We start from the raw sequence: 55763 nt of genomic DNA, 5'->3' as shown, positions 1-55763 counted from the left end.
GGCGCGGCATGAGGAGGAGAGGATCCGCATCTTCATCTGGCCAAAAATATCCCGGGGCGTGAATTGGCCGCAGGCCAAGAGAGGGGCTGGCCCCTCTGACGGCACTCCGCTCAAACAGGAAAGGCGGGCTTTATGAAAGTCACCAAGATAACCCTCTGGTCCGTCGACCTGACCAGCCACGAAACCTACCACATGGCCGAGGGTAAAACCTGTGCCACCGTCAAATCCCACATCCTGTGTCTGGAAACCGATACCGGTCTGAAAGGCTGGGGTGAGGTCTGCCCGATCCCCCATTACCTGCCCGCCTATGCCAACGGTGTTCCGGCTGCAGTCGCGGAAATGGGGCCAGAGATCCTTGGTATCTCACCGTTCGGAGCCGACGCGCCGATGCGCAAGCTCGACGGGTTCCTGCAAGGCCATCGCTACGCGAAATCGGCGGTCGATATCGCCTTGTGGGACTTGTTCGGGCAGGCCACCGGCCAGCCGGTTTATGCCCTGCTGGGTGGACGTACGCGCAAGGACATGCCGCTCTATCATTCGATCACCTGCATCGCCCCGGATGACATGGCGCGGATTGCGCAGACTGCCTATCAGACCGGCATTCGCCAGTTTCAGGTCAAGCTGGGGGTCGAAGCCGATTGGCAGGCAGATGCGGAGCGTCTGATCAAAGTGCGCGAGGCCGTGGGGCCGGGGCCGCTGGTCTATGGCGACTGGAATTGCGGGGCGTCACGCCTTCAGGCCACGCGCACGGGCCGCGCTGTGGCGCATCTGGACGTGATGCTGGAACAGCCCTGTAAAACGCTGGATGATTGCGCGGCGGTCCGGCAGGCGACCGGGTTGCCCATGAAGATCGATGAAAACGCCCATGATCTGGCTTCGCTGCTGCGTTCCCATGAACTTGGCTGCATGGATGCGGTGGCGCTGAAACTGTCCAAGTTTGGCGGGCTGTCGGCCATGCGCCGGGCGCGGGATCTGACCGTGCACTTGGGGGCTGAGATCTGCGCTGAATGCACATGGGGGTCCGATGTTGTCACGGCGGCTTCATTGCATTTCGCGGCCTCGACCCCGCATGGATCACTGATGAACACATGCGATCTGTCATCTTATGTGTCACCGCGCCTGTGCCCGGATGCGCCAAACCGCGACAATGGCCGAATAGCCCCGCCCGAAGGTCCGGGCCTTGGTGTCACCCCCGACCCCGAAACCCTTGGTTCCCCGATATTGGAGATCGTGTGAGATGCTCAAGATCAACACTCAATCCGAATGGATCGCCCGCGCGACTGATGTATTGCCCGCCGGTGGGTTTGGCAATTTCGATCCCGGTATCATCATCGCTCGTGGCGAGGGTAGTCACGTCTGGGATGAGGACGGCACCGAATACATCGACTACCTGATCGGCTCGGGCCCGATGTTGCTGGGTCATGGCCACCCCGAGGTGATGGAGGCCGTGCTGGAACAACTGCCCAGGGGCATGACCTTCTTTGCCAACAACGCCAAAGGCATCGAACTGGCCGGAGCGATCATCGACGCGGTACCTTGCTGCGAGCAGGTGCGCTTTGTCGCCTCGGGCGGTGAGGCGGATATGTATGCAATCCGTCTGGCGCGCGCCTATACGGGCCGCAACAAAATCCTGAAATTCGAAGGCGGCTATCACGGCATGAGCGCCGAGGCACAGATGAGCCTTGCGCCCAGCCGCCGCGTCAATTTCCCTCAGGCGGTGCCAGACAGCGCCGGTATTCCCGAAAGCGTGGCCGAACAGATGCTGATCGCACCATTCAACGACCTCGAGGCCGTGGCGGCCCTGCTGGACGAGCATGACGACATCGCCGCGATCATGGTCGAGCCGTTGCAGCGGATCATCCCGCCCCTACCCGGATATTTGCAAGGGCTGCGCGACCTGTGCGACAAACACAATGTCCTGCTGATCTTTGATGAGATCGTCACCGGGTTCCGTCTGGCCTATGGCGGTGCGCAGGAGCGGTACGGGGTCACGCCCGACATCTGTACGCTGGGCAAGATCATCGGCGGGGGGTTCCCCTTGGCCGCGCTGGGCGCAAGTGCCGAGATCATGCAGCATTTCGACAAGGCCAAAGTGGGCGAAGAGGGCTGGCTGATGCAATTGGGCACTCTGTCCGGCAATCCGGTGGCCTCAGTCGCGGGGCTGAAAACCATGGAGGTTCTGCGCCGTGACGGTGTCTATGATCAGTTGCGCGCGACCGGGGCCGCCTTGCAGCAAATGCAGGTCCAGGCGCTGACCAAGGCTGGCATCCCGCACCGGATTTGCGGGGATGAAACCCTGTTCGACATCTACTTTACCGATGCGGCCTGTCGCGACTATCGCAGTGCGAAGCATGACGACCCCAGTCGCAACACGCTCTACAACGATACGTTGCGCGCGCATGGGATCTTCAAATCCCCCGGCAAGCTCTACCCGTCTCTGGCGGTGACCGAGGCTGATCTGGACCAAACGCGGATTGCGGTGGCGCATGCGGTGCAGGCAATCAGCGCCGCGTAACGATGGATTTGAGAAAACAAAATGGGCCGCTGCCCGATTTGGACAGCGGCCCGAACCACCTGGATATCAAGGTCTGGTCTCGCCCCCTCGAATACCACTTACTCAGAGAAACTACACAAAAACTATCGACTTTTTCGAGACTGAACCAACATCTCAGGCGGTGTGAAACTGTTATGCCATCTTAACCGGCGGGGCACAGTGAAGTAGTTCACATTGAATAAAATTTTCAGCTTTTCCAGTCAAAAAAGCCGGGGCCAGCTTGGTTTAGCAGGGTCTGCGCCAGGGCGCGGCCCATTTCGGCCCCGTCGGCCACTGCACCCGTGACCTCTTGGGCAATGGACTCGGACCCGTCCGGGCGCAGAACCTCGCCGCGCAGACGCAGCTGGGTGCCTTGCAGTTCGGCCAGACCGGCAATCGGGGTTTCGCAGGACCCGTCCAATGCCGCCAGCAGGGCACGTTCGGCCGCCAGACGGTGCCCGGTTTCCGCGTCATGAATCGCTTCAAGCATACAAGCTGCGCGGGAATCGTCGCTGCGGCGTTCGATGCCGATTGTGCCTTGGGCGATGGCGGGCAGCATGTCTTCGGGTGCGATCGCGGTGGCGGGGACCTCGTCCATGCTCAGCCGGCGGATACCGGCCATGGCCAAAAAGGTGCAGTCGGCCACGCCATCGGCCAGTTTCCTCAGACGGGTCTGCACATTGCCGCGAAATTCCACCACGTTCAGGTCGGGACGCCGGTTCAGCAACTGCGCCCGACGGCGCAGCGAAGACGTGCCGACCACTGCGCTGTGCGGCAGGTCGTGGATCGAGTTCAGGCTGGGAGAGATGAACGCATCGCGCACATCCTCGCGTGGCAGGAACGTATCCAGCACCAGACCTTCGGGCTGATCAACCGGCATGTCTTTGGTAGAGTGTACGGCGATATCGATATCACCGCGCAGCATCGCCTCTTCGATTTCTTTGGTGAACAGGCCCTTGTTGCCGATCTCTTTCAACGGTCGGTCCGCGTCGATCATGGCGCGGTTGTCGCCGGTGGTTTTGATCACCACGATCTCGAACGCCTCGTCAGGCAGGTCGAACGCGGCACCCAGCCGTTGCCGGGTTTCATAGGCTTGTGCCAACGCCAGAGGCGATCCACGGGTGCCGATTTTCAGAGGTGAGGCGGGTGTGGGCAGGTTCAGTGTCATACGCACAGCTTTAGTCGCGTCACATTGCCCTGACAATGGGGGCATGGCTTGACAAATTGCCGCCGAACGAGGACCCGTTGCGGCAAACCGGATGATTGGGGGCAAAGATGGCCGAGACAAAAAAACTGCTGCGGGCGCTTGCGGGTGAGGTGCAGGATGTGCCGCCGATCTGGATGATGCGGCAGGCGGGACGCTATTTGCCCGAATATCGCGCGACCCGGGCGCAGGCCGGGGATTTCCTGTCCTTGTGCTATAATCCCGAGTTGGCCGCCGAAGTGACCCTGCAACCGATCCGTCGTTACGGGTTCGACGCGGCGATTCTGTTTGCTGACATTCTGCTGGTACCGCAGGCGCTGGGCGCGGATTTGTGGTTCGTGACCGGCGAAGGGCCGCGCCTGTCGACCATCACTCAGCAGGCGGAGTTTGATGCGCTGAAACCGGTCTCAGATATTCATGAGACCCTGTCGCCCGTTTATGAAACGGTACGCATTCTGTCGCGGGACTTGCCGTCCGAGACAACACTGATCGGTTTCGCGGGCGCGCCATGGACGGTGGCCACCTACATGATTGCCGGGCGCGGAACGCCGGATCAGGGCCCCGCGCATGCGCTGCGCGAAGAAAACACAGCCCTGTTCGAGGCGCTGTTGGAGCGGATTACGCTGGCGACGATCGAATACCTTTCCGCTCAGATCGAAGCCGGGGCCGAGGTGGTCAAGATATTCGACAGCTGGGCCGGGTCGCTGAAAGGCGACGCGTTCCAGAAATACGCGGTTGAGCCGTGCCGGGTGATCACACAGGCCATCAAGGCGCGCCATCCCGGTATTCCGGTGATCGGCTTCCCGCGTGAGGCGGGCGACGGCTATATCGGTTTCGCCAAGGCCACCGGTGTGGATTGCGTGGCGCTGGACAACTCGGTCTCGCCGGATTGGGCGGCAGAGCATGTGCAGGTGGATGGTTGTGTTCAGGGCAATCTGGCTTCGTCGCATATGGTGACGGGCGGGCAGGCGCTGGTGGATGAGACGCGGCGGATTGTCGAGGCGTTCTCAAAGGGGCCGCATATCTTCAACCTTGGCCACGGGATCACGCCGGATGCGGATCCTGAGAACGTGCAGTTGATGATCGATACGGTGCGCGGGCGGTAAGCAAGGGAAGGGGCCAGCCCCCTTCTTGGCCTGCGGCCAATTCATCCCCCGGGATATTTTTGGACAGATGAAGAGGCGGATCAGCGCCGGATTCCGAGGTCTTTGAGTATATCCTGCGTGTGCTCGCCACGTTTCGGGCTGGGTTTGGGGTGCCAGTCATGGGTCGTGAAACGCGGGGCGGCGGCGGTTTGCAGTGTTCCGTCCGTATTTCGCCAGGTTTGACGGGCCGTGTTCATGGGGTGGGCGGCGGCCTCGGTCGGGCTGAGCACGGGGGCGACGCAGGTGTCGGAGCCTGCAAAGAGGTTAGCCCAGTGGTCGCGCGGATGACTGGCAAAGAGCCGGGCCAGACGTTCGGTGAGCTTGGGCCATGTTGAACGGTCGTATTGGCGTTGGAACTCGGGGTCGTCTGACAGGCCCAGTTTGTCCAGAAACAGCGCGTAGAATTTGGGTTCCAGACATTGAACTGTGACGAAGCCTCCGTCGGCGCAGGTGTAGGTGCGGCTCCAATGCGGGCCGTCGAGCAGGCTTTGGCCGCGTGTATCTGACAGGTTACCGGTTTGGCCAAGGCTGAGCAGCAGGTTCATCATATGGGCTGAGCCGTCGTAGATGGCGGCGTCGACGACCGTGCCTTGACCTGTTCTCTGTGCGCTCAACAACCCGGCCAGCAGACCTGCGACCAGATACAGGGCGCCGCCGCCGATGTCCCCGACCAATGTGGCCGGAGTTTGCGGCGGGTGACCCGGAGGGGAGCCGTACCAGAGGGCCCCCGACAGCGCGATGTAGTTCAGGTCATGCCCGGCGGTGCCCGACAACGGGCTGTCCTGCCCCCAACCGGTCATCCGCCCATAGACAAGCCTTGGGTTCAGCCCGTGGCAGGGGGCGGGCCCGAGGCCGAGCTTTTCCATCACACCGGGGCGGAAGCCTTCGATCAGCGCGTCGGCGGACGCGATGAGGTGTTTGGCAATCTCCAGATCGGCGGGATCTTTCAGGTCCAGATCGATCGAGCGCTTGCCCCGGTCCAGAATCGACCGTTCCGGCATTCCCGGTGTCACGGCCTGCCCCTTGCGGTGGATGGTGATCACGTCCGCGCCCATATCTGCCAGAAGCATGGCGGCAAAGGGGGCGGGGCCCAGGCCCTCGACCTCGATAATCCGAAACCCGTTTAGCATTTGACGCCCCTTCCGGTGAATTGCCCGCAGGGTTTCGGCATCGATGGCAAATTGCAAGACCCCTGTCCCGGCAAGCAAAAAAGCGCAGAACCCTGTGCGGAATTGGCCTGTTCTGCGCTGTATCGTCGGGGTAGGGTCGCCCGCAGAACAGGAAAATTGCATGACCACCATTCTTTCGATCAAGGATTTGCGCAAATCCTATGCCGATGGGTTCGAGGCGCTGAAAGGCGTCTCGCTGGATATTGAGCAGGGGGAAATCCTTGCGCTTTTGGGGCCCAACGGGGCGGGCAAGACGACGCTGATCTCGACCATTTGCGGGATCACCACGCCCAGTTCCGGGTCTGTGACAGTGGGTGGGCATGATATTCAGGCCGAGTTTCGCGCGGCGCGCCGGATGATCGGGTTGGTGCCGCAGGAGATCGCGCTGGAGCCGTTCGAGAAGGTCTGGAACACAGTGCGGTTGTCGCGCGGTCTGTTTGGTCTGGGTCGCGACGACGCAAAGATCGAAGAGATTCTGCGCAAACTGTCCCTGTGGGACAAACGCAAGAACGCGATCAAGGAACTGTCTGGTGGCATGAAGCGCCGGGTGTTGATTGCCAAGGCGCTGGCGCATGAGCCGCGCGTGCTGTTTCTGGACGAGCCGACCGCCGGCGTTGATGTCGAACTGCGCAAGGACATGTGGGAGATCGTGGCCGAGCTGAAACAGGCGGGTGTCACCATTATCCTGACCACGCACTATATCGAAGAGGCTGAGGCCATCGCTGATCGGGTGGGTGTCATCGACAAAGGCCAGCTGTTGCTGGTCAAAGACAAGGACGCTCTGATGGCGCAGATGGGCAAAAAGCAGATTGAGGTCATGCTGACCGCGCCCATTGTGGCCATTCCTGACAGTCTGGCAGCGCATAATCTGGTGCTGAACGGCGCGGGGGATGCGCTCGTCTATACTTATGACGTCCACGCCGACCGCACCGGGATCACCACCTTGCTGAATGACGTGGCGCAGGCGGGGCTGGTGCTGCGCGACGTGCAAACCCGTCAGTCGAGCCTGGAAGAGATTTTCGTCAATCTGGTGTCGGGAGAACCCGCATGAACTGGTCCGCCATTGCCGCCATCTACCGGTTCGAAATGGCCCGGTTCTTTCGCACATTGGCGCAGAGCTTTCTGTCTCCGGTCCTGTCGACCTCACTGTATTTTGTGGTTTTTGGCACTGCCATCGGCAGCCGCATCCAAGAGGTCGAGGGCGTGTCTTATGGGGCCTTCATCGTGCCGGGGCTGGTCATGCTGTCGGTGGTGACGCTGGCCATTTCCAATGCCTCGTTCGGGATTTATTTCCCCAAATTCCTTGGCACGATCTATGAGCTTTTGTCGGCCCCGGTGAACTTCATCGAGATCGTGATTGGCTATGTTGGGGCGGCGGCGACCAAGGCGTTGTTCGTGGGGATGGTCATCCTTGTCACGGCTTCGTTCTTTGTGGATTTACGCATCGAACATCCCGTTGCGATGGCGGCGTTTCTGATCCTGACTTGCCTCAGCTTTTCATTGTTGGGGTTCATCATCGGTATCTGGGCCAGCAATTTCGAACAGATGTCTTTGGTGCCGCAGCTCGTGGTGACGCCTCTGATCTTTCTGGGCGGAACATTCTATTCGATCTCGATGCTGCCGCCGGTGTGGCAGACCATCACCCTGTTCAATCCGGTGGTCTATCTGATCTCGGGCTTTCGGTGGTCGTTCTACGGGCTGGCAGATGTCCCGATCGGGTTCAGCCTGTTGGCCATTGTCGCCTTTACCGGCCTGTGTCTGGCCATCATCGGATGGATATTCAAAACCGGATGGCGCATTCGCAGCTAGGGCGTGACGGGCGTTGCATTTTTGCCCACTGACCCTAGGAAATGTGTTCACGTCGCATCTATCACGAAGCGCGTCCCTTGTTTACCCGTAGGGCGCACTCTACATCGGCACCCATGAAACTGCGCCTGCCCTTCACGAAAAAACAACCCTGCGTGGCCGTTGTGCGGCTGTCCGGTGCCATCGGAATGGCCGGGCGCGGGTCGATGTCCGACACCACGCTAGCCCCCGTGCTTGAAAAAGCGTTTCGCAAGGGTAAGCCTGCCGCTGTTGCGCTGGAACTGAACTCGCCCGGTGGATCGCCGGTGCAAAGTTCGTTGATCGGGGCGCGCATTCGGCGGTTATCTGAGGAATTGAACGTCCCCGTCATTGCCTTTGTCGAGGATGTGGCGGCCTCGGGCGGGTATTGGCTGGCGGCGGCAGCGGATGAGATTTACGCCGATGACAGCTCGGTTCTAGGGTCTATCGGGGTGATCTCGGCGGGTTTTGGCGCGCATGTCCTGTTGAAACGGCAGGGGATCGAACGGCGGGTGCATACGGCTGGGCAGTCGAAATCCATGCTCGATCCGTTCTCGCCGGAAAAGAAAGAGGATGTCGCGCGGCTCGAAGGGTTGCTGGCCGACATTCACGAGAATTTTATTGACCATGTGAAAACCCGCCGTGGCGGCAAGCTGGACGAAACGCAGGACCTCTTTACCGGAGAGGTCTGGCTGGCACGCCGCGCGCAGGCGCTGGGCCTGATCGACGGAATAGCCCATCTGAAACCCAAGATGCAGGAACGGTTTGGCGACAAAGTCAGGTTCCGCCGCTATGGCCTGCGCAAACCGTTCTGGTCGCGCTTTGGGGCCTCGCTGGCGCAGGACGCCATCGCCGGGCTTGAGGAGCGCGCCGCCTATGCGCGTTTCGGGTTGTGATGTGATTATCAAGATTGTCACCCTCTTTCTGATCGCCATGGGTGTTTTGGCGATGTTCGGCAAGCTGCGCTTTCCGGGGCAGAAGAGGTTGCAATCGTCCAGATGTCCGCGCTGCGGGCGCTTTCGGATCGGCAAAGGCCCGTGCGCCTGCGAAAAAGGAGGCCGCACATGACGGCGTGGCTGTTATCCGGCCTTGGATTACTGATCCTTTTGCTGGCGGGCGATGCGCTGGTGCGGGGTGCAGTCAACCTGAGCCTGCGCATGGGCGTGCCCGCACTGATCGTCAGTCTGACGATCGTTGCCTTTGGCACCTCGGCACCGGAATTGCTGATCGCGATCAGCGCGATCAAGGAAAACGCCCCCGGAATCGCGCTGGGCAATGTGGTGGGATCAAACACGGCGAACATTCTTCTGGTGCTTGGGGTGCCGGCCTTACTGGCCACGTTACACACAAGTGAGTGTGACAGTCGCAAAAACTATGCCTTTATGTTGGCGGCTTCGGTGCTGTTTATCGGGCTGGCGTTTTTTGGCGTGTTCAACCTGCTCAGTGGGGGCATCCTATTGGCTGCGCTGGCGCTGGTTTTGTGGAACGCTTTTGCCGAGGCCAAGGCCCACCGCAAAGCCTGTGGTGAGGCCTGCGCGGATGACGAAGAACTGGACGGCCTGGAAGAGGCTGATCCAAACATGCCCTACTGGAAAATCTCGATCTATCTGGTGCTGGGCCTGATCGGGTTGCCCATGGGGGCGCATCTGCTGGTCGAATACGCCACCGTCATTGCCCGCACCTATGGGGTCAGTGAAACGGTGATTGGCCTGACATTGGTGGCGGTTGGAACATCGCTGCCCGAACTGGCCACTACGGTGATGGCCGCGCTGCGGCGCCAGGCCGATGTGGCGCTGGGCAACGTGATCGGGTCGAACATGTTCAACCTGTTGGCCATTGTCGGCATCGCCACACTGGTTGGCCCCATTCCTGTCGACCCGGAATTCCTGAAGTTCGATCTGTGGGTAATGCTGGGTGCATCGCTTTTGCTGATCCCCTTCGTGTTTTTCAAAAAAGATATCACGCGGGCGTGGGGTGTGATGTTGACCCTGCTCTACGCGGTCTACATCGTCACCCTGTTGGTGTGACGTGACGGAGACCCACCCATGACCCGAGCCTTAGTGACCGGAGCCGGTATTCGCCTTGGCCGGGCCATGGCGCTGTATCTGGCGCAGCGCGGATATGATGTGGCGGTGCACTACGCATCTTCGGAACAGCCCGCCGCCGAGGTCGTGGCCGAAATTCAGGCAATGGGCCGCAATGCTGTGGCGCTGCAGGCGGATCTGCTGGACGAGGATCAGGTGCAGGCGTTGCTGCCCCGCGCGGCAGAGGCGCTGGGTGGGCCGATCACCTGTCTGGTGAACAATGCGTCGATCTTTGAATATGACAATGTCCACACCGCCACTCGACAAAGCTGGGACCGGCATCTGGACAGCAATCTGCGTGCACCGTTCGTGCTGACACAGGCGATGGCGGGACAGGGGCTGGAGCCGGATACCGACGCGGCTGATGAGCCTGTTGCCAGCGGTCTGATCGTCAACATGGTGGATATGCGGGTGCGCAAGCTGACGCCTGAATTCATGTCCTACACCATTGCCAAAATGGGTTTGTGGGCGCTGACCCAAACGGCGGCGCAAGCGCTGACGCCTGCCATTCGCGTTAATGCCATCGGACCGGGCCCGACCATGCAGGGGCATCGCCAAAGCGAAGAACACTTTCAGGCGCAGCGAAAAAACACTGTGCTAGGACGGGGATCGAACCCGTCGGATATCACTGCGGCGCTGGGATACTTTCTGGATGCGCATGCCATTACCGGGCAGCTCTTATGCGTGGATGGCGGGCAGCATCTGGGCTGGAAAACACCCGACGTTTTAGGTGTCGAATAGGTATTTCGCGTGCAAGTTTTGCACCGCTCTCATTTCCGTTACCAACGCGTTACAAAATTGTCTTGTTTTTCATGCACTTGTCATGTGTACAAAAATATTACAATTGAAATCAATTAGTTATGTGATTGCCTATTTTTTGTGCAGATCAACGAAAGCCCAAGTATTCAAGGGAAAATCCGCGATCCCTGAAACTTATCTGCATAGTTATCCACAGAAATGGTGGATTTGTTTTCCCTTGCGTTGAAACGCACAAGATTGCAGCCGCGGGCAGGGAATCATATCACTGACCTATGACAGCCCAGAACGACTCGACCCCGGACATTCCGATCACTGGCTATGCCTGTATTCAGAGCTATGTGAAAACGCTGGATAACTCGCCCGGCGTGTACCGGATGCTGGATGCGGACAGCCGGGTTCTGTACGTGGGCAAAGCGCGTAATCTCAAGGCGCGGGTGTCGAATTACACACGGCCTGGTCACTCGGGCCGGATCGAGAAGATGATCGCCTCGACCGCCTCAATGATGTTTCTGACCACGCGGACCGAGACCGAGGCGCTGCTGCTGGAACAGAACCTCATCAAGCAGCTGAAGCCGAAATACAACGTGCTGCTGCGCGATGATAAGAGTTTCCCGAACATCCTTGTGGCAAAGGATCACGGCTTTCCGCAGATCAAGAAACATCGCGGGGCCAAGAAGGAAAAGGGTGCCTATTTCGGTCCCTTCGCCAGCGCGGGTGCAGTGAACCGGACACTGAACCAGCTGCAAAAGGCGTTCCTGCTGCGCAACTGCTCAGATTCCATGTTCGACAGCCGCACACGGCCCTGTCTTCTGTATCAGATCAAACGTTGTTCGGGGCCGTGCGTAGGGCTGATCTCGGAAAGCGACTACCGCGAAAGCGTCAAGGATGCCGAACGGTTCCTGTCAGGCCGCTCGACCAAGGTACAGGAGGAGCTGGCCGAGCAGATGATGGCCGCCTCCGAGGCGATGGAGTTCGAACGCGCCGCCAGCCTGCGTGACCGTATCCGGGCGCTGACGCAAGTGCAGACCTCCCAAGGCATCAATCCGCGGGGCGTAACCGAGGCGGATGTGATCGGCCTTTATATGGATAGCGGGCAGGCCTGTGTGCAGGTGTTCTTTATCCGCGCCAACCAGAACTGGGGGAACAAGGACTTTTACCCTCGGGTCGGGGCGGATGTGTCCGCTGCCGAGGTGATGGAGGCCTTCCTCGGTCAGTTCTACGACAACAAGGAACCGCCGCGCCAGTTGATCCTGTCGGACGGGGTTGCAAACGCTGATCTGATGCAGGACGCGCTGTCGGAAAAAGCCGGGCGCAAGGTTGAAATCCTCGTTCCCCAACGTGGCGAGAAACAGGAACTGGTCGCCGGAGCCCTGCGCAACGCGCGCGAGTCACTGGCGCGGCGTATGTCGGAAAGCGCCACGCAGGCCAAGCTGCTGCGCGGCGTGGCCGAGGCGTTTGATCTGGACAGCCCGCCAAGCCGGATCGAGGTCTACGACAACTCTCATATCCAGGGCACCAACGCGGTGGGCGGGATGATTGTGGCGGGCCCCGAGGGGTTCATGAAAAACGCCTATCGCAAGTTCAACATCAGGGGCGATGACCTGACCCCCGGCGATGATTTCGGCATGATGAAAGAGGTTCTGACCCGCCGCTTTACCCGCCTGCAAAAGGAAGACCCGGATCGGGACAAGGGCCATTGGCCTGACCTGTTGCTGATCGATGGTGGCGCAGGGCAGGTGAGCGCGGTGCATGAGATCATGGTCGAATACGGCGTCGAGGACATCCCGATGGTCGGCGTCGCCAAGGGCGTGGACCGCGACCATGGCAAGGAAGAATTCCACCGCATCGGTCAGCGCGCCTTTGCGCTGAAACGCAACGATCCGGTGCTGTATTTCATCCAGCGCCTGCGGGATGAGGCGCACCGCTTTGCCATTGGCACCCATCGTGCGAAACGGGCAAAGGCCGTGGGGGCGACGCCTCTGGATGAAATCCCCGGCGTGGGGGCGGCGCGCAAACGCGCCCTGTTGACCCATTTCGGCAGCGCCAAGGCGGTCAGCCGTGCCAATCTGGCGGATCTGAAGGCCGTGGACGGGATATCAGCCGGGCTGGCGCAGAAGGTCTATGATTTCTTCCACGATAAGGGCTAGGCCCGCCGCCCGCGCCACAGGATATAAAGGCCCGAGGCCACGATCAGCGCGCTGCCGATCCACATGGTCTGGTCCAGCCGCTCATCAAACATAACCACGCCCAGCCCGATCCCGAACAGCAGCCGCGAATAGCGGAACGGGGTCACGGACGACACCTCACCCGTGCGCATCGCTTTCATCAGCGACGCATAGGCCATGACGCCCATGATAATTGCGCCGCTCATGTGCAGGCTGACATGTGCGGTCAGGGGCTGTATCGGCGTGCCCTCCCAAAACCGGTACAACAGACCGGCGGCGATGATGCAGAGAAAGCCGTAGAAGCCCAGAACCTCAGTCCCCAACGAGGCGGGCGCGGCACGACTTGCCAGATCGCGACCGGCAAAGCCCAGCATGCCCAGCACCGCAAGGATGGACAGGGCCGAGAAACTGTCTCCGGTCGGTTGGATGATGATGACGACACCCACAAGACCGATCAGAATCGCGCTCCACCTTCGCCAGCCGACGGTTTCGCCAAACACCACCGCAGCCCCGGCGACGACGACCAGAGGCGTGGCCTGCAGGATGACCGTGGCCGAGGACAGCGGTGTCAGCGCGATGGCCAGTACATAGAACAGCCGCCCCAGGATTTCGAACACCACACGGATTTTCATCGGGCGCGACAGGACATCGGGCTGGAACAGGCGCGTGCCGCGTATCAGCGCCACAGCTGCATAGATCACCGCGCCCCCCGCGCCAAACAGCACCAGCACCTGCCAGATCGGTATCGCCGCCGAGGCCGCCTTGATCAGCGCGTCCTCAAGCGCGAACAGCGCCATGGCCGCGATCATCCACGCGCTGCCGATCAGGTTGGATCGGGGGTCGGTCTGAATATGGGCTGTCATGGTGTGCGGTTGCTCCTGCGGCAGGGGCCAATCTGGCGGCAAAGCTGCCCCGCGCCAAGAGGTATCTGATCGCAACTTCGCGATTGCGACCCTTTGCCCTCGGGCGCTCCAACCACCTGTGATCGGGTCAGTTTTTTGCCGGGCCGTCTTTTCTGTCCTGACCCGGCGATGTAGGGTCGAACCATGAAGTGGAACCTGCCCAATATCCTGACCGTCCTGCGCCTGTTGGCGGCCCCCGGCCTTGCCGTGATGTTTTTGTACTTCACGCGCCCCTATGCGGATTGGTTTGCGCTGATCCTGTTCCTGTCGGCGGCCATTACGGATTGGTTTGACGGCTATCTGGCCCGCGCCTGGAAGCAGGAGACCAAGATAGGCGCAATGCTGGACCCGATTGCCGACAAGGCGATGGTGGTGATCGCGCTGATGATCCTTGTGGGGTATTCGACCGAACACTGGACGCCATGGCTGGTGTTGCCCGCCACCGTGATCCTGTTTCGCGAAGTGTTTGTGTCCGGCCTGCGGGAATATCTGGGCGATACGGCAGGCACGCTGAAGGTCACCAAACTGGCCAAGTGGAAAACCACGGCTCAGATGGTCGCCATTGCGGTGCTGTTCTCGCAGGGGATATTCGAACACTACTTTGTCATGGGGTCCTTCGGTATGGATCCCACGATCATAGATCAGGTTCTGACCGGGCAGGTCGACGACCCGTCCCACCTGCGCTGGCACCTTGAGGGGATGTTCTGGTCGGGCCGTATCGGGCTGTGGCTGCTGTGGATTGCCGCAACGCTGACATTGATCACCGGCTATGATTACCTACGTAAAGCCATGCCCCATCTGAAGGAGAGCTAAGCGATGGACGTGCTGTATTTCGCCTGGGTGCGTGAACGCATCGGCCTGCCGAAGGAAAAAGTTGAAACGCAGGCTGAGACGGTCAGCGATCTGGTGGCCGAACTCAGCGCGCGCGAGGATCGCTATGCCGCGGCCTTTGCCGATCTGTCGGCGCTGCGGGTTGCGCTGGATCAGGAGCTTTCGGATTTTGATGCCTCGCTGAGCGGTGTACGCGAGGTGGCGTTCTTTCCGCCGATGACAGGCGGCTAAGATGCGCATCGTGGTTCAGGAAGACGCGTTTGATTTGGGGGCCGAGGCCAACGCCTTTGCCGCTGGCGATGAGGCCGCGAACGGTGCTATCGTGACCTTTACTGGCGTTGTGCGTGACCTGGCCTCGGGCGATCTGGATGTGATGGAGATCGAGCACTATCCCGGCATGACCGAACGCGCCCTGACCAAGATCGCGGCCGAGGCGCAATTACGTTGGTCTCTGGGCGATGTGCTGGTGATCCACCGACACGGGCGCTTGGCCCCGGGGGATCGGATCATGATGGTGGCCACTGCCGCGCCGCACCGCAAGGATGCGTTTGAGGCGGCAGAATATCTGATGGACTATCTCAAATCCCGCGCGCCGTTCTGGAAGAAAGAAATCACCACATCCGGCGCCGATTGGGTGGCCGCCAAGGATGAGGACGAGGATGCGTTGAAGCGGTGGTAGGGACGGTTCCGAAAGCCCCTTGTACTTTTTCAATGGCAACTGCACTGGGGTAGGTCTTTTGAAATTCTATGATCCAAAGAACCGTCTGAAACTGTCATGTTTCGAAGCGAGCCGCGCTTGGTTCGAAGAAGAGAAACCGCTGAAGGAAAAGATCGAAAAAAACCCAGATATCGACCAAGATGAATTCGCGAAATTCCTGAAGGTCTGGCAGTTGTCGCGCACATTCAAACTGTGCAAACGCGAGCCGGTATTAGAGGGGTTAATCGTGCTTGCCGAGAAATACGTAACTCAAGCGCACGTTCTGGATGGGAGCTTCATCGGGGATTTGGACCTGTTTCGCCGAAAAAGGGGAACGACAGGAAAGCCATGTTCGATGGTTTCAAAGTTCTTATTCTGTGCAAAACCGTTGAAATTTTCACCCTATGATCAATACACGCGACGCGCGTTGAATTCATTGGGGGCAAAAATAGCTGTGGCTGACTACGCCGCTTTTTTGGGTGCTTTTGAGCAATTCCATGCGCTTGTTCAAAAAGACATAAGCAAAGAAAAACTTGGGTATGAAGCTTTCACATTTGGCAACAAGAAATTCGAGAGCAATGCGCTGTTCACCCGCCGGGTAGCAGACAAATACCTAATGTTACTGGGCGGGTTCGGCGATGACCGAATGGTGGAAAGCGTCACCAAAATTAAGGACAAATTCCCGAAGGAAACGCTTGAAGCTTATGCAAACGCATTGAACCCGATGGGCTAGTCCGCGTTGTTAATTCGTCCGCGCAGTTCTTCGGCCTCTTGGCGTGCGGCGCGTAGCCCGTCCATGGCGGCGTCCAGTTCGGCTTCGGTCTGGGTCAGTTGGTTGGTCAGTTCGGCCTCACGCTGTTGCAGATAGGTGATGGCCTGATCGCGGGTTTCTTCGGCCTCGTGCAACTCTTGGCTCATGCGGTCCAGATCGGCGACGTCGCTTTGGCGCACGCGGGACAGGCGATGGGCCAGCCAGTTGGCGAACCATCCCATGCAAAAAGCCGCGAACAGGATGATGGCGGTGGCGATGATGAATTCGATACGGTTCAACTTACTGGTCCCCTGCATCCGCGTCTGAGGCGGTATTGTCCGTCTGTTCGGCCTCAATCACGTCCAACCCGGTTTCGGTGTCTTCCACCGGTTCGGGCCGGATCAGGCGGAATTCGATACGGCGGTTTTCTTCGCGGCCTTCTTCGGTGCCGTTATCCGCAATTGGCTGCGTTTCGCCATAGCCGACAGCGGAATAGCTGGCAGTGGGCACACGCCGCCCGCGCAGCTCATTCAGGATGGATTGCGCCCGTGCCTGACTCAGCTGCTGGTTCATCTCTTCGCGGCCCTGACTGTCGGTGTGGCCCTGAATCTCAAGCCGGATGGGGCCGCATTCCCGCAAGATGTCGGCAATCCGGTTCACCGTATCACGCGAATCTGACGCGACGGTGGCCGAGCCCGGTTCGAACGCGATTTTGGTGCTGGCCTGCACGTCGGCGATGCGTTCCTCGCACACGTCCGGATCGGGCAGGGCGTCTTCGGGTTCAGGCGGTTTCTGATACGTGATCGACAGAGAGTATTCCTGCGCATCGCCCAGCTTTTCCGACAGCAGACCAGCGATTTGCGCGCGGGTGGCAGGATCGTGGCTGATGCCGGTCAGGATCAGATCGTCCGGCGTAACCGTCAGCGCCCCGTTATGCAGTTGGGCCAGCGCCTCAAGCCCGGCCAGAACCCGAACCGGCCAGCCCACTGGCAGGTTCTCAGGCGCGACGCGGGTTGCGGTGTGAACCTGTTCCGAACCGAATGCCGCGCGGGCATAGCTGTCTACCATGTCGCGCTGGGTCTCATCCCCCAGACGCCCGCGCATCTGCACCAGACCTTCGGGGCTGCGGGTGGCGGTGAATTCGGGGGGGCCGGCCTCTGCTTCGGTTTCGGGCTTTGGCAGGATGGCGTGCAGGGCGAAAACCGGGGGCAGTGCATTTTCAAGCTCGCCCACCACGCGGTCAAACGTGCCGGAGGCGGTGCCCTGGGCTGCGGCAAGCGTGATATCTGCGTCCGACATGGTCACCGATCCACCCCCCAGCTCGGCCAGAGCTTTGATGCTGAGCACCGCAGCTTCGGACCAGCGGGGTGAGGGCACGCCCAGCCCGATGGTGCAGCTATAGGGGCCAGTCATACCAGCCTCTTGCGCGGCGGCGACAATCGCATCGCGCGCCGTTTCATCCTGCGCCGAGCAGGCATCGAACTGGCCGCCCTCGGCGTTGATCAGAAAGCGCAGGGTAAAGGGAGTGATCACCGGACGCGGGGCCGAGATCGACAGGCCCAACCGCAGACTGGGCGGTGCGGCGCGGGTCAGGTCCTGCTCCAGCCGTTCTTTTTCCTGCTGACTGTCGGCAATGGCGGTGATCCTGACCAGACCCGGGCTGGCCGAGATCTTGGCGCGCGGCAGCCGGACCAGCGCATCCACTGCGTAAGAAATCGCATCATCCCACCCTTCGGGCTTGGGATAGTCGGCGGTTTCCATCAGGTCTGAAACCGGGGTGCCGCCATCCAGATCCTGCAGTTGTTCGACAAGGTCCTCGCGGTCCTCGCTGGCTGGAATCAGGCCGATTACGGAAATCCCGCTGTCATTGCGCAGAATTTCGGCCGAAAAGCGCGGCGCGGCCAGTTGGGTGGTGGGTGCCACCCTCATCTCATCGATCACGCGCGAGGTGTCGACCTCGGTACCTGCGGCGGTCAGGGCATTGAAGCGCGTGGCTTCATCCGTCGCTGTACCGGTCAGCACCACGCGCAGCCCGTCAGAATGCACCTCGGCCCAGTCATGCCCTTTCAGGTCCAATGCGCGGCGCACCGCGAATTCGGACGTTTCTTCGACCTTGGTCACCGCGAAACTGGCGGCCAGCAGGCACAGGCCTGCCGACACAAAGAAGATAAAGGCAGCAGCAATGAAATAGGGCAAACGCATGTGCGGGTTAACGACTCCTCAGGCGATTGCGCAAACTCTTACAGAGCCGCGCGCATGGGTGCAATCAAAGCAGAAGCGCGACGCAGAGGAAGATCAGCGGAATAAGGCCGGTGTCCCGGTTGGCGCGGAACAGCTGCAGCAGTTTCGCGTTGTCCTCGGTATCCAGCCCGCGCAATTGCCATGCCATATGCCAGCCCATGGCCCAGGGCCCGGCAAGTGCCACGGCCAGCGCCAGAATCGACGCCTGAGACAATGCGCCATCGATGATGGCAAGCCCCATCAGGAACACCGTTGCCACCAGGAAATACTTCAGCCAGCGCGCTGTATCCGTGCCGAACAGCCGGGCAGTGGATTTGATGCCGATCAGCTCGTCATCCTCGGCGTCCTGATGGGCGTAAATTGTGTCATAGAACAAAGTCCACGCGATCCCGGCCAGATAGAGCGTGATCGCTGGCCCGCCCACCGTGCCGGTATGCGCCGCCCATGTCAGCAGAATGCCCCAATTGAAGGCTAGGCCCAAGAACACCTGCGGCCACCACGTAAAGCGTTTGGCATAGGGGTAGATCGTGACCGGCAGCAGCGACAGAACCCCCATCGCGATGGCCGCCTGATTGAAGGTCAGCAGAATTCCCAGCGCCAGCAGGCATTGCAGCCCCATCCAGATCACCGCCTGCCGCACGCTGACCTGCCCGGACGGGATCGGGCGGGATCGGGTGCGCTCGACCTGCCCGTCAAACTCGCGGTCGGTGATGTCGTTCCACGTACAGCCCGCCCCGCGCATCAGAAAGGCCCCGATGGCGCAGCCGATGGCGATCCACAGGTCCTCCCAGCGCGGGGTGCCGGTGCTGAGGATGGCCAGCGCCAGACCCCACCAGCACGGAATCAGCAGCAGCCATGTGCCAATGGGCCGGTCCGCGCGCGACAGGCGCAGATAGGGGCGGGTGAATGCGGGCGCATATGTGTCGACCCAGTTGCCGCTGACCGCATCTGCGACCTGACCGTCTGGTGTTGGGGCGTTGCCTTGCATATGTACCGTCTCATGAGTGCAAAGATCAGACTGTATGTAGAGCACCCTCTGGGTCCGGGGCAATCCGTTGATTTGACGCGTGAGCAGGCGCATTACCTGTTCGGCGTCATGCGTCTGGCTGTTGGGGGCCCTGTGGCGTTGTTCAACGGCACCGATGGTGAGTGGCTGGCCGAGGTGGCCGAGGCAGGCAAACGCGGCGGGGTACTGACCTGCGTCGAACAGACCAAGCCTCTGCAATTGCCGCCCGATCTTTGGCTTTTGTTCGCGCCGATCAAAAAGGCGCGCACGGATTTCATTGTTGAAAAAGCCGCCGAGATGGGTGCCGCGCGCATCCTGCCGGTACAGACCGAGTTCACCAATTCCGAACGTATTCGTCAGGACCGCCTGCAAGCCCACGCGGTTGAGGCGGCGGAACAATGCGGCGGCACCTATGTGCCCGAGGTCACCGATCTGCAGCGGTTGGACCGGGTGCTGGACGCATGGCCCGAGGGCCGCCAGCTGATGTTCTGTGACGAGGCCGAGGTGGGATCAGCCCTGCGTCTGGCTGCGCAGGAAAAAGGCCAGCCCTGGGCGATTCTGATCGGTCCCGAGGGTGGGTTTTCCGACCGCGAACGCGCGCGCCTGACCGGGTTGCCCTTTGCCCATGTGGTCAGTCTTGGCCCGCGCATCCTGCGCGCGGATACGGCAGCGGTGGCGGCGCTGACCATGTGGCAACAGGCATTGGGGGATTGGGCGTGACGTGGCGACCGGCCCAGCAGGCAGATGTCCCGAATATTGATAGGTTCCTATCTGAGCATATCCAGACCTCGATGTTTCCGTTGGCGAATCTGCGCGATTTTGGCTTGCGCGGCCCGGATCGGCGGGCCGTGCATGTCTGGGTGCTGGGCGACGGTCCGCGCGCCGTCTTTGCCATCACCAATGAGGGCATGGTCCTGCCGCAATGCCCCGATTGCTCGGATCAGGAACTGGCCGAAGCGGTTGGGTTGATCCGGGGGCGCAACCTGTTTGGACTGGCTGCTGAGGCAAAGCAGGCACACCGGATCATGCAGATCGCGGGGTGGGAGGGCCGCCCCGCCACGCTTAACAGCGATGAGCCGGGCTTTACCCTTTCGTTGGATGATCTTGTTTTACCGGATACCATCGGCGCGCGGATTGTGCCCTTGGGGGATGTCGACCCTTCGGTTCCTGTCAGGTGGCGCAAAAACTATCTGGTCGAGGCGATGGATTTCGCCCCCGACCGGGCGCAGAGACAGGCGAAACTGGATATTGAGGCGTACACACAGCGCGACTCGCACCGGATTTTGCTGGTTGATGATCAGCCCGTGGCCATGACCGGCTTTAACGCGCGCCTGCCCGAGATTGTGCAGATCGGAGGTGTCTATACGCCGCCCGAGCTGCGCGGGCGCGGTTACGCCCGGCTGGCCGTCGCACTGCATCTGGTCGAGGCGCGGACGGCAGGCGTCAGTCGCGCGGTGTTGTTTGCGGCTTCTGATTCCGCCGCGCGTGCCTATATCGGTATTGGTTTTAAACCCGCGGGCCATTACTCGTTGATCTTGTTCACTAACCCAAAGGACCCGGCATGAGCTTCATCCGACCCGAAGCCAAACTAACCCTGTGGCGCTGGCGCGAGGTGCTGGCAGCGGGCCTTGTCCTGCTGGTGGGCCTCAGCTGGATCGGCGGTCCGGGCGGGTTGTTGGGTTGGATGGGCTGGGTGCTGGTCGTAGTGGCCGTGGCGCTTGCGGTCATCGGCGTACAGCGCGCCCGCTTTCGCACGGGTGCGGGCGGCCCTGGCGTTGTCACCATTGACGAAGGGCAGATTACCTATCTAGGCCCGCTTGATGGCGGCATGGTGGCCGCGCGCGAGATCGAACGGCTGGCGCTCGACCCCACCGCCTCGCCTGCGCATTGGGTGTTGGAACAACCAGGGCAGCCCGTGCTTCACATTCCTGTGAATGCCGAGGGGGCCGAGGCGCTGTTTGACGTCTTTTCCGCTCTGCCTGGACTGAAAACCGAACAAATGCTGGCCGAACTGAACGGTGGCGCACTGCATCCCGTGGTGATCTGGGAACGCCATCCGATGCGCCCCGCACATTTGCGGCTGCATTGACACTGGCGGCATTTCCCCCCACGACTGGCCCAAAGACAGACACATCAGGATCGGAGAGCGGTTCATGTCCATCCCTCAGTCCGGCGGCGGGCCGATCGAACGCCATGAGCAATTGGCCGAATATCTGGAATCGGGCTGCAAGCCCAAAGCCGATTGGCGCATCGGGACCGAGCATGAGAAGTTCGGCTATTGCAAAGACACGCTGAAACCGCTGCCGTTCGAGGGTAAACGCTCGATCGTGGCGGTTCTTGAGGGGTTGCGCGACCGCCACGGCTGGTCCGAGGTGCGCGAGGCCGACAAGCTGATCGGTCTGGAGAAGGATGGCGCGAATGTCAGCCTGGAACCCGGCGGTGCGCTGGAATTGTCGGGTGCGCCTTTGGAAACCATCCACGAGACCTGCGATGAGGTGAACACCCACCTGCGCGAGGTGAAGGATATCGCGGATGAGATCGGCGTGGGTTTCATCGGTCTGGGTGCTGCCCCGATCTGGACCCATGACGAGATGCCTTTGATGCCCAAGGGCCGGTATCGGCTGATGAACGACTATATGGAAAAGGTCGGCACCATGGGCCGCGCCATGATGCGGCGCACCTGTACGGTTCAGGTCAATATCGACTTCGGGTCCGAGGCCGACATGGTGCAGAAATTGCGCGTGGCGCTGGCGCTTCAGCCGGTGGCGACGGCACTGTTTGCCAATTCGCCTTTCTTCGAGGGTAAGGTGAATGGCCAGAAAAGCTGGCGCAGCCATATCTGGCGGCATCTGGATGATGCGCGCACGGGCATGCTGCCTTTCGTGTTCGAAGAGGGCTTTGGCTTTGAGCGCTATGTGCAATACGCGCTCGATGTGCCGATGTATTTCGTCTACCGCGACGGTCAGTATATCAACGCGCTGGGCATGTCTTTCCGCGACTTCCTTCAGGGCAAACTGCCCGCGTTGCCCGGTGAGACGCCAACGCTGAGCGATTGGGCCGACCACCTGACCACCGCCTTCCCCGAGGCGCGCATCAAGAAATACATGGAGATGCGCGGCGCCGATGGCGGCCCTTGGCGCAGGTTGTGCGCCTTGCCGGCCTTCTGGGTGGGTCTGACCTATGATCAGGGTGCATTGGATGCGGCGTGGGATCTGGTCAAAGGCTGGGATGCGGAAACGCGCGAGGAACTGCGCGTTCAGGCCGCGGTTCAGGGCCTTCAGGCGCAGGTCGGCGGTATCAACATGCACGATCTGGCGCGCGAGGTTGTTGCGATCTCTGAGGCTGGTCTGAAATCCCGTGCCTTCCCCGGCGCAGGCGGTCTGGTGCCGGATGAGACTCATTTCCTGAATGCGCTGAAGGAAAGCATCGACACGGGCAAGGTCCCCGCAGATGAGTTGCTGGATCACTACACTGGCGACTGGAACGGCGATCTGACGCGGATTTATCCCGAATACAGCTATTGAACCGGCGGCACTGTTAAGCAGGTATTTGCCAGAGCCTGACTTTTGGTTTTGAAATCAAGCCATCCCGTCGGATACTGGCGCATATCCGTATGCAAGAGTGACGAATGGCCCGCATCAGCGAACTTCACTATTCCAACGCCTACGCGGCATCCTCGGGTGAAAGTGAGTTTCTTGAGGTTGCGCTGCGGTCTGATGAAGATCCGGCGGACTTTACCGTGTCGTTCTATCAGGCCAACGGCCAGGTCGGGATCGAAATTCCGCTGGATGACCCTAATGTTCAGGTCTCGGTCGATCCGGACAATGGCGAATTGGTCTATGTCATCTCGGCAGATGACTTCCCCATCCTGCTGACCGATCCTGATGGTGGCGGAGCCAATAATTTCGAAGCTTATGCGCTGACCAATACAGAAACCAATGAAGTCATTGATTTCTATGACATCGGCGGTGGCACTCAGAATATTCAGGCTCAAAACGGCGCGGCTGCGGGTGCGACCTCGGTTAATCTGCCCGTTCTTGTTGCGCCGGGACAAACCACGACATCGCTGCAATTCAACCAGCCTGATCCGGATACTCTGGTCTATGAGGCGGTTGATCCCGGTGATTCCGGGGCGGCCTGCTTTACCGCTGGCACTTTGGTGGACACACCCGATGGGCCGCGGCAGATTGAAACGCTGGTGCCGGGTGACTTGGTGAACACATCCGACCAGGGCGCACAGCCCGTCCGGTGGATCGGGCGCAGTGACGTAAGCGGGTTGGGGCGTTTTGCACCGGTGCTGTTTCAGGCCGGGGCACTTGGGGCCATGACAGATGTTCTGGTGTCGCCGCAACACCGCATTTTGATCTCTGACTGGCGTGCGGAGCTGATGTTCGGCGAAAGCGAAATACTGGTCCCCGCAAAAGCGTTGATCAACGGAACCTCCGTCAGATCGGTCCCGTGCGACACTGTCTCTTACGTGCATTTGCTGTTCGACAGCCATCAGTTGGTTACGACCTCTGGTCTGGTATCCGAAAGCTTTTTCCCCGCGCAGGAAGGGTTGGCCAGCTTGCCCCCTGACACAGCCGAAGAGCTGTTTGCGCTGTTTCCAGTTCTGCGCCGGACGCCCGAAGTGTACGGCAGCGCGGCACGCCCGGTGCGTCAGGACAGAACCGTGGCTTTGTTGCGCTCGGCCTAGGCGCGTCTCTGGCCCCCTCTTGCTTTCGCGGGCTGCTGTGATAGCAGGACCACAACAGCATTCAAGGGCCACGGGCAGGACGCGTCATGGACGATCTCAAAGCAAAATATCTGGGGCAAATCGCCGAAGCGGGCGACGAGAACGCGCTTGAGGCGATCCGTGTCGCCGCTGTGGGCAAAAAAGGTGAGGTTGCGCTGAAGATGCGCGAGCTGGGCAAAATGACACCTGAAGAGCGTCAGGTCGCAGGCCCCGCGCTGAACGCCCTGAAGGACGAGATCAACTCGGCGCTGGCCGCCAAGAAGGCCGCGCTGGCCGATGCCGCGCTGGATGAGCGTTTGCGCACCGAATGGCTGGACGTGACACTCCCGACCCGCGCGCGCCGTCAGGGCTCGATCCACCCGATCAGTCAGGCGACCGAGGAACTGACCGCGATCTTTGCCGAACTGGGCTTTTCGGTGGCCGAAGGGCCGCGGATCGAGGACGACTGGTATAATTTTGACGCCCTGAACATCCCCGGCCACCACCCCGCACGGGCCGAGATGGACACGTTCTACATGCACCGTGCCGAAGGCGATAACCGCCCGCCGCATGTGCTGCGGACGCATACCTCGCCGGTTCAGATCCGCTCGATGGAGAAGCAGGGCGCGCCGATCCGCGTCATCTGTCCGGGCGGCGTCTACCGTGCCGATTATGACCAGACCCACACGCCGATGTTCCATCAGGTCGAGGGGCTGGCCATCGACAAAGACATTTCGATGGCGAACCTGAAATGGGTTCTGGAAGAGTTCGTGAAAGCCTTCTTCGAGGTCGACGATGTGGAACTGCGCTTCCGCGCCTCGCACTTCCCCTTTACCGAGCCGTCGGCGGAGGTCGATATCCGCTGTTCCTGGGATAACGGTCAGCTGAAGATCGGCGAGGGCGACGACTGGATGGAGATTCTGGGCTCGGGCATGGTCCACCCCAAGGTGATCGCCGCCGGTGGGATCGACCCCGAGGTCTATCAGGGTTTTGCCTTCGGGATCGGGATCGACCGTCTGGCGATGCTGAAATATGGGATTCCGGATTTGCGGGCGTTCTTTGATAGCGATCTGCGCTGGCTGCGCCACTACGGGTTTGCAGCGCTGGATATGCCGAACTTGCATGGTGGTTTGTCGCGGTGATGCAAGCACTTACCGATCTATGGATGGCGTTATCCGCGATCCATCAAGAAGTGCTGGGGTTAGCGTTTACTCTGATCGGTGCGTTGGTACTTTTTGTTTTCCGACCTAAGGTAAAACTAATCTTCGGGAGAGCTAATAACTCTTTGAATTCGATCACAGTGCCGGATCAACACGAAGAGGGAGAGCACAGGACCACCGAAATTTACGTCGAGAAGTTTTTCTTACAAAACACTGGAAGAGTCGCCGCGACAAACGTCGAGTTCGTACTGTCGGAATTTCCCGCTGACGTTCGCATCTGGCAGCCACGAGATTCAGAGATAAAATTAGTTGAGAAATCCAATTGTTTCATAAGACTTCCTCAGATCGCACCCCAAGAACTCGTCATTATTGACTGCGTTTATCTAAATCAACGTGCTGCATCGGTGGTATCGGTTAAGTGCGCAGAAACGCTAGGAAAAGAAGTTGCATTCTTTACCGTTCGACGTTTCCCTCCAAAGGTTTATGCCGCCATGTGGACCTTGATGGTGTTTGGCGTAGCTTTCATCCTCCAGCTATTGTTTAAATTGGTCTAAGAGAAACCCGTGGTTTGGAGCGCGGAGCAAAGGCCGATAGGCCGCCGCGCTATCGCCAGACCGCCCGCACGGGCTGGCGATTTGTCTCCGTTTGCGTACCGCTCGAACAGCACACGGATTTGGCAAGCATAAAGTGCCTAACACTAACCGAGGATCGCCACCCCGCGGTCTGGCGATAGCGCGGCTTGTTACAAGTTCCCACAGGGTTGTGACGTGACAGACCGCCTTGGGCCGCTAGGCTCCGGCCTATGATGAATCGACTGCTCTGCTTTCTGCTGCTGACCGCCACACAAGCCGCCGCCGCCCCCAGCTGCCATGGTGACACCGCCTGCGAGGTCGGCGACCGTTCGTACCATGTGCTTGAGCCCGAGGGGTGGGACGGCAAAACGCCTCTGCCCGTGTTGTTGCATTTCCACGGCTGGGCACGGCAGGGCACCGTTGTCGTGAATCATGAGCGCATCGCAGGGGCCACGAAGCTGCGCGGTGTGTTGTTGGTGGCCCCGAACGGGGCCAACAAGACCTGGAATTTCTGGACAGCGGACACGCGGGATGTGCCCTTTGCCGACGCGGTGCTAATGGATGTGGCGAAACGCTATCCGGTGGACCCTGACCGCATTTATGTTTCGGGGTATTCCTTCGGCGGCGCGATGGCGTGGCGCTATGTGTGCCAGTCGGGCAATGACGTCGCTGCCCTGCTGGCCGTCGCGGGCAGTATTCGACAGACTGAAGACTGCCCCGAGGCCCCGCGCGAGGCGCGCCACGTGCATGGCCTGAGCGACACGGTCATGGATTTCCCCTTTGGAACCGATGGTGATGCGACCTATCCGGTGGCCCTGTGGCGCGCGGCCTATGACTGCCACGACGCCACCCCGCGCGGTGATTGGAGCGTGGTGCCGATCCTGACCCTCAGCCGGGTGGAATGGACCGACTGCGCGCGCGGGCAAGTCACGCTGGACACCCATCCGGGCGGGCATTTCATCCCCCATGGCTGGATCGGGCGGCAATTGGACGAGCTTTTGGGCCGCACCCCCACCTATCCGTGACGCGCAGCGCTTGCACCTTGGCGCATTCTTTGTCATTGCCTGTGCCAAACGGATATCTGCCAAAAAAGGCCCCGAGCAATGAAATTCACTCTGTCCTGGCTGAAAGACCACCTCGATACCGATGCCTCGGTTGATGAGATCGCTGAGGCGCTGACCGACCTTGGCCTTGAGGTCGAAGAGATCGTGAACCCGGCGGATCGGCTGGCGGGCTTTACGCTGGGCCATGTGAAACACGCGGAAAAGCATCCCGACGCCGACAAGCTGCGTGTGTGCACCGTGGAAACCGACGAGGGCGATCTGCAGATCATCTGCGGTGCGCCGAACGCGCGCGAAGGGATCACCGTCGTGGTCTGCAAGCCGGGCATGTATATCCCCGGTCTGGACATCACCATCAGCGTCGGCAAAATCCGTGGCGTCGAGAGCTTTGGCATGATGGCCTCGGAACGTGAGCTGGAGCTGTCGGACGAGCATGATGGCATCATCGAGCTGCCCTCGGGCGCGGTGGGTGATCGCTTTGTCGATTGGCTGGCCGAGAATGAGCCCTCGAAGGTTGATCCGATGATTGAAATCGCGATCACACCGAACCGCCCCGATGCGCTGGGCGTGGCCGGGATTGCGCGCGATCTGGCGGCGCGCGGGGTTGGCACGTTGAAAGAGCACAACCATGCGCCGGTACCGGGCGATTTTGAATGCCCGATCAAGGTGACAATTGACGACGATACGCTGGACGGTGCGCCGCATTTCACCGGGCGTCTGATCCGGGGTGTGAAAAACGGCCCCAGCCCGCAATGGTTGCAGGATCAGTTGAAGGCCATCGGTTTGCGCCCAATTTCGGCGCTGGTGGATATCACCAATTACATGACCTTTGACCAGAACCGCCCACTGCACGTCTTCGATGCTGAAAAGGTGCAAGGCAACCTGCGGATTCATCGCGCCAAGGGTGGCGAAACGCTGGTGGCGCTGGACGAAAAGGAATACACCCTGCAGCCCGGCATGATGGTGATCTCGGACGACAAGGGCCCCGAATCCATCGCCGGTATCATGGGTGGCGAGGAAACCGGCTGTACCGATGAGACGGTCAATGTCTTCCTTGAAAGCGCGTTCTGGGATCATGTCCAGATCGCCCTGACGGGCCGTGCGTTGAAAATCAACTCGGACGCGCGTTATCGGTTCGAACGCGGCGTGGACCCGGATTTCACCCGCGAAGGTTTGGAACAGGCGACGCAGATGATCCTGGATATCTGCGGGGGTGAAGTTTCTTCGGTTGTCGAGGCGGGCAAAGCGCCGAACCACGCGCGGGCGTTCAAGCTGGATGCGGCACGGGTGCAGTCTCTGGTCGGGATGGAGATACCAGAGAGCGAACAGCGTCAGACCCTGACCCGTCTGGGTTTCCGCCTTGAGGGCGAGATGGCCCATGTGCCCAGCTGGCGCCCCGACATCATGGGCGAGGCCGATCTGGTGGAGGAGGTCGCGCGGATTGCGTCCCTGACCAAGCTGCAAGGGAAACCTCTGCCGCGCATTGCGGATGGTATTCCGAAACCGGTGATGACCCCGACGCAACGCCGCCAGTCGATGGCGCGGCGCACCTGCGCGGCGCTTGGGTATAATGAATGCGTGTCATATACGTTCATCGATCAGGGCTCGGCTGCGTTGTTCGGGGGCGGGGATGCTGCCACTCAGCTGGAAAACCCGATCTCGTCCGAGATGAGCCATATGCGCCCCGATCTGCTGCCCGGTCTGTTGCAGGCTGCCGCCCGCAATCAGGCGCGCGGATATGCAGACGTGGCCCTGTTCGAGGTCGGCCCGGTCTTTCATGACGGTGAGCCCGGCGACCAGAAAACCCAGATTACCGGCCTTTTGGTCGGCCGTGACGGGCCCAAGGATGTGCATGGGGCCTCGCGCCCGGTGGATGTGTTCGATGTAAAGGCAGATGCCGAGGCCGTGCTGGCCGCTATCGGAGCGCCTGCCAAGGTGCAGATTTTGCGTGACGGCGATGCCTGGTGGCATCCGGGGCGTCATGGCAGGATTTGTCTGGGCCCCAAGAAAGTGCTGGGCGTGTTTGGCGAACTGCACCCACGCATCCTGCAGGCGATGGACATCAAGGGCCCGGCGATGGCCTTTACCATCTGGCCGGATGAGGTGCCTTTGCCGCGCAAAACCGGCGCGACCCGCGCGGCGCTGGAGTTGCGCGATCTTCAGGCGGTTGAGCGTGACTTTGCCTTTGTCGTCGACGCCGGCGTCGAGGCCCTGACGCTGGTGAATGCGGCGGCTGGTGCAGACAAGGCTCTGATCGACAATGTCCGGGTGTTCGATGAATTCATCGGCGGCAGTGTGGGAGAGGGTAAGAAATCCCTTGCCATCACGGTGCGGCTGCAGCCGACGGACAAGACCCTGAAGGAAGACGAGATCGAGGCCGTCAGTGCCAAGATTGTCGAGAAGGTCGCCAAGGCCACCGGCGGTACGCTGCGCGGCTAAGGTTGCATCCGCCTCCGGCGGCCGTATTTTGAACGAGAAGAAGGGGCGGGGTGCGCCCCTTTTTCATGGGAAGAGGAGATTGCGATGTTGAAGGTGTATCTATCCGGTGAGATTCATACGGATTGGCGCGAGCAGATTATTGTTGGCGCGCAGGGCCTGGATGTGGAATTCAACAGCCCGGTCACGGATCACGCGGCCAGCGATGATTGCGGTGTGGCCATTCTGGGCGCAGAGCCGAACAAGTACTGGCATGACCATAAAGGTGCGATGGTGAATGCGATCCGCACCCGCAAGGGGATTTCAGACGCCGATGTGGTGGTTGTGCGGTTTGGTGAGAAATACAAGCAGTGGAATGCTGCCTTTGATGCGGGATATGCGGCGGCCCTGGGCAAGTCTTTGATCGTCCTGCATGGCGCAGATCATCAGCATGCGCTGAAAGAGGTGGATGCCGCAGCATTGGCCGTGGCCGAGGAGCCGCAGCAGGTGGTTGAGGTTTTGCGCTATGTGTTGACCGGGGCTTTGCCGGGCTAAACTGATTTTTTGGGCTTGCGGGCAGAGGGCGGCGCAAGCCCGGTTTTCAGGTGATCAATCCCGTGCGGGGATTGTTAGGCCCTTTTGTACCGCCGGTCGCTGCAGGAACCGATCCAGATAGGCCACCACATTGGCGTGGTCATCCCAGCCCACCAGATCTTTCGCGCCGTAGAAATCCAGACCGCGCAGCCAGGGGGCGATGGCCATGTCGGCGATCGAGTAGTCTCCGGCCACCCAATCCTGCCCGTCCAGTTGCTGGTTTAGGACGTTCAGCAGGCGCCTGGCTTCGTTGACATAGCGTTCCCGGGGGCGGGGATCTTCGATCTCGCTGCCGGCGAATTTGTGGAAAAAGCCCAACTGTCCGAACATCGGGCCAAGGCCGCCCATCTGGAACATCAGCCATTGGGTGACACGGTGTTTGTCAGACGCGCTTTGGCCGATGAATTGCCCGGTCTTTTCGGCCAGATACAGCAGGATCGCGCCGCTTTCGAACAGGCCGATGGGTTCCCCATACGGGCCGTTGGGGTCGATGATCGCGGGGATTTTGTTGTTGGGGTTCAGCGACAGGAAAGCGTCGCTTTTGACATCGGCATCCGACAGGGTGACCTTGTGCGCCTCATAGGGCAGGCCGGTTTCTTCGAGCATGATCGAGACTTTGACCCCATTGGGTGTGGGGAAGGAATAGAGCTGTATCCGGTCCGGGGTTTGCGCGGGCCAGCGGGTCATGATCGGGTGGGTGTTGGCGTCCAGCATGGGGGACCTCCTGTTTGCGATGTCGTGTGAAAGGTAGGTGGGCATGGGCCATCATGTAAGACCCGTCGCTGTGCATTACTGGTCAGCGGGTGTTTGTGGGTGAACAACGGGGAAAACTGAGGGAACTGGAACCTAGACCAAGATGGCTTTTTTGCTAAGGTTTCCGCCAATCCCGCGCGCAAGACGCGGGCGTCTTGTTGTGAAAAGGAGAGACGCGTGGACGAGGTCGTAACACAGGTGGGTGCGTTCGCCCCATTGATCATGAGCGCCGTTAAAGCGCTTATTGTATTGATCCTTGGATGGATCGTGGCCGGAGCGATTGGCGGTATGGTGCGCCGCCGGATCAACTCGACCCCGCAGATTGACCCGACGCTGGGCAATTTCGTGGCCAGCCTGGTCAAATGGGTCATTCTGGCGATGGTTCTGGTGGCCGTGCTGGGGATATTCGGGATTGAAGCGACCAGTATCGTTGCCATTCTGGGTGCGGCCTCGCTGGCGATTGGTTTGGCTCTGCAGGGGACGCTCAGCGATTTGGCAGCTGGTGTGATGCTGGTTGTGTTCCGCCCCTATAAGCTGGGCCAGTATGTGGATATTGGCGGCACAGCGGGTACGGTGAAGGATTTGAACCTTTTCACGACTGAACTGGTGACGCCGGACAATGTACAGATCATCGTTCCGAACGGTCAGGCGTGGGGCACTGTGATCACCAACTACTCAGCCCACGACACCCGTCGCGTCGATCTGGTGTTTGGTATCGATTATGGCGACAGCGCGGATGAGGCGATGAAGATCATTCTGGACGTGGCCAAGGCGGATGAGCGTATTCACGGCGATCCTGAGCCCTGGGTGCGGGTGACTAATCTGGGCGACAGCTCGGTTGATCTGACGGCGCGGCTTTGGTGTGCGGCGGCGGATTACTGGGATGTGAAGTTCGAGGTCACAAAAGCGGTGAAAGAGGCGTTCGATGCAAAAGGCGTGTCGATTCCATATCCGCATTCGGTCGAGATTCACAAAGAGGCGTAAGTCCTCCCGCCCGTCGTACGGGCATTGAAATGCCCTTCTTCGGTTGGGCCCGGCGCCGCGCTGATCGCGCGGCGCTGTTTCGTTTATGACACCCGTTGCGTTTTGTCCGACCGCACCGCGCCGATAGGCGCGGTGCCCGGCCCAACGCTGTAAACGCCCTCGGCAGAGGGCGCTTTCAGGGGCGGGAGCGCCTCAGGATTTGATCACCACGTTGGGCGAAACCACGTCGATTCCCAATGCCTTGCCGACCGCGTAATAGGTCAGTTGGCCTGCGTGCACATTCAGACCGGCCAGCAGGTGCGGATCGTCCTGACAGGCTTGTTTCCAGCCTTTGTCAGCCAGCGACAGCATGAAGGGCATCGTGGCGTTCCCCAGCGCGATGGTCGAGGTGCGGGCGACCGCGCCCGGCATGTTGGCCACGCAATAGTGCATGATGCCGTCTACATCATAGATCGGGTCCGCGTGGGTGGTTGCCTTTGACGTCTCGAAACACCCGCCCTGGTCGATGGCCACGTCCACCAGAACCGCACCGGGCTTCATGGTCGACAGCTGATCGCGGCTGATCAGCTTGGGTGCGGCGGCACCGGGGATCAGCACCGCGCCGATGACCATATCGGCATCCTGGATCAGCTCGGCGGTTGCGCCAGCGGTTGAGTACTGGTTCTTGAACTGGCGTCCGAACACGTCGTCCAGATAACGCAGGCGCGGCAATGAGCGGTCGAGCACGGTCACATCCGCACCCATGCCAGACGCAATCTGCGCCGCGTGCGTCCCCACGACACCACCACCGATCACAACCACCTTGGCCGGCCCAACGCCCGGAACGCCACCCATCAGAACACCGCGGCCACCATTGGCCTTTTGCAGGGTCCACGATCCGACCTGAGGGGCCAGACGGCCTGCAACCTCGGACATCGGGGCCAGCAGGGGCAAGCCGCCATGCGCGTCAGTGACAGTCTCATAGGCGATTGCGGTACAGCCCGAGGCCAGCAGGTCATGTGTCTGGTCCGGGTCGGGGGCAAGGTGGAGATAGGTGAACAGCAGCTGCCCCTCGCGTAGCATCTTGCGTTCGGCTGCTTGTGGCTCCTTGACCTTGACGATCATGTCTGCGGCGGCGAACACCTCTTGGGCGGTGTCGACGACCTGCGCACCGGCCGCGATATAGGCGTCATTGTCAAAGCCTGCGCCGATGCCGGCATTGGTTTCAATGATGACGTCGTGGCCGCGGGCAATGGCCTCTTGCGCGGCGTTGGGGGTCATGCCGACGCGGAATTCCTGGGGTTTGATTTCCTTGGGGCAGCCGATCTTCATTTGGGATCTCCGTTTATAAACTGCCCAAAATATAGGCATGTTGAAGTGCAATTTCTGTGAAACTCTGCCTGTCATCGGGGTGTTGTTTGGGAAATTTTCCGGTATTAGTTTTAAAACTTGCAATGGAATTGCGCGAATGAGCCTGGATACGACGGATAAGAAGATTCTTGCGGCCCTGCAACGCGATGGCCGCATGTCGAATGCGGAGCTGTCTGAACAGGTGAACCTGTCGCCCTCGGCCTGCCACAGGCGCGTGCAACGGCTTGAGGCGGATGGCTATATCCGCAACTACGTAGCCTTGTTGGACGCGCGCAAGATGAACGTGCCGACGACGGTCTTTGTCGAGATTACGCTGCAAGGACAGGCGGAGGAGGTTCTGGACGCGTTCGAAAAGGCCGTGGCGCGTATTCCCGACGTTTTGGAGTGTCACCTGATGGCGGGTACGGCGGATTACATCCTAAAGGTCGTTGCCGAAAACACCGAGGACTTCGCCCGCATCCATCGTCAGTACCTGTCCCGCCTGCCGGGGGTGGCACAGATGCAAAGCTCGTTTGCATTGCGGACGGTGTTCAAGACCACCGCCTTGCCGGTTTGATCAAGCCGGGCCGGGATAGGTGAACAGGACGAGATGCAGTGCGTTAAAGCCGAAATGCATCACAACCGGAACCCATAACCGCCCGGTCGCGTAATACCCCAGCCCGCAGGCGACCCCCAGAACAGATGCTAGGACCACCAGCGCGGCACCGCCGCCTGCATGGACCAGACCAAACAACAGACTGGCCGCTGCGATCCCTGCGGCGGTTCCGATTTTGGGGATCAAAACCGATTGCAGATAGCCGCGAAAAAAGGCCTCTTCGGTCAGGCAGGTCAGAAACAGGTTCGACAGGGCAAAGATCAGCCACCATGCGGGCAGGCCGATGTCGAACCGTACCGCTCCGACGGTCAGACCCAGCAGGAACAGGGCGGGAAGCAGCACTAGTCCGGTCGTCAGCAACCATGGTCTGAACGGGTCTGAGGTCCGGACCATGCCCGGCCATGCCAACAACACCGCAAACAGAACCAGAGGTTTGTCCAGGTTCAGATACATGGTGAAATCGGCGCTGCCGGGGCTAGCCTGAACCTGATCCAATACCAACAGGTTGTGAAAGCCCGGAAACAGATGCGCCCCCAGTGCCAGGCACCACAGGATCAGCGCCAGATGCCCCGCCAGAGCCGCACCCCCGGATAAACGCCGCAAACCGGCCGCGCCAAACAAGCCAACACCGACAAGCGCCACCGCCAAAGGGGTTACCAGACCCATGGCCAGCGCAGCACAGCCAAAGGTGCCAAGCAGGACCAGGCCCAGTCCTTGTCGACCTGACGCAGCAAACACCTGCGCGGTGATCAGAATGAGCCACGGCCAGATAGCGGGCAAAAGAGACAGGAAATGCGCCATGGGCTTCTCAGGGGAAAGGACGCGCTATTGTTGCCGCGGGAACACGCCCCGTGGCAAGGGCGAAAAGCGGCAATCTTGGGCCAACGCGCTGGTGATGCGGCAATTCTATCGCTTGTTTCCCGCCAAAACTGCGTTCACAAAGGAACTGACTGATCGCCGCCTGCAACCCGTGCCACAGCAGTGTCTGCAAGGGCCTCATCAATTGATCTGATGACATCTGGCGGTTACACGCGCCGGGTACGGTCCGGACCCGATAGACGATAAGGATGTGACTTTGGCTTACGAAAATAACGATGTCCCCAAAGACTGGCTGGAAGCCGAGTTGGAAGATACGCTGGACGAAGATTTTGAGATCGAATTCAGCGAACCGATGTTGTCGATGGAAGTTCGCAAGATCTACAAGGATCAGCACCCCGATATGCTGGACCGCAAGGTCTATTTCAGAAACCTGCTGCGCCTGCAGGCCGAACTGATCAGGGTACAGGACTGGGTGCAGCATACAGGAGCTAAGGTCTGTATCCTATTCGAAGGCCGTGACAGTGCAGGCAAGGGGGGCGTGATCAAACGGATCACCCAGCGCCTGAACCCTCGGGTCGCCCGCGTGGTGGCATTGCCTGCCCCCAGCCGGCGTGAGCAGAGCCAGTGGTACTTCCAACGCTATGTGCCGCATCTGCCTGCGGCGGGCGAAATCGTCCTGTTCGACCGCTCGTGGTACAACCGCGCAGGTGTTGAGCGGGTCATGGGCTTTGCCAGCGAAGATCAGGTTGAACAGTTCTTTCAGGACGTTCCGGAATTTGAACGGATGCTGGTGCGGTCGGGGATTATTTTGCTGAAATACTGGTTCTCGATCACCGACGAAGAGCAACAGTTGCGATTCCTCATGCGTATCCATGACCCTATGAAACAGTGGAAATTGTCACCGATGGACCTGGAATCCCGCATCCGGTGGGAGGCGTATACAAAAGCCAAAGAAGATATGCTCTTCCGCACCAACATCCCCGAAGCGCCTTGGTACATTGTCGAAGGTAATGACAAGAAACGCGAACGCCTGAACTGTATCGAACACCTGCTGACCAAAATCCCCTATGGAGACGTGCCGCAGGAAAAGGTCGATCTGCCCGACCGCAAATATAACCCCGAATACGAGCGCAGGGTTCTGCCGGACGAATTGCACGTCCCGAAAATCTACTGACAAAAACGCCCCCGAATTGGGGGCGTTTTTCATTCCGGGACTGTCTGATGCGTGAAAGTCAGAACAGAAAGTTTTCGTTGCTCAACTCGGACAGTGACGTGTCTTCCAGCACGAGCTGATACCCGTTGTCATCCTCAATCACGACATCACTGCCACGTTGTGAGATGTGGTTGTTCATCAGGTCCTGGTAGTTTTGGATCGATGATTTGACAAATTTCAAAAAGACCTGATCGCCTTCGTCAGCGTCAAAATCGGTCACGCGCTGGTCGCCATAACCAAAAACGAAATCGTCGGCACCGGAACCACCCGTCAGGACGTTGTCACCCAGACCGCCAAACAACCAATCGTTTCCGTTGCCACCATCAAGGTCGTCATTGCCGGCCTGACCACTGAGCCTGTCATTGCCGTCGCCGCCAGACAGGTCGTCATTGCCATTGCCGCCCTGAACCTGATCCCAACCTGCACCGCCATGTGCAGTATCGGCCCCGTCCCCGCCAAACAGACGATCCTGGCCATTGCCGCCATAGAGCAGGTCTTGCCCCACGCCGCCATAGATCAGGTCGTTGTTGTTGCCGCCATATGCTTTGTCGTTACCGTGGCCGGCATAGATTTTGTCATTGCCGTTATTTCCAATCAGCGTGTCAAACCCGTACCGCCCCAACAGCGTATCCGAGCCGCCTTTGCCGACCAAAGTATCGGCCCCGTTGCGTCCGTCCAGAACCCCGGCGCTGCCGTCTCTTAGCACCAGCCAATCGTCTTGTGCGGTTCCCTGAGTCCCAGCCCAAACTTCCTGGCGAACCGGTGTAAGATCCGGTTCCGGCGTTTCGTCGGGAACTGGCACTGGCGCAGGCGTCGGTGATGGCGACGGTGCGGGATTGGGTGCGCCGCCTGATGCGCCGGTATCCAACAGAACCGGTGCCGAAGTCGTCGCAAAGTTTTGCGTGACGATCACAGCGTCCCATCCGTTGAAGTCGCCTTCTTCGATCCCGATTCCGATATATTTAAAATTGGGGTTCAGGATATTGGCCCGGTGGCCGGGGCTGTTCATCAGAGACTGATGCAATTGCACGACGTCATCGCTGGCACCATTGGGTCCGCGTTCAGATTGCCACGCAATGTTTTCACCGGAACGCCACGCGCCAGAGAATTGAAAGCCCGCATCTCTCATGCGTGCCGTGGCGCTGGATCCACCCTGTCCCGTGTGGCTGAACGTGTCTGTTTGCAGCATCCATTCGCTGTGGTCTTCGGCTGAATCATTCAGCCTCTGTTCAAGCTGCAGAGGCTGTAGCCCCCGGCTTGTGCGTTCTTCATTGATCAGTGCAAGCATCTGCCGTTCTAGCGCGCTAGCGTTGGACATGACTCTGCCTCCGTAAGAATTCGTTATTTTGGAGCGACCTTAATGGCGAGAATTTGGCGGGATAAGGTCGCAATCTGGGCGGCCCGACCCACTCGGCGAATTGTCACCACCGAGATCGTTATGTTTGTGCAAAAACCCGCGCAGACGGGCCAATATAGGGCCGAGGGGCACCGGTGCAGTGCCCCAAACACCGTCTCAGACGTCAGAAAAAGCTCATCACATAGTCGTCATCGACCGGTATTTGCCACAAAAACCCATTTTGCAGGGTATCTGCAGCGACCGACTCGGGGGGCGACTCAGTCGGGGTTTCTTCGCAACGATCCCAAAACAGCATGAACGCATCATCCTCTGCCGCAGCATCGGCCGTTTCGGTTTCAGCCAATTCGAACTCATCGGCGGGCCTGCGAGGGCTGTTAAAGAACTCAAGAATAGACGCAAGGAACGCATCGACGTCGAACGCTGTTTCAACAGGGGTTTGAGCAACGGGTTCCGGGGTCTCGGTTTCCTGAACCGGAGTCGCGACGACCTCGGGAGTGTCCTCGGTTTCGGGCGTTTGGTCGACCGGTTCCTCGACCTCAACCAGATCTGTGGCGGGCGTCTCGGTTGCGTCGGGTTCGGGGACTTCTGCAATGGGGGTTTGCGGGTCAGTCACTTCTTCCTCGGGCGCTGCGGGGGCGACGCCGGTGTCCAGAACCACCTCACCGTCGGTGGTGGCAAAGTTCTGCGTGACCATCACGGCATCCCACCCGTTATAGTCGCCTTCCTCGATCCCGATGCCGATATATTCGAAATCGGGGTTCAGGATGTTGGCGCGGTGGCCCGGGCTGTTCATCAGGTTTTGGTGCAATTGCGCGACATCATCGCTGATCCCTGGCGCGCCGCGTTCAGATTGCCACGCGATGTTTTCGCCCGATCGCCAGCTGCCCGAGAAATCAAAGCCGGCATCCCGCATCCGCTCGGTCGCGCTGGACCCGTTCGAGCCCGTGTGGCTGAATCTGTCTGCGTCCAGCATCCATTCACTATGATCCTCGGCCGATGCGTTCAGGTTGGTTTCCAGTTTCAGGGGCTCCAGCCCGCGGGATGTGCGCTCTTGGTTGATCAGCGCCAGCATTTCCTGCTCGATTGTACTTGCAGTCGACATTTCTGCCTCCGGTTATGAGTGGTCGTCTGAGTAGACGGGGCCAATTACACGGGGCATTCGAACGGCGGACAGAGGGGGCGTGGATTTGCGCGAATTCCGGCAGGCGCGTGCTGTCAGAGAACGATTCGCTGCGCTGCAAAATGCCGGGCAAAATCCTGCCGAGTCAGAACTGGCGGCTTGTTGCTGAGGCTCGGGGCCGGATCGGCGGATTGCAACTGGTGTCGAAAACGACAAACCCCCGGGCGGGGCCTCGGGGGTCGTCAAATAGTGTCATCCAAAGCTGGAAGAGCGTCAGGTGCTTAGAGCAGACCTTCGCGCTGGGCTTTCTTGCGTGCCAGTTTACGGGCACGACGAATCGCTTCAGCTTTCTCACGCGCTTTTTTCTCGGACGGTTTCTCGAAATGTTGCTTGAGCTTCATTTCACGGAAAACGCCTTCGCGCTGCAGCTTTTTCTTCAGGGCACGAAGCGCCTGATCGACGTTATTGTCGCGAACACTAACCTGCATGTGGTTGTCACCACCTTTCTAGATAGAGTTGCAAGGATTTGCAGGAAGTGGCCGTATAGCAAAGCGCACCTATCTTGTCTAGTACTGGGTCCCAGAACCGGAGAACCGCCATGACCGTTACCTACGAAGATACAAAACAACAGCTTTTGGACGCCATCCTGATGCATGTGCCGTTCGATGGCTGGTCCGAGGCCAGCTTTCGCGCCGCCATCAGCGACTGCGATCTGGATGACGGTCTGGCCCGCGCGATCTGCCCGCGTGGGGCGGTCGATCTGGCGCTGGCGTTCCATGCGCGCGGGGATGCGGCGATGGTCGAACGTCTGACCACCACCGATATGTCCGAGATGAAGTTCCGCGAAAAGGTGGCTGCTGCTGTCCGATTCCGGCTTGAAGCCGTACCCGACAAAGAACTGGTGCGCCGTGGCATGACGCTGTTTTCCCTACCAACCCATGCAGCGGATGGGGCTAAAGCATTGTGGCAGACCTGCGATCTGATCTGGGACACGCTGGGCGACACGTCGGATGATGTGAACTGGTACACCAAGCGGGCGACTCTGTCGGGGGTGTATTCCTCGACCCTGTTGTTCTGGCTGGGCGACGACTCGCCGGACCATGAAAGGACCTGGTCGTTTCTGGATCGCCGTATCGACAACGTGATGCAGATCGAAAAGCTCAAGGCGCAGGTGAATGGCAACCCGCTGTTCAAACCCTTTCTGGCCGTGCCGAACTGGCTTGCCGGTCAAGTCAAACCTCCGATGAAAATGCGGGCGGATTTGCCGGGGATGCTGAACCCGCGCAAGTAAGCGTCTGGGCCTTCCCGAATTAGCCTGCTAGGCATTGGGCCAAGGAGGATTTGCCCATGACCCAGACGATGCGCGCTGTAGAAATCACCAAGCCCGGCGGCCCGGATGTTTTGCAACTGACCGAGCGCCCGGTCCCCGAGGCGCAAGCGGGTCAGGTGGTGCTGAAAGTGGCCTATGCCGGGGTGAACCGCCCTGACGCGTTGCAGCGGGCCGGGGCCTATGATCCGCCCCCGGGTGCCAGCGATTTGCCGGGGCTTGAGGCCTCGGGCGAAGTGGTTGCCGTGGGGCCGGGTGTTGAGGGGCTGTCGATCGGTGATCAGGTTTGTGCCCTGCTACCCGGTGGTGGCTATGCCGAATATGTGGCCACCCCGGCCGCGCATTGTCTTCCGGTGCCTCAGAGCATGGGGCTGAAAGAGGCCGCTTGCCTGCCCGAGACCTTCTTTACCGCCTGGTCCAACGTCTTCATGCGTGGCGGGCTGAAAGCAGGGGAACGGTTTCTGGTCCATGGCGGCTCCAGCGGGATCGGGACCACGGCGATTCAACTGGCCCACAGCTTTGGCGCGCGGGTCTTTGCCACCGCCGGATCGGACGAGAAATGCGAAGCCTGCCTGAAACTGGGTGCGGAACGCGCGATCAACTACCGCGATGAGGATTTTGTTGGCGTCATGCGAGCCGAAGGGGGCGCGAACCTGATCCTCGATATGGTGGGCGGTGACTATATCCCGCGCAACGTGAAATCACTGGCCGAAGATGGCCGGCTGGTGCAAATCGCATTCCTGCAAGGCCCACAGGTCGAGCTGAACTTTGCTCTGATGATGGTGAAACGCCTGACCCTGACCGGCAGCACCCTGCGCCCTCAAAGCGATCTGGCCAAGGCGCGGATTGCGCAAAACCTGCGCGAAGCGGTCTGGCCCCTGCTTGAGGCCGGAAAGGTCGCCCCCGTCATGGACAGCGCATTCGATTTGGCCGATGCCGCAGCGGCCCATGCGCGGATGGAAAGCTCGGGCCATATTGGCAAGATCGTTCTGAACGTGGCCGGTTAAGGCCGTTCTAATCTGCGCAAAGAGCCGCATCTCAGCGTGATTTTCACGCTGAGGTTGCATGCGGCCAAATCCTGCCGATTGCCCTTATTTTCAGGCGTGTTAGCTTGGCGTCAGGCAACAGGAGGTCAGCATGCAGCAAACGGCAAGAACCGTCGTCATTCATGAACACGGCGGCCCCGAAGTTCTGAGGATCGAAGACCGCCCCGTGGGCGAGCCCGGCCCCGGTGAGGTGCGCATCCGGCACAGGGCCTGCGGGTTGAATTTCATCGATGTGTATCAACGCACCGGTCTCTACCCGCTAGAGCTGCCGCATGCGTTGGGGATGGAGGCCGCAGGCGTGATTGAGGCCGTGGGCGAGGGCGTCACCCATTTGCAGCCTGGTCAGCGCGCCGCCTATGCCGCCGCGCCCTCAGGCGCCTATGCCGAGGCAAGGGTGATGCCCGCCGCGCAGGTCTGTCCTTTGCCCGAGGGGATCACCTATGACGCGGCGGCGGCGATGATGCTCAAGGGGATGACGGTCGAATATCTGTTTCACCGCACAACACCGCTGAGGCGCGGGGATACCGTTCTGTTCCATGCCGCTGCCGGTGGGGTGGGGTTGATCGCCTGTCAGTGGGCCAAGTCTGAGGGGATCACCCTGATCGGTACGGCCGGAACAGACGAAAAATGCAGTCTGGCGCAATTCAACGGCGCAGCCCATTGCATCAACTACCGGACGGAAAACTTTGCCGAACGCGTGGCCGAGATCACCGGCGGCAAAGGCGTTGATGTTGTCATGGATTCCATCGGGGCGGATACGTTCAACGGATCGCTGGATTGCCTGAAACCGCTGGGCATGATGATTTCCTTCGGCAATGCGTCGGGGCCGGTGCCGCTGATGGATATCGGGGTTTTGGGCAAAAAAGGCTCGCTCAAGATCACGCGGCCGACGCTGTTCACCCATATTGCGGATCATGCCGTCTGTCAGGCCATGGCGCGGCGTCTGTTCAACAAGGTCGAAGGCGGCGAGGTCAAGATTCACATCGATCAGCGTTTTGCGCTGGATCAGGTGGCCGATGCCCATCGCGCGCTTGAGGCGCGTCAGACCACGGGCAGTACGGTTCTGGAAGTATAAGTGCCTGTACAAAAGAAAACCGGCGGCAGATCTCTCTGCCACCGGTTCTTTCGCCTAAGCGGTCGGATTACTGCGCTTGCAGTTCGGCCGGCGTTTTCTCTGCGATGTCTTTCCAGTTGGCGTCTGCCCGCTCGTTAAAGCCCGGGATGTCGCCTTCCCAGCGTTCCTGAATGTCTGCCGACAGGTTCAGGTACAGCTTGTTGTCAACGATTTTCCAATAGTTCGGGTCGCCGTCGAACTTGAAGCCCATCGCGGTGCCGAATGCGCAGTAGCCGCCATATGCGGGCAGGTACGCTTCGGGGTTTTCTTCGAAGGCTGCTTTGTTTTCTTCATTGGCAAAGCGGTACAGTGCATCATTGTGCAGGGTGGTGATGCGGTAATCGCCTTTGGTGGCCTCGCCAACGGTGAAGTAGGCAACCGGGTCATAACCCTGCAGCGCCAGGCCGGTCGAGCTTGCGTTCAGTTCAACGCCAGCGGCCAGGGCCGTGCTTGCAACTGCGACGGACAGTGCAACGCCGCCGATGAGGGATTTGATCTTGTTCATGGTTTTCACCTTTCGTGAATTGAGCCACCGGACGACACGGGAATTGTGTCTGGGCAACCCTTTCGATTTTGTTCCGTGCGGTCGGTAATTGGCCGTCACGAAACCGAAGTGGGTAATCCCGTCATCACGTTCAAAACAATCAATTGTGAATGTGCGCATGCGAAGGGCGGATGTTCAAAAATGCGCAAAAAGGGTCAGGGATCGGCGATAAATGAGGTCACAAAATCAATGACTTTCTGCGCGGGCATTTCGCACGGACGCAGCAGCGCACCGCTGTTTTGCGTCAGATACAGGTTTAGGCTGATGTAATCCGTGCCACCCAACTCATGCGCGACGAGCTTGTGGCTTTTGCCATTGGCCAGCACTGTTCGGCTGACCACATAGCGCCGGTCATTGCTGCGTCCGGTGCAAGTTCCAAGCGGGAGAGAGAAGAAGGCGTTCAGAAAAGGGCCGGTCTCGTTCAAGACTGGCCGACTTTGGGCTCAGTCCCGGCTTTGATCCGCGAGATGTTGCTGCCGTGACGCCAATAGACCAGCAGGGTCAGTACGATGCCCAGGAAAAAGCCTGTCCCATCGGTCAGCAACAGCACCCAGATGGTTGAAAGCGAGGCCGCGACCAGCGCCCCCAGCGAAGACATGCGCCAGATCGCCACCGTCACCAGCCAGGTCACACAACAGGCCACGCCCACGCGCCAGTCCAGTGCCAGCCACAGGCCGAAAAAGGTGGCCACGCCCTTGCCGCCCTTGAACCCCAACCAGACCGGAAAGCAATGCCCAAGAAAGGCAGCCAGTGCTGCGATCTGGGCGGCATCTTCGCCCGCCAGCGCCCGGGCGAGCAAGACAGCGACCACCCCCTTGGCCGCGTCCAGGATCAGCGTCAGCGCGGCGGCGGCTTTGTTGCCGGTGCGCAGCACATTGGTTGCGCCGATATTGCCGGACCCGATTTCGCGCAGGTTGCCCAGGCCCATGACTTTGGCAAGGATCATACCAAAGGGGATCGATCCCATCAGATATCCCATCGCGGCCCAGAGGATCAGCTGGGTCGTCGTACTGTCGATTGGGGGCATCAGGGTCTCCGATATACTTCTTGGCCTGCAACATAAGTTGCAGAGACCTTACCCTGCATGCGCTGCCCGTCAAACGGTGTGTTCTGCGATTTCGATTTCAGGGCAAACCGATCCAGCACAATAGGCACATCCGGGTCGAACAGCACCAAATCGGCGGGTGCACCCTCGGCCAGACGACCCGAGTCCAGCCCCAGCCGTTTCGCCGGATTCAGGGCCATGGCGCGGAACAGGGTCGGCAGGTCCAGTTGATCCGCATGATAGAGCCGCAGCGCGGCGGGCAGCAGGGTTTCCAGCGCGACTGCGCCCGAGGCCGCCTCTTCAAACGGCAGGCGCTTGCTTTCTTCGTCCTGCGGGGTGTGCATGGAACTGATGATGTCAATCAGCCCGGTCCGCACGGCTTCGATCACCGCCTGGCGGTCGTCCTCGGACCGAAGCGGCGGCTTGACCTTGAAGAAGGTGCGATAGTCGGCCACGTCCAGCTCATTCAGCGTCAGATGGTGGATCGATGTGCCTGCGGTGATGTCCAGCCCGTTGCGCTTGGCGCGGTCCAATGCGGGCAGGGCGCGGGCGGTGGTGATCTGATCGGCGTGGTACTTGGCGCCGGTCATTTCAAGCAGAGCGATGTCGCGATCCAGCCCCATGCGCTCGGCCATGGGCGAGACGGCGGGCAGACCGTAAAGCGCGGCGAACTTGCCGCTGGTGGCAGCGGCCCCGGCGCTCAGGATGGGTTCCTGCGGGTGTGCAATCACCAGCGCGCCGCAGGATTTCGCATAGGTCAGCGCGCGGGAAAACACTTTGGTATTGGCGATCACATGGTCGCAATCGGTAAAAGCCACGGCACCTGCGTCTTGCAGAAAGCCGATCTCGGTCATCTCGCGGCCTTCGCGGGCTTTGGTCAGGGCTGCCATGGGCAACACGTTGACCGGCGCATCCGCCTGAGCGCGGCGGGTTGCGAATTCCAGCGTTTCCGGCGTGTCCACGGCGGGCAGCGTGTCAGGGCGGGTGACGATAGTGGTCACACCGCCAGCAGCAGCGGCCAGACCGGCGGATTTATAGCTTTCCTTGTGCCGCTCGCCCGGCTCGCAGACCTTGACGCCGATATCGACGATGCCGGGGGCCAGACATTGCCCATCGCAGTCGATCACCTGCGCGTCCGAGGCCGGAGCGGCACCCTGACCAAGGGCGGCTATGCGGCCCTCTGAGACCTGCAGCCAGCCAAGCGTGTCCGTTCCGGCCTCGGGGTCGATCAGGCGGGTGTTGGTGAAAATCTGGTCGGTCATGTCTGGGCCTCTCGGGCTTTGGTCAGGGCTGCCATGGCGGCGTCCGGGTCGGGCAGGTATTCGAACACGCGAAATCGCAGGTGCGAGAATACGATGTTCCGTCCGTTGCGATAGAATTTCAGGTCGGGATGAACGGGAATGGATTTCGCTTTGAAGATCGCGCTGATCCACCAGACATTGCGATCGGTCACCACATAGACGCGTCGCGTGCGGATCAACCGATCCCACCACATGAAAAACGCCAGCAGCAGCGTGCAACTGATCAGTTGCCAGTAATCGCGCACGGTGTCTGCAAACCACGGGCTGGCGAGCCAGGCCAGACCAAGGCTGGCAACCAGAATCCCGTAGGCCCAACGCAGACGCGGAGGAAAATAGCCTTGATAGGGCTGACCGGCCCACAGAACCCCTTCATTGTCGGGTATTTTCTCGCGCCACCAGTCGTCGCTCATCCAATGGCCCTTTCGATGGCGGCTTTGGTGGCGGCGGGGTCGGCTTGGTATTTGATCAGGTGTTTGTCGCCGCTTTTGGTGACGACCTGCACGAAACTGCCCATGATGTTGACCGCCTCAATCTGATTCAGCGGCACGACGCGCGGGCCGGGGCCGGTGAGGGTGGTGTCAGACATCTCCCACGTATTTGTCAGTTCCTCAGACGCCAGATACCACGCGCGGAAGCCGATGGCGGCCAGACCCGCGGGCGCTCCGGTCCAGACATAGGGGTTGCCGATCAGCCAAAGCACGATCATTGCCCCCGCCATGGCGATGGCGGCCAGGGTCAGGTTGGTCTGGATATAGGCGCGTTTGTGCGGGGTGAAGGTTACAGGATCAGCCACAGGGCACCTCCGACAACAAATAGGATGATCACCGCCAAAAGGGCCGAGCCGACACGATTGGACTGACCGGTCTCGACCGGTGACTGCGGGGCCGAGAAGGGCCGTGCGCTTTCGGTTTTGATCGGCCCGCCGGTCCAGTTGGTGGCCTCTTCGGTATAGAGACCTTGTAGGTGAACCCTTGGGTCCGGCGTCAAATCGGTGGCGCGGTCGTGAAACGCGGCGCTGCGCACCACCATCACCCAGCCTTCGATGGCGTCGAGTGCAGTACGGTTCAGCTGATCCTCGGACACGCCGCAGCCTTCGTGCAGGTATCCATAAAGCCCAAGGTCTTCGAGGTCCGAGACCGGAAAGACATCAATCTGCTCTGCGTCCAGCCCCTCGACCCCTAGAACCTGATCAGCAGCACCGGGTTCACGCAGGAACTTCGCCTCTTCGGCGCGCATGTCCAGCGTGAACAGGCGGATCACACCGCGTTCATGGGGGGCGATGGTCAGATCGCTCATGCGGCCTCGCGCAGGTTCCGGGCCAACAGCTCCATCGCGGCCATGCGGACGGCGACGCCCATCTCAACCTGTTCCTGAATGACGGATCGGTTGATGTCATCAGCCAGCGTGCCGTCGATTTCCACGCCGCGATTCATCGGGCCGGGATGCATGACGATGGCATCGGGCTTGGCCAGCGCCAGTTTCGCCGCATCCAGCCCGTAGCGGTGGTAATATTCGCGCTCGGACGGGATGAAACCGCCATCCATGCGCTCTTTCTGGAGGCGCAGCATCATGACGACGTCGACGTCGCGCAGGCCGTCGTTCATGTCGTCGTAAATCTCGGCACCAAATTCTGCGAACTGGCCGGGAACCAGCGTAGGCGGGCCGATCAGACGGATGCGGTTTTCCATCTTGCCCAGCAGGATCAGGTTCGAGCGCGCCACGCGGGAATGCGCCACGTCTCCGCAGATTGCGATGTTCAGCCGGTGCAGGCGACCCTTGGCGCGGCGGATGGTCAGCGCGTCCAGCAGGGCCTGCGTCGGGTGTTCGTGCCGCCCGTCACCGGCATTCAACACCGCGCAATTCACTTTCTGCGCCAGTAGGTCCACGGCACCGGAATGCGGATGCCGCACCACCAGCAGATCGGGATGCATCGCGTTCAGCGTCATCGCCGTGTCGATCAGCGTCTCGCCCTTTTTGATCGAGCTGGCCTGCATCGCCATGTTCATCACATCCGCGCCCAGCCGCTTGCCTGCCAGTTCAAAACTGGCCTGCGTGCGGGTCGAGTTCTCAAAGAACATGTTGATCTGCGTCAGCCCCGACAGCACATCGGAATGCTTGGCCGATTGCCGGTTCAGGTCGACATAGGTCTCGGCCAGATCAAGAATGGCGGTGATATCGGATTGCGACAGATGCTCGATGCCAAGAAGGTGACGATGGGCAAAACGCATGGGCGGGCTCCGGTCTGACAATCGAGCCGCTTATAAGAAGCCGCGCGGGCCAAGGCAACCTAAGGATCAGACCCTTCGGGCAGTTTCTCGCACCCGCCATCGGGCAGGCACTGTTCACCGGGTTTGCACCACCTGGCATTGCCGCAATCGACCGCTTTGACCGGCACGCATCCCTGATTGGCCGAGCATTTGAACCCCTGGCGGCATTGCGAGCCGGTTTCCTCGCATAAAAACCAGCCGGGGCGCGTGCATCCGCCGCCCGGCAAGCAGGCGGTGCCCGTGGCGCAGGTGCTGCCGTCGTCACATCTGGCGCTGGGCTTGGGCAGTGTGAACTTGAGCGAGATCGCCTCGCACTCGCCGCGCCCATTGCACGAGGTGCCGCTTGGGCAATCCAGGCTTGTGCGGCATTTGTTTTCGCCCTTGGGGGCGCATCGGCGGCTGCCGATGCAGCGTTCGAACGGGCCGCAGGACAGACCGCCACCGCAATAGGTGCCGCCCAGGGGGATACAGTGGTTGTCAAAGCTGCATCGCTGCCCGGCCGAGCAGCACCGGTTGCCACATTTTGACTGCCCGCCGCGACATTGGGGGGTTCGGTCTTGTATTCCGCCCCGATTGTGCAGCCCTTCGCGGGTGTTGATCTGCGCAAAGACGGGGCCGCTGAATGTGATCAGCAGGGCAATGGTCAAAAGGAATCGCAACACAACAGCCATGAATGCGCCAATGGTCGGTGCGACGGGACGCCCGATCAAGGGCAATTCGCTTTCCCTCGGTCAAAAGCTGGTTAGATTGAGGTCTATGGAATCGGCATTGGACTATCACACCGCGCGGGCGCTGCTGGATTGGCAGATCGAACTGGGCGCAACGGATGCAATCGGGGATGCCCCGGTGGATCGCTATGCGCTGCCGGACACTGCGCCCAAGGCCAAGAAACCGACCGCTGTGGCCGCTGCCCCGGAAAAGCCCAAGCAGGTAGACCCGGTTCAGGTGGCCAAAGCCGCAGCACAGGGGGCCGCGTCACTGGATCAGTTGCGCGCGGCGATGGATGCGTATGAGCATTGCGAGCTGAAACGTGGTGCGCGGCAATTGGTGTTTGCCGACGGCACACCGGGCGTACAGGTGATGATCATCGGCGAAGCGCCGGGGCGCGAGGAAGACCGCGCGGGCAAGCCTTTTGTGGGCCGCGCGGGGCAGTTGCTGGACCGGATGTTGGCGGCGATTGATCTGGATCGCGGCCAGAACGTCTATATCACCAATGTGCTGCCATGGCGGCCGCCGCAGAACCGCGACCCTAAACCCGAAGAAATCGGGATGATGAAGCCTTTCCTTGAACGGCACGTTGCCTTGGCAAAACCGGATGTATTGGTGGTCATGGGCAATATCAGCTGTCAGGCGGTGCTGGGCAAACGCGGCATCACCCGGCTGCGGGGACAATGGGATCAGGCGCTGGAGCTGCCGGTGATCCCGATGTTCCACCCGGCCTATCTGCTGCGCCAGCCGCAGGCCAAGCGCCACGCCTGGGCGGATCTGTTAGAGCTGAAAGTCCGGCTAGGGGGCAAGTGATGCGCATTCTGGCCTTTTCCGATCTGCACATGGCGCGCAACCGGGCGGCTGACATTGTGGCCGCCAGCGCCGGGGCCGATCTGGTGATCGGAGCCGGTGATTTCTGCAACATGCGGCAAGGTCTGGATGAGGCGATGCAGATGCTTTCGGGCATCTCGGCCCCGTTTGTGATGGTGCCCGGAAACGCCGAAAGCGCGCAAGAACTGACGGATGCCGCGCCCGAAGGCTGGCATGTGCTGCATGGCAGCGGGATGACGCTGGACGGTCTGCGCCTGTTCGGGCTGGGCTACGGCGTGCCGGTCACACCCTTTGGCGACTGGTCCTGCGATCTGACCGAGGCCGAGGCGGCAGAATTGCTGGATCGCTGCGACGCTGCGGACGTGCTGATCACCCATTCTCCGCCCAAAGGATTTGGCGATGTCACCTCGGGCGGGGTGTCCGTGGGATCGACCTCTGTGCGCAATGCCGTGGAGCGGCTGCAACCGAACATCGTGTTCTGCGGCCATATCCATGACAGCTGGGGCTATCGCGGCGCTGTCGGGCAGACACAGGTTGCCAATCTGGGCCCAACGGTAAATTGGTTCGAGGTGGGCCAATGATTGAAACAGTGACCCTGCTGGCCTTCATCCCCGCCGCTATGGCGCTGAACTTCACCCCCGGCGCGGATATGATGTTCTGTTTCGGTCAGGGTTTGCGATCAGGGTCCAGACCGGCGCTGGCCGCCAGTGCCGGTGTATCGGCGGGGCTGATGGTGCATGTTTTACTGGCAGGGCTGGGTCTTGGCGCGGCGGTGAACAGCCTGCCATGGGTGTTCGATGTCATCCGCTGGCTGGGTGTGGCCTATCTGCTGTATCTGGCCTGGGGGGCGATCCGGAACGGGGCGGTGTCAGCCGATGCCCCCGCGAAACCCACAACGCATGCCTTTCGGGATGGGATGGTGGTGAATCTGACCAACCCCAAGGTGATCCTGTTCGTTCTGGCCTTTATCCCGCAATTCGTGGACCCGAATTCGGGTCCGATCCTGCCGCAATTCCTGATCTTTGGCGTGATCATCGCGCTGGGCGGGTTTGCGGTGAACGGCTTGGTGGGTGTTTTTGCCGGCGGCGCGGGCAAGGTTCTGATCTCGAACCCGCGCGCCTCTCGTATCATGGGTTGGGTGACGGGGGGCATTTTTGCCGCCCTTGCCATCCGGCTTGCCATTTTGGAAAGGGCCTGACGCCACATGTCACGCATTGATGAAAGCATGGAATTCATCCCGGTTCGGATCGCTGTTCTGACCGTCTCGGACACACGTTCGTTGGAGGATGACCGCTCAGGCCAGACATTGGTCGACCGGATCGAACGGGCGGGACACAGCCTGGCGGATCGCAAGATTATCCGCGATGAGCGCGGCGAGATCGCAGCACAGTTGCGCCTGTGGGCCGGAGACCCCGAGATTGACGTCGTGATCTCAACCGGGGGCACCGGCCTGACCGGGCGTGACGTCACCGTCGAGGCGCACCGGGACGTATATGAAAAGGAGATCGAGGCATTCGGCACGGTCTTCACCCTGATTTCAATGGAAAAGATCGGCACGTCCGCCGTGCAGTCGCGCGCCACAGGCGGGGTGGCGCAGGGCACCTATCTGTTCGCGCTGCCGGGCAGTCCGGGTGCGTGCAAAGATGCCTGGGACGGGATTCTTGAAAAACAATTCGATTACCGCCACCGGCCCTGCAATTTTGTGGAAATAATGCCCCGATTGGACGAACACCTGCGACGGAAGTAAGCTGTTCGCACGTATAACATCGGATAACCGCTTTGTGGCTTGGCATATTTCGCGGCACGGCTACCTTTTATGTAAGGCAGCGCGCAGCAACCGGGGTGAATAAGGAATGCGATTTCTAAGGCAAAGCCTTGTTGGTGTTTTTCTGGCGTTTCTGACGCTGGCTTTGCTGTTTGTGGCCGCGCAGCTGATCACCGGCGCGGTGCAAGAGGCGCTGACCCGAGACAACGCACCGCCTCAGTCCCGTGAGCGCGTCTTTGCCGTCAGTGTCCGCCCGGCCGAGCTTGAGACTGTAACCCCCCTGCTTGAGGCGTTTGGTGAGGTTCAAAGCCGCCGCCGTCTTGAACTGCGCGCCGCCCTTGGTGGGCGTGTGACCGCGCTGTCCGAGGATTTCGAAGACGGGGGTGCGGTGACGGCGGGCGAAGTGCTTGTTGAACTGGACCCTGCAGACGCGCAATCGGCGCTGGATCGGGCAAAGTCCGACCTGTTGGATGCCCAGTTTGAGGAACGGGATGCGGAACGGTCTCTGCTGCTGGCGCAGGATGAGTTGAATTCGGCCGAGGCGCAGGCCGCTTTGCAGGGCCGGGCCATGCAGCGGCAGAAAGACCTGCAAAGCCGCGGCGTGGGAACCCCCGCTGCGGTTGAGGCCGCCGAGCTGGCCGAGGCCGTTGCGCAGCAATCGGTGCTGGCGCGCCGCATCGCGCTGGCGCAGGCTGAATCGCGAGTCGATCAGGCAACCACCTTGCTGGCCCGCGCCCGCATCGCGCTGGAGGCCGCCGAGCGGGATTTGAATGACATGACCATCCGGGCGCGCTTTGGCGGTACGCTGACAGATGTGACGCTGGTCGAAGGGCGCTTGGTGGCCGCGAACGAAAAGCTGGCCGAACTGGTCGACCCCACTGCGCTTGAAGTGGCGTTCCGTGTCTCGACTGCGCAGTTTGTGCGCCTTTTGGATGCCGAGGGCGCGTTGATCAACGCGCCTGTCACTGTCTCGCTTGAGGTTACTGGTACCGATCTGACCGCCACGGGCCGTATCAGTCGCGACAGCGGGTCCGCGGGTGAGGGTCAGACAGGTCGGCTGGTCTATGCCCGCCTGGATGACGCTCCGGGGTTCAAACCCGGTGATTTCGTGACAGTCACGGTTGAAGAGCAGCCGCTGGAAAACGTGGTGCGGCTGCCGTCTTCGGTGCTGGATGCGGCGGGCTCGGTTCTGGTGCTGGGCCCAGATGACAGGCTTGAGACCTTGCCGGTACAACTGATCCGCCGCCAGGGTGATGAGGTGTTGCTGCGCGGGCAGGGTCTGGTCGGGCGCGAGGTTGTGATTGGTCGCACGCCCTTGTTGGGTGGCGGTGTCCGGGTGCGCCCCCTGCGGGAAGAAGACCAGGCCGATATCGATCCCGGCATGGTCGAACTGTCTGACGAACAGCGCGCTGAACTGGTGGCGCAGGTGGAATCCAGCAACCAGATGACCAACGAGGCCAAGGCCAGCGCGCTGAGCCAGCTGAAAGCGGCCCAAGTGCCCGCCGATTTGGTGCGCCGCATCGAGACGCGGGCGGGGGGCTAGCGCCATGATGCGCGAAATCCCCGGTGCGGCGGGCGGCATCCTGAGCTATTTCACCCGTCACCGGACAGTGGCCAACCTGTTGTTGTTGGTAATGCTGGTTCTGGGGGCCGCCGCGATCCCCAACATGCGGGCACAGTTCTTTCCGGACGTGATCCTTGAACGTGTCGACGTCAATGTCGAGTGGGAAGGGGCCGGTCCGGAAGATGTGGACAATGGCATCGTTCAACTGCTGGAGCCTGTCCTGCTTGCGGTTGAAGGGGTGACCAGCACAACCTCGACCTCGCGCGAGGGGCAGGCCAGTATCCGGTTGGAGTTTGAGGCCAACTGGGACATGTCGCGCGCCGTGGATGAGGTGCGCACCGCCGTCGACAGTGTGACCAACCTGCCTGTGGATGCCGAAGAACCCTCGATCCGCAGGGGGGCGTGGCGGGATCGGGTGACGGATCTGGTCATCACCGGCCCGGTTGATCCCGATCAGCTGGCAAAATTCACCGATGAGCTGATCAACCGTCTGTTTGCCGTTGGTGTGACCCGCACCACGATCCGGGGCCTTGCCGCGCCGCGCGTGGTGGTCGAGGTGCCAACAGCGCAACTGATCGCCAATGATATCGCCCTGTCCGAGATCGCTCAGGCCATTGCAGCCGAAGCTGTGGCCAGCCCGGCTGGGGATGTAACTGGCGCAAATGCCCGTATCCGTACCGGCACGGAAAAGCGCACCCCGGAAGAGATCGAAGGGATCGCGCTGCGCAACTTTGCCGATGGCTCGAAACTGTATGTGGGCGATGTGGCCTCAATTCGGGTTGAGGGCGTTGACCGGGATCGCAGCTATTTTGTGGGTGATAACCCGGCTATGTCGGTGCGTGTGGACCGATCCAATCTGGGCGATGCCATCAAGATTCAGCACACGGTCGAAGATGTGGTGGCCGAGATGCAGGCCAGCCTGCCCGAAGGCGTCACGGTCGAGCTGATCCGCACCCGCGCGCAGGCCATCACCGATCGTCTGGATATTCTGGTCGATAACGGGCTGATGGGTCTGGGCCTTGTGGTCTGTCTGCTGTTTCTGTTCCTGAATGCGCGGATCGCCTTTTGGGTGGCAGCGGGTATTCCGGTGGCGATGTCTGCAGCGATTGCCTTCATGTATATTGGCGGGATTTCACTTAACATGATCTCGTTGTTTGGTCTGATCATCACGCTGGGGATCGTGGTGGATGACGCCATCGTTGTGGGCGAACATGCCGATTTCCGCGCCCGGCGGCTGGGCGAGGCCCCGATGGTGGCCGCCGAAAACGCCGCCCGGCGGATGGCAATGCCGGTTTTTGCCGCCACCCTGACCACCGTCATAGCCTTCTTCGGTCTGACCGCCATCGGGGGCCGGTTCGGGGAGCTGATCCGTGACATTCCCTTTACCGTGATCGCGGTGCTGATCGCCTCGTTGATCGAGTGTTTTCTGATCCTGCCCAATCACATGGCCCATGCCATTGCACATTCGGCCAAGGAACACTGGTACGACTGGCCCAACCGGGTGGTCAATCGCGGCTTTCGCTGGGTGCGCGATCACCTGTTCCGTCCACTGATCGCCTGGGTTGTCTGGGCGCGCTACGTGGTGGTCGCGGTCATGGTGGTGATCCTGGCCAGCCAGCTGGCCCTGTTCATCAAGGGCGACGTGAACTGGCGGTTCTTCAACGCGCCCGAGCGTGGCTCGGTCACCGGCAATTTCATCATGGCCGAAGGAGCCACCCGCGAAGATACGCTTGAGATGATGCACAGCATCCAGCGCGCCACCGAAGAGCTGGGCCAGATCTATGAGGAACGCCACGGGCGCAACCCGATTGACTATGTTCTGGCCGAGGTTGGCGGCAATGCCGGCTTCTTCAACCTGACCGCTGCAGACGGCAAGGATCAGGACCTGCTGGGCGGAATTTCCATCGAGTTGATCGACGCCGATCTGCGCCCCTATTCCAGCTTTGAATTTGTCGGAGAGCTGCAGGACTTCGTGCCTCGCCACCCCAAGGTCGAATTGCTGACATTCCGCGGCTGGCGGTCCGGGCCCGGTGGAGATGCGATTGATGTGCAATTCTACGGGGCGGATGTGAACACGCTCAAGGCTGCGTCCGAGGATTTGCAGGCCGAGCTGTCGAAATACCCCGAGGTCTCGGCGTTGGAGGACAATCTTGCCTATGACAAGGAAGATTTCATTCTGGACCTGACAGCCAAGGGTCAGGCGCTGGGTTTTCGCATCGAAACGCTGGGGCGCGTCCTGCGCGACCGGCTGAACGGCATTGAGGCGGCGACCTTCCCTGACGGCCCGCGCAGTGCCGAGATTCGCGTGGAACTGCCCAAAGGCGAATTGACCGCCGATTTTCTGGAACGCACCCTGATGCGCACTCCGGATGGGGTCTATGTCCCGCTGGCCGACATCGTTTCGGTCGAGCGTAAATCGGGCTTTTCGACGGTCCGGCGTGAAAACGGGCTGCGGGTGATTTCTGTGCTGGGCGATATCTCCGAGGATGACCCGACCCGCGCGGCCGAGATTGCGCGCGCCCTGAACGATGAAATCCTGCCGAAGATCGCGGCTGAACGTCAGGTCGAATGGCGTTTGGCCGGGCTCAGCGAGCAAGAGGATGAGTTTCTGACCGAGGCCCGCACCGGCCTGATCCTGTGTCTGACAGGGATCTATCTTGTGCTGGCTTGGGTCTTTGCCAGTTGGACGCGCCCTGTGGTGGTGATGGGGATCATTCCCTTTGGTCTGGTGGGGGCGATCTGGGGGCACTACATCTGGGATGTCCCGCTGAGTATGTTCACCGTGATCGGCCTGCTGGGGATGACCGGGATCATCATCAATGACTCGATCGTCCTGGTGACAACCATTGACGCCTATCAGAAGGATCGGGGGTTGGTGCCATCGATTGTCGAGGGCACCGCGGATCGCTTGCGTCCCGTGATGTTGACGACTCTGACCACCGTTCTGGGGCTGACACCCTTGTTGTACGAGGGGTCGCAACAGGCGCAGTTCCTGAAACCCACGGTGATTACGCTGGTCTACGGGCTGGGCTTTGGGATGTTGCTTGTGCTGCTGCTGGTGCCTGCGCTTTTGGCGATCCTGAACGATCTGTCGCGCCCGATGACGGCCATGCGTCGGGCCTTGCGCGCGCCGGATCGGGTCGTTCAGGGCGCAGTGGCAGCCACTGGCCTGGCACTGCTGCTTTGGTTTGGAATCACGATGGTCTGGCCTTTGATGGCTGGTTCCCCCATTGCCCTGCTGTCGGGGCTTTATGGCGCGCAAGAGGGCGCTGCGACCCTGCATATGGGGCTGGGGGCCTTTATCGCGGGCGCCGTTCCGATCCTTGTGCTGAGCGTCGTGCTGTCCAGCCTTCTATACGCCAAGGTGCGGTCGCGCGTGGCCTAAAGCGCGCGCAGGGCGGTTTCCAGCAGGTTGGTGACACGATCGCTCATGGGCAGACCGCCTTGTTGTATTCGGGGGATCGGAAACCAGCGTGCGTCCAGCGCATCATCCCCGGCTTGCGGAGAGCCTGAGCGATACCGGCACGCCACCCCAACCAGAAGATAATGTGACTGAACCTTTCCCTGTGTGTCGTGGTGCAACAGGTCCAGATTGTCGAGATAGCGCTGAGGGTCGGCAATGACCGAGGTCTCTTCGTGCAGTTCGCGCTGTGCCGCCTGCAGGACCGTTTCACCCCATTCCACATGGCCGCCGGGAAAGCCCCAAAGACCCGCGTCGGGCTGTTTGCTGCGCTGCACCAACAGGACGTGGCCATCATGTATGACAACGGCCAGCGCACCGATCTTGGGTGTTTTGTCCATATATCAGCCCGCGCTGCATCCCTGTATGTCAACGGCGTGGCTGCTGCCCAGAACGGTGATCCGGATCTCGGACCGGTTCAGGGCCAGCGGGCCACCCGCGGCGCTGATCACCTCAGACGTGGCAACCAGCGTATCGCCTTGGCGGGTGGTTTCGGGTTGCGAGGCCCACAGCGTCGGGTTGCCCGGTTCGATCACGGTAATCTCTTGCCCTCCGGCCGAAGGCATGGTGACGCGCGCTTCGATCTGCATGCCATCCGAGGTGGGCGTCAGTTGGCAGCTTGCGGCGGTCACACGCGCCTCTTTTGCGGAATAGGGACGCTGTGCCAATGCAGCGGCAATGGTCGGGTTGCGCGCGGCGTCGGCGTCCAGACGGTGGTCGAAATTCAGCCGTTCTGGGATGCAGACGTCCTTGCAGACGCCCAGATCCATATC

59 protein-coding genes (2 of these 59 cut by a window edge) are annotated in these 55763 nt (G+C 60.6%); 36 read left to right on the top strand and 23 right to left on the bottom strand.

Going from position 1 to position 55763, the window contains the following annotated elements:
- The 3 genes from ACR0J5_RS17550 to ACR0J5_RS17540 form a co-directional block, all read left to right on the top strand.
- On the top strand, window positions 1–12 hold the final stretch of the coding sequence (locus ACR0J5_RS17550; protein WP_480655662.1) for a dimethylsulfonioproprionate lyase family protein. Its footprint begins 564 nt before the window's first position; 12 of the gene's 576 nt are visible here — the last part of the coding sequence; its start codon lies off the left edge, out of view; the stop codon is at window positions 10–12.
- Window positions 13–132: 120 nt separating this feature from the next.
- Entirely contained in the window at window positions 133–1236 is a 1104-nt protein-coding gene (locus ACR0J5_RS17545) for a mandelate racemase/muconate lactonizing enzyme family protein (protein WP_480655660.1), read from the top strand.
- Between the two features lies 1 nt (window position 1237).
- Window positions 1238–2515, top strand: coding sequence for an aspartate aminotransferase family protein (locus tag ACR0J5_RS17540; protein ID WP_480655658.1), 1278 nt, complete (start codon window positions 1238–1240; stop codon window positions 2513–2515).
- A gap of 226 nt (window positions 2516–2741) precedes the next feature.
- Here ACR0J5_RS17540 and hemC read toward each other — a convergent pair whose 3' ends face one another.
- Complete coding sequence (gene hemC, locus ACR0J5_RS17535) at window positions 2742–3701, bottom strand: hydroxymethylbilane synthase (protein ID WP_480655656.1); 960 nt, start codon at window positions 3699–3701, stop codon at window positions 2742–2744.
- Between the two features lie 107 nt (window positions 3702–3808).
- Here hemC and hemE point away from each other — a divergent pair, with 107 nt between their 5' ends.
- Entirely contained in the window at window positions 3809–4843 is a 1035-nt protein-coding gene (hemE, locus tag ACR0J5_RS17530; RefSeq protein ID WP_480655654.1) for a uroporphyrinogen decarboxylase, read from the top strand.
- Between the two features lie 80 nt (window positions 4844–4923).
- Here hemE and ACR0J5_RS17525 read toward each other — a convergent pair whose 3' ends face one another.
- On the bottom strand, window positions 4924–6012 hold the full coding sequence (locus ACR0J5_RS17525) for a CaiB/BaiF CoA transferase family protein (RefSeq protein ID WP_480655727.1): 1089 nt from the start codon (window positions 6010–6012) through the stop codon (window positions 4924–4926).
- Between the two features lie 160 nt (window positions 6013–6172).
- On the opposite strand from ACR0J5_RS17525, the gene ACR0J5_RS17520 reads away from it, so the two are divergent.
- The 6 genes from ACR0J5_RS17520 to uvrC all read left to right on the top strand — a co-directional run bounded on the left by ACR0J5_RS17520 (window position 6173) and on the right by uvrC (window position 12865).
- Entirely contained in the window at window positions 6173–7102 is a 930-nt protein-coding gene (locus ACR0J5_RS17520; protein WP_480655652.1) for an ABC transporter ATP-binding protein, read from the top strand.
- Complete coding sequence (locus ACR0J5_RS17515) at window positions 7099–7860, top strand: ABC transporter permease (RefSeq protein WP_480655650.1); 762 nt, start codon at window positions 7099–7101, stop codon at window positions 7858–7860. The genes ACR0J5_RS17520 and ACR0J5_RS17515 overlap by 4 nt, the downstream gene beginning before the upstream one ends.
- 113 nt (window positions 7861–7973) lie before the next feature.
- Window positions 7974–8771 carry a S49 family peptidase gene (locus ACR0J5_RS17510; protein ID WP_480655648.1) on the top strand — a complete coding sequence of 266 codons (798 nt, stop codon included), beginning with the start codon at window positions 7974–7976 and terminating at the stop codon, window positions 8769–8771.
- A gap of 168 nt (window positions 8772–8939) precedes the next feature.
- Window positions 8940–9902, top strand: coding sequence for a calcium/sodium antiporter (locus tag ACR0J5_RS17505; RefSeq protein WP_480655646.1), 963 nt, complete (start codon window positions 8940–8942; stop codon window positions 9900–9902).
- Between the two features lie 18 nt (window positions 9903–9920).
- Window positions 9921–10700 (top strand): SDR family oxidoreductase, encoded by a 780-nt coding sequence (locus ACR0J5_RS17500; protein WP_480655644.1) that lies wholly within the window; start codon window positions 9921–9923, stop codon window positions 10698–10700.
- 290 nt (window positions 10701–10990) lie between these two features.
- Window positions 10991–12865, top strand: a complete 1875-nt coding sequence (uvrC, locus tag ACR0J5_RS17495; protein ID WP_480655642.1) for an excinuclease ABC subunit UvrC — start codon at window positions 10991–10993, stop codon at window positions 12863–12865.
- On the opposite strand, the gene ACR0J5_RS17490 is transcribed toward uvrC, so the two are convergent.
- Window positions 12862–13746, bottom strand: coding sequence for a DMT family transporter (locus ACR0J5_RS17490; RefSeq protein ID WP_480655640.1), 885 nt, complete (start codon window positions 13744–13746; stop codon window positions 12862–12864). The genes uvrC and ACR0J5_RS17490 overlap by 4 nt on opposite strands.
- A gap of 183 nt (window positions 13747–13929) precedes the next feature.
- On the opposite strand from ACR0J5_RS17490, the gene pgsA reads away from it, so the two are divergent.
- The 4 genes from pgsA to ACR0J5_RS17470 are packed head-to-tail and all read left to right on the top strand — an operon-like array spanning window position 13930 to window position 16046.
- The gene (gene pgsA, locus ACR0J5_RS17485; protein WP_480655638.1) at window positions 13930–14598 is read left to right on the top strand and encodes a CDP-diacylglycerol--glycerol-3-phosphate 3-phosphatidyltransferase; all 669 of its coding nucleotides are present in this window, start codon (window positions 13930–13932) and stop codon (window positions 14596–14598) included.
- A gap of 3 nt (window positions 14599–14601) precedes the next feature.
- Entirely contained in the window at window positions 14602–14847 is a 246-nt protein-coding gene (gene moaD, locus ACR0J5_RS17480) for a molybdopterin converting factor subunit 1 (protein WP_475207885.1), read from the top strand.
- Window position 14848: 1 nt separating this feature from the next.
- Window positions 14849–15295: a molybdenum cofactor biosynthesis protein MoaE gene (locus ACR0J5_RS17475; RefSeq protein ID WP_480655635.1), complete on the top strand. Its 447-nt coding sequence runs from the start codon at window positions 14849–14851 to the stop codon at window positions 15293–15295.
- 58 nt (window positions 15296–15353) lie between these two features.
- A complete protein-coding gene (locus ACR0J5_RS17470; RefSeq protein ID WP_480655634.1) occupies window positions 15354–16046 on the top strand; it encodes a hypothetical protein in 693 nt (230 codons plus the stop codon).
- On the opposite strand, the gene ACR0J5_RS17465 is transcribed toward ACR0J5_RS17470, so the two are convergent.
- From ACR0J5_RS17465 to ubiA, 3 genes are all read right to left on the bottom strand, one after another.
- The gene (locus tag ACR0J5_RS17465) at window positions 16043–16363 is read right to left on the bottom strand and encodes a hypothetical protein (RefSeq protein ID WP_480655632.1); all 321 of its coding nucleotides are present in this window, start codon (window positions 16361–16363) and stop codon (window positions 16043–16045) included. The genes ACR0J5_RS17470 and ACR0J5_RS17465 overlap by 4 nt on opposite strands.
- A gap of 1 nt (window position 16364) precedes the next feature.
- Window positions 16365–18266, bottom strand: coding sequence for an OmpA family protein (locus ACR0J5_RS17460; protein ID WP_480655630.1), 1902 nt, complete (start codon window positions 18264–18266; stop codon window positions 16365–16367).
- A gap of 64 nt (window positions 18267–18330) precedes the next feature.
- Complete coding sequence (ubiA, locus tag ACR0J5_RS17455) at window positions 18331–19293, bottom strand: 4-hydroxybenzoate octaprenyltransferase (RefSeq protein ID WP_480655628.1); 963 nt, start codon at window positions 19291–19293, stop codon at window positions 18331–18333.
- Between the two features lie 12 nt (window positions 19294–19305).
- On the opposite strand from ubiA, the gene ACR0J5_RS17450 reads away from it, so the two are divergent.
- The 10 genes from ACR0J5_RS17450 (at window position 19306) to ACR0J5_RS17405 (ending at window position 29788) form a co-directional block, all read left to right on the top strand.
- Window positions 19306–20031 carry a 16S rRNA (uracil(1498)-N(3))-methyltransferase gene (locus ACR0J5_RS17450; RefSeq protein ID WP_480655627.1) on the top strand — a complete coding sequence of 242 codons (726 nt, stop codon included), beginning with the start codon at window positions 19306–19308 and terminating at the stop codon, window positions 20029–20031.
- Window positions 20032–20102: 71 nt separating this feature from the next.
- Window positions 20103–20876, top strand: coding sequence for a GNAT family N-acetyltransferase (locus ACR0J5_RS17445; protein ID WP_480655625.1), 774 nt, complete (start codon window positions 20103–20105; stop codon window positions 20874–20876).
- Window positions 20873–21400 (top strand): hypothetical protein, encoded by a 528-nt coding sequence (locus ACR0J5_RS17440; protein ID WP_480655623.1) that lies wholly within the window; start codon window positions 20873–20875, stop codon window positions 21398–21400. The genes ACR0J5_RS17445 and ACR0J5_RS17440 overlap by 4 nt, the downstream gene beginning before the upstream one ends.
- 64 nt (window positions 21401–21464) lie before the next feature.
- A complete protein-coding gene (locus ACR0J5_RS17435) occupies window positions 21465–22835 on the top strand; it encodes a glutamate--cysteine ligase (RefSeq protein ID WP_480655621.1) in 1371 nt (456 codons plus the stop codon).
- A gap of 104 nt (window positions 22836–22939) precedes the next feature.
- A complete protein-coding gene (locus ACR0J5_RS17430; protein ID WP_480655619.1) occupies window positions 22940–24007 on the top strand; it encodes a Hint domain-containing protein in 1068 nt (355 codons plus the stop codon).
- An 86-nt stretch (window positions 24008–24093) separates the two neighbouring features.
- On the top strand, window positions 24094–25167 hold the full coding sequence (gene pheS / locus ACR0J5_RS17425; RefSeq protein WP_480655617.1) for a phenylalanine--tRNA ligase subunit alpha: 1074 nt from the start codon (window positions 24094–24096) through the stop codon (window positions 25165–25167).
- Entirely contained in the window at window positions 25167–25739 is a 573-nt protein-coding gene (locus ACR0J5_RS17420; protein WP_480655615.1) for a hypothetical protein, read from the top strand. Before pheS ends, ACR0J5_RS17420 begins: the two co-directional genes overlap by 1 nt.
- 248 nt (window positions 25740–25987) lie before the next feature.
- Window positions 25988–26782, top strand: coding sequence for a CE1 family esterase (locus ACR0J5_RS17415; protein ID WP_480655613.1), 795 nt, complete (start codon window positions 25988–25990; stop codon window positions 26780–26782).
- Between the two features lie 78 nt (window positions 26783–26860).
- Complete coding sequence (gene pheT, locus ACR0J5_RS17410) at window positions 26861–29257, top strand: phenylalanine--tRNA ligase subunit beta (RefSeq protein WP_480655611.1); 2397 nt, start codon at window positions 26861–26863, stop codon at window positions 29255–29257.
- An 84-nt stretch (window positions 29258–29341) separates the two neighbouring features.
- On the top strand, window positions 29342–29788 hold the full coding sequence (locus ACR0J5_RS17405; RefSeq protein ID WP_480655610.1) for a YtoQ family protein: 447 nt from the start codon (window positions 29342–29344) through the stop codon (window positions 29786–29788).
- Window positions 29789–29842: 54 nt separating this feature from the next.
- Here ACR0J5_RS17405 and ACR0J5_RS17400 read toward each other — a convergent pair whose 3' ends face one another.
- A complete protein-coding gene (locus ACR0J5_RS17400; protein WP_480655608.1) occupies window positions 29843–30541 on the bottom strand; it encodes a glutathione S-transferase family protein in 699 nt (232 codons plus the stop codon).
- A gap of 261 nt (window positions 30542–30802) precedes the next feature.
- On the opposite strand from ACR0J5_RS17400, the gene ACR0J5_RS17395 reads away from it, so the two are divergent.
- Window positions 30803–31564 (top strand): mechanosensitive ion channel family protein, encoded by a 762-nt coding sequence (locus ACR0J5_RS17395; RefSeq protein ID WP_480655725.1) that lies wholly within the window; start codon window positions 30803–30805, stop codon window positions 31562–31564.
- A 192-nt stretch (window positions 31565–31756) separates the two neighbouring features.
- Here ACR0J5_RS17395 and ald read toward each other — a convergent pair whose 3' ends face one another.
- Window positions 31757–32875, bottom strand: a complete 1119-nt coding sequence (ald, locus tag ACR0J5_RS17390) for an alanine dehydrogenase (protein WP_480655606.1) — start codon at window positions 32873–32875, stop codon at window positions 31757–31759.
- Window positions 32876–33011: 136 nt separating this feature from the next.
- Between ald and ACR0J5_RS17385 the strand changes: the two genes are divergently transcribed.
- Window positions 33012–33470, top strand: a complete 459-nt coding sequence (locus tag ACR0J5_RS17385; protein WP_480655605.1) for an Lrp/AsnC family transcriptional regulator — start codon at window positions 33012–33014, stop codon at window positions 33468–33470.
- Here the strand turns inward: ACR0J5_RS17385 and ACR0J5_RS17380 are convergent, their stop codons facing one another.
- On the bottom strand, window positions 33471–34310 hold the full coding sequence (locus tag ACR0J5_RS17380) for a CPBP family intramembrane glutamic endopeptidase (protein WP_480655603.1): 840 nt from the start codon (window positions 34308–34310) through the stop codon (window positions 33471–33473).
- A 274-nt stretch (window positions 34311–34584) separates the two neighbouring features.
- Between ACR0J5_RS17380 and ppk2 the strand changes: the two genes are divergently transcribed.
- Window positions 34585–35502 carry a polyphosphate kinase 2 gene (ppk2, locus tag ACR0J5_RS17375; protein ID WP_480655601.1) on the top strand — a complete coding sequence of 306 codons (918 nt, stop codon included), beginning with the start codon at window positions 34585–34587 and terminating at the stop codon, window positions 35500–35502.
- A gap of 58 nt (window positions 35503–35560) precedes the next feature.
- On the opposite strand, the gene ACR0J5_RS17370 is transcribed toward ppk2, so the two are convergent.
- From ACR0J5_RS17370 to rpsU, 3 genes are all read right to left on the bottom strand, one after another.
- Window positions 35561–36859, bottom strand: a complete 1299-nt coding sequence (locus ACR0J5_RS17370) for a CAP domain-containing protein (RefSeq protein ID WP_480655599.1) — start codon at window positions 36857–36859, stop codon at window positions 35561–35563.
- A gap of 202 nt (window positions 36860–37061) precedes the next feature.
- Window positions 37062–38000, bottom strand: coding sequence for a CAP domain-containing protein (locus ACR0J5_RS17365; protein WP_480655597.1), 939 nt, complete (start codon window positions 37998–38000; stop codon window positions 37062–37064).
- 299 nt (window positions 38001–38299) lie between these two features.
- Complete coding sequence (gene rpsU / locus ACR0J5_RS17360) at window positions 38300–38506, bottom strand: 30S ribosomal protein S21 (protein WP_005614280.1); 207 nt, start codon at window positions 38504–38506, stop codon at window positions 38300–38302.
- 110 nt (window positions 38507–38616) lie between these two features.
- Between rpsU and ACR0J5_RS17355 the strand changes: the two genes are divergently transcribed.
- The 3 genes from ACR0J5_RS17355 to ACR0J5_RS17345 all read left to right on the top strand — a co-directional run bounded on the left by ACR0J5_RS17355 (window position 38617) and on the right by ACR0J5_RS17345 (window position 41466).
- A complete protein-coding gene (locus tag ACR0J5_RS17355; RefSeq protein ID WP_480655595.1) occupies window positions 38617–39309 on the top strand; it encodes a COQ9 family protein in 693 nt (230 codons plus the stop codon).
- Between the two features lie 56 nt (window positions 39310–39365).
- Window positions 39366–40352: an NAD(P)H-quinone oxidoreductase gene (locus ACR0J5_RS17350; protein WP_480655593.1), complete on the top strand. Its 987-nt coding sequence runs from the start codon at window positions 39366–39368 to the stop codon at window positions 40350–40352.
- Window positions 40353–40482: 130 nt separating this feature from the next.
- Entirely contained in the window at window positions 40483–41466 is a 984-nt protein-coding gene (locus tag ACR0J5_RS17345; RefSeq protein WP_480655591.1) for a quinone oxidoreductase family protein, read from the top strand.
- 67 nt (window positions 41467–41533) lie between these two features.
- Here the strand turns inward: ACR0J5_RS17345 and ACR0J5_RS17340 are convergent, their stop codons facing one another.
- From ACR0J5_RS17340 to ACR0J5_RS17300, 9 genes are all read right to left on the bottom strand, one after another.
- A complete protein-coding gene (locus ACR0J5_RS17340) occupies window positions 41534–42010 on the bottom strand; it encodes a YHS domain-containing (seleno)protein (protein WP_480655590.1) in 477 nt (158 codons plus the stop codon).
- 194 nt (window positions 42011–42204) lie between these two features.
- Window positions 42205–42474, bottom strand: coding sequence for a hypothetical protein (locus tag ACR0J5_RS17335; protein ID WP_480655588.1), 270 nt, complete (start codon window positions 42472–42474; stop codon window positions 42205–42207).
- Window positions 42471–43076, bottom strand: a complete 606-nt coding sequence (gene plsY, locus ACR0J5_RS17330) for a glycerol-3-phosphate 1-O-acyltransferase PlsY (protein WP_480655586.1) — start codon at window positions 43074–43076, stop codon at window positions 42471–42473. The genes ACR0J5_RS17335 and plsY overlap by 4 nt, the downstream gene beginning before the upstream one ends.
- Entirely contained in the window at window positions 43076–44356 is a 1281-nt protein-coding gene (gene pyrC, locus ACR0J5_RS17325) for a dihydroorotase (protein WP_480655584.1), read from the bottom strand. The genes plsY and pyrC overlap by 1 nt, the downstream gene beginning before the upstream one ends.
- Entirely contained in the window at window positions 44353–44805 is a 453-nt protein-coding gene (locus ACR0J5_RS17320; RefSeq protein ID WP_480655582.1) for a hypothetical protein, read from the bottom strand. The genes pyrC and ACR0J5_RS17320 overlap by 4 nt, the downstream gene beginning before the upstream one ends.
- Window positions 44802–45188: a hypothetical protein gene (locus tag ACR0J5_RS17315; RefSeq protein ID WP_480655580.1), complete on the bottom strand. Its 387-nt coding sequence runs from the start codon at window positions 45186–45188 to the stop codon at window positions 44802–44804. The genes ACR0J5_RS17320 and ACR0J5_RS17315 overlap by 4 nt, the downstream gene beginning before the upstream one ends.
- Window positions 45173–45691: a hypothetical protein gene (locus ACR0J5_RS17310; protein WP_480655578.1), complete on the bottom strand. Its 519-nt coding sequence runs from the start codon at window positions 45689–45691 to the stop codon at window positions 45173–45175. The genes ACR0J5_RS17315 and ACR0J5_RS17310 overlap by 16 nt, the downstream gene beginning before the upstream one ends.
- A complete protein-coding gene (locus tag ACR0J5_RS17305; RefSeq protein ID WP_480655576.1) occupies window positions 45688–46623 on the bottom strand; it encodes an aspartate carbamoyltransferase catalytic subunit in 936 nt (311 codons plus the stop codon). The genes ACR0J5_RS17310 and ACR0J5_RS17305 overlap by 4 nt, the downstream gene beginning before the upstream one ends.
- Before the next feature lie 59 nt (window positions 46624–46682).
- Window positions 46683–47333, bottom strand: a complete 651-nt coding sequence (locus tag ACR0J5_RS17300) for a scavenger receptor class F, member 2 (RefSeq protein WP_480655574.1) — start codon at window positions 47331–47333, stop codon at window positions 46683–46685.
- Window positions 47334–47418: 85 nt separating this feature from the next.
- Between ACR0J5_RS17300 and ACR0J5_RS17295 the strand changes: the two genes are divergently transcribed.
- From ACR0J5_RS17295 to ACR0J5_RS17270, 6 genes are all read left to right on the top strand, one after another.
- On the top strand, window positions 47419–48183 hold the full coding sequence (locus tag ACR0J5_RS17295) for a uracil-DNA glycosylase (protein WP_480655572.1): 765 nt from the start codon (window positions 47419–47421) through the stop codon (window positions 48181–48183).
- Window positions 48183–48782: a metallophosphoesterase family protein gene (locus tag ACR0J5_RS17290; protein WP_480655570.1), complete on the top strand. Its 600-nt coding sequence runs from the start codon at window positions 48183–48185 to the stop codon at window positions 48780–48782. Before ACR0J5_RS17295 ends, ACR0J5_RS17290 begins: the two co-directional genes overlap by 1 nt.
- Complete coding sequence (locus ACR0J5_RS17285; protein WP_480655568.1) at window positions 48779–49399, top strand: LysE family translocator; 621 nt, start codon at window positions 48779–48781, stop codon at window positions 49397–49399. Before ACR0J5_RS17290 ends, ACR0J5_RS17285 begins: the two co-directional genes overlap by 4 nt.
- 6 nt (window positions 49400–49405) lie before the next feature.
- Window positions 49406–49948 (top strand): molybdenum cofactor biosynthesis protein B, encoded by a 543-nt coding sequence (moaB, locus tag ACR0J5_RS17280; RefSeq protein ID WP_480655566.1) that lies wholly within the window; start codon window positions 49406–49408, stop codon window positions 49946–49948.
- A gap of 106 nt (window positions 49949–50054) precedes the next feature.
- The gene (locus tag ACR0J5_RS17275; protein WP_480655564.1) at window positions 50055–51509 is read left to right on the top strand and encodes an efflux RND transporter periplasmic adaptor subunit; all 1455 of its coding nucleotides are present in this window, start codon (window positions 50055–50057) and stop codon (window positions 51507–51509) included.
- A gap of 4 nt (window positions 51510–51513) precedes the next feature.
- Entirely contained in the window at window positions 51514–54915 is a 3402-nt protein-coding gene (locus ACR0J5_RS17270; RefSeq protein WP_480655562.1) for an efflux RND transporter permease subunit, read from the top strand.
- Here ACR0J5_RS17270 and ACR0J5_RS17265 read toward each other — a convergent pair.
- Window positions 54912–55331: an NUDIX hydrolase gene (locus ACR0J5_RS17265; protein ID WP_480655560.1), complete on the bottom strand. Its 420-nt coding sequence runs from the start codon at window positions 55329–55331 to the stop codon at window positions 54912–54914. The two genes, ACR0J5_RS17270 and ACR0J5_RS17265, sit on opposite strands and share 4 nt — an antisense overlap.
- 3 nt (window positions 55332–55334) lie before the next feature.
- On the bottom strand, window positions 55335–55763 hold the 3' portion of the coding sequence (locus tag ACR0J5_RS17260; RefSeq protein WP_480655558.1) for a protein-disulfide reductase DsbD domain-containing protein. Its footprint extends 384 nt past the window's final position; only the last 429 of its 813 coding nucleotides appear in the window; the start codon falls outside the window, past its right edge; it ends in the stop codon at window positions 55335–55337.

Source organism: Ruegeria sp. BE1 (assembly GCF_056538885.1).
Note: the sequence above shows the minus strand (reverse complement) of the source record. Positions and strands in the feature narration are given on the sequence as shown.

Excerpts from the sequence above, each read along its gene's own strand:
- ACR0J5_RS17545 (WP_480655660.1), top strand. The coding sequence starts at position 133 with ATGAAAGTCACCAAGATAACCCTCTGGTCCGTCGACCTGACCAGCCAC.
- ACR0J5_RS17540 (WP_480655658.1), top strand. The coding sequence starts at position 1,238 with ATGCTCAAGATCAACACTCAATCCGAATGGATCGCCCGCGCGACTGAT.
- hemC (WP_480655656.1), bottom strand. The coding sequence starts at position 3,701 with ATGACACTGAACCTGCCCACACCCGCCTCACCTCTGAAAATCGGCACC.
- hemE (WP_480655654.1), top strand. The coding sequence starts at position 3,809 with ATGGCCGAGACAAAAAAACTGCTGCGGGCGCTTGCGGGTGAGGTGCAG.
- ACR0J5_RS17525 (WP_480655727.1), bottom strand. The coding sequence starts at position 6,012 with ATGCTAAACGGGTTTCGGATTATCGAGGTCGAGGGCCTGGGCCCCGCC.
- ACR0J5_RS17520 (WP_480655652.1), top strand. The coding sequence starts at position 6,173 with ATGACCACCATTCTTTCGATCAAGGATTTGCGCAAATCCTATGCCGAT.
- ACR0J5_RS17515 (WP_480655650.1), top strand. The coding sequence starts at position 7,099 with ATGAACTGGTCCGCCATTGCCGCCATCTACCGGTTCGAAATGGCCCGG.
- ACR0J5_RS17510 (WP_480655648.1), top strand. The coding sequence starts at position 7,974 with ATGAAACTGCGCCTGCCCTTCACGAAAAAACAACCCTGCGTGGCCGTT.
- ACR0J5_RS17505 (WP_480655646.1), top strand. The coding sequence starts at position 8,940 with ATGACGGCGTGGCTGTTATCCGGCCTTGGATTACTGATCCTTTTGCTG.
- ACR0J5_RS17500 (WP_480655644.1), top strand. The coding sequence starts at position 9,921 with ATGACCCGAGCCTTAGTGACCGGAGCCGGTATTCGCCTTGGCCGGGCC.
- uvrC (WP_480655642.1), top strand. The coding sequence starts at position 10,991 with ATGACAGCCCAGAACGACTCGACCCCGGACATTCCGATCACTGGCTAT.
- ACR0J5_RS17490 (WP_480655640.1), bottom strand. The coding sequence starts at position 13,746 with ATGACAGCCCATATTCAGACCGACCCCCGATCCAACCTGATCGGCAGC.
- pgsA (WP_480655638.1), top strand. The coding sequence starts at position 13,930 with ATGAAGTGGAACCTGCCCAATATCCTGACCGTCCTGCGCCTGTTGGCG.
- moaD (WP_475207885.1), top strand. The coding sequence starts at position 14,602 with ATGGACGTGCTGTATTTCGCCTGGGTGCGTGAACGCATCGGCCTGCCG.
- ACR0J5_RS17475 (WP_480655635.1), top strand. The coding sequence starts at position 14,849 with ATGCGCATCGTGGTTCAGGAAGACGCGTTTGATTTGGGGGCCGAGGCC.
- ACR0J5_RS17460 (WP_480655630.1), bottom strand. The coding sequence starts at position 18,266 with ATGCGTTTGCCCTATTTCATTGCTGCTGCCTTTATCTTCTTTGTGTCG.
- ubiA (WP_480655628.1), bottom strand. The coding sequence starts at position 19,293 with ATGCAAGGCAACGCCCCAACACCAGACGGTCAGGTCGCAGATGCGGTC.
- ACR0J5_RS17450 (WP_480655627.1), top strand. The coding sequence starts at position 19,306 with ATGAGTGCAAAGATCAGACTGTATGTAGAGCACCCTCTGGGTCCGGGG.
- ACR0J5_RS17445 (WP_480655625.1), top strand. The coding sequence starts at position 20,103 with ATGTTTCCGTTGGCGAATCTGCGCGATTTTGGCTTGCGCGGCCCGGAT.
- ACR0J5_RS17440 (WP_480655623.1), top strand. The coding sequence starts at position 20,873 with ATGAGCTTCATCCGACCCGAAGCCAAACTAACCCTGTGGCGCTGGCGC.
- ACR0J5_RS17435 (WP_480655621.1), top strand. The coding sequence starts at position 21,465 with ATGTCCATCCCTCAGTCCGGCGGCGGGCCGATCGAACGCCATGAGCAA.
- ACR0J5_RS17430 (WP_480655619.1), top strand. The coding sequence starts at position 22,940 with ATGGCCCGCATCAGCGAACTTCACTATTCCAACGCCTACGCGGCATCC.
- pheS (WP_480655617.1), top strand. The coding sequence starts at position 24,094 with ATGGACGATCTCAAAGCAAAATATCTGGGGCAAATCGCCGAAGCGGGC.
- ACR0J5_RS17420 (WP_480655615.1), top strand. The coding sequence starts at position 25,167 with ATGCAAGCACTTACCGATCTATGGATGGCGTTATCCGCGATCCATCAA.
- ACR0J5_RS17415 (WP_480655613.1), top strand. The coding sequence starts at position 25,988 with ATGATGAATCGACTGCTCTGCTTTCTGCTGCTGACCGCCACACAAGCC.
- pheT (WP_480655611.1), top strand. The coding sequence starts at position 26,861 with ATGAAATTCACTCTGTCCTGGCTGAAAGACCACCTCGATACCGATGCC.
- ACR0J5_RS17405 (WP_480655610.1), top strand. The coding sequence starts at position 29,342 with ATGTTGAAGGTGTATCTATCCGGTGAGATTCATACGGATTGGCGCGAG.
- ACR0J5_RS17400 (WP_480655608.1), bottom strand. The coding sequence starts at position 30,541 with ATGCTGGACGCCAACACCCACCCGATCATGACCCGCTGGCCCGCGCAA.
- ACR0J5_RS17395 (WP_480655725.1), top strand. The coding sequence starts at position 30,803 with ATGAGCGCCGTTAAAGCGCTTATTGTATTGATCCTTGGATGGATCGTG.
- ald (WP_480655606.1), bottom strand. The coding sequence starts at position 32,875 with ATGAAGATCGGCTGCCCCAAGGAAATCAAACCCCAGGAATTCCGCGTC.
- ACR0J5_RS17385 (WP_480655605.1), top strand. The coding sequence starts at position 33,012 with ATGAGCCTGGATACGACGGATAAGAAGATTCTTGCGGCCCTGCAACGC.
- ACR0J5_RS17380 (WP_480655603.1), bottom strand. The coding sequence starts at position 34,310 with ATGGCGCATTTCCTGTCTCTTTTGCCCGCTATCTGGCCGTGGCTCATT.
- ACR0J5_RS17370 (WP_480655599.1), bottom strand. The coding sequence starts at position 36,859 with ATGTCCAACGCTAGCGCGCTAGAACGGCAGATGCTTGCACTGATCAAT.
- ACR0J5_RS17365 (WP_480655597.1), bottom strand. The coding sequence starts at position 38,000 with ATGTCGACTGCAAGTACAATCGAGCAGGAAATGCTGGCGCTGATCAAC.
- rpsU (WP_005614280.1), bottom strand. The coding sequence starts at position 38,506 with ATGCAGGTTAGTGTTCGCGACAATAACGTCGATCAGGCGCTTCGTGCC.
- ACR0J5_RS17355 (WP_480655595.1), top strand. The coding sequence starts at position 38,617 with ATGACCGTTACCTACGAAGATACAAAACAACAGCTTTTGGACGCCATC.
- ACR0J5_RS17350 (WP_480655593.1), top strand. The coding sequence starts at position 39,366 with ATGACCCAGACGATGCGCGCTGTAGAAATCACCAAGCCCGGCGGCCCG.
- ACR0J5_RS17345 (WP_480655591.1), top strand. The coding sequence starts at position 40,483 with ATGCAGCAAACGGCAAGAACCGTCGTCATTCATGAACACGGCGGCCCC.
- ACR0J5_RS17340 (WP_480655590.1), bottom strand. The coding sequence starts at position 42,010 with ATGAACAAGATCAAATCCCTCATCGGCGGCGTTGCACTGTCCGTCGCA.
- plsY (WP_480655586.1), bottom strand. The coding sequence starts at position 43,076 with ATGCCCCCAATCGACAGTACGACGACCCAGCTGATCCTCTGGGCCGCG.
- pyrC (WP_480655584.1), bottom strand. The coding sequence starts at position 44,356 with ATGACCGACCAGATTTTCACCAACACCCGCCTGATCGACCCCGAGGCC.
- ACR0J5_RS17320 (WP_480655582.1), bottom strand. The coding sequence starts at position 44,805 with ATGAGCGACGACTGGTGGCGCGAGAAAATACCCGACAATGAAGGGGTT.
- ACR0J5_RS17310 (WP_480655578.1), bottom strand. The coding sequence starts at position 45,691 with ATGAGCGATCTGACCATCGCCCCCCATGAACGCGGTGTGATCCGCCTG.
- ACR0J5_RS17305 (WP_480655576.1), bottom strand. The coding sequence starts at position 46,623 with ATGCGTTTTGCCCATCGTCACCTTCTTGGCATCGAGCATCTGTCGCAA.
- ACR0J5_RS17300 (WP_480655574.1), bottom strand. The coding sequence starts at position 47,333 with ATGGCTGTTGTGTTGCGATTCCTTTTGACCATTGCCCTGCTGATCACA.
- ACR0J5_RS17295 (WP_480655572.1), top strand. The coding sequence starts at position 47,419 with ATGGAATCGGCATTGGACTATCACACCGCGCGGGCGCTGCTGGATTGG.
- ACR0J5_RS17290 (WP_480655570.1), top strand. The coding sequence starts at position 48,183 with ATGCGCATTCTGGCCTTTTCCGATCTGCACATGGCGCGCAACCGGGCG.
- ACR0J5_RS17285 (WP_480655568.1), top strand. The coding sequence starts at position 48,779 with ATGATTGAAACAGTGACCCTGCTGGCCTTCATCCCCGCCGCTATGGCG.
- moaB (WP_480655566.1), top strand. The coding sequence starts at position 49,406 with ATGTCACGCATTGATGAAAGCATGGAATTCATCCCGGTTCGGATCGCT.
- ACR0J5_RS17275 (WP_480655564.1), top strand. The coding sequence starts at position 50,055 with ATGCGATTTCTAAGGCAAAGCCTTGTTGGTGTTTTTCTGGCGTTTCTG.
- ACR0J5_RS17270 (WP_480655562.1), top strand. The coding sequence starts at position 51,514 with ATGATGCGCGAAATCCCCGGTGCGGCGGGCGGCATCCTGAGCTATTTC.
- ACR0J5_RS17265 (WP_480655560.1), bottom strand. The coding sequence starts at position 55,331 with ATGGACAAAACACCCAAGATCGGTGCGCTGGCCGTTGTCATACATGAT.